The organism is Rothia sp. 32237D007AR (genome assembly GCF_053544675.1).
In genome coordinates this window covers 115,343-173,013 of sequence record NZ_JBPPUO010000003.1, presented here as the reverse complement: position 1 = coordinate 173,013, position 57,671 = coordinate 115,343, and the positions used below count along the sequence as shown (strand labels likewise).

General features: G+C 54.4%; 50 protein-coding genes and 1 other RNA gene (2 of these 51 running past the window's edge). 14 read left to right on the top strand and 37 right to left on the bottom strand.

Annotated elements, in window-relative coordinates; all coding sequences use genetic code 11:
* Positions 1-1,180 carry the 5' portion of a cytochrome ubiquinol oxidase subunit I gene (locus ACED87_RS03520; RefSeq protein ID WP_449082775.1) on the bottom strand. The gene continues 392 nt to the left of window position 1, outside the view, so only the first 1,180 of its 1,572 coding nucleotides appear in the window; the start codon lies at positions 1,178-1,180; its stop codon lies beyond the left edge, outside the window.
* Positions 1,181-1,647: 467 nt separating this feature from the next.
* Complete coding sequence (locus tag ACED87_RS03515) at positions 1,648-3,741, bottom strand: DNA gyrase/topoisomerase IV subunit B (RefSeq protein ID WP_449082773.1); 2,094 nt, start codon at positions 3,739-3,741, stop codon at positions 1,648-1,650.
* 200 nt (positions 3,742-3,941) lie between these two features.
* On the opposite strand from ACED87_RS03515, the gene ACED87_RS03510 reads away from it, so the two are divergent.
* A complete protein-coding gene (locus tag ACED87_RS03510; RefSeq protein ID WP_449082771.1) occupies positions 3,942-4,139 on the top strand; it encodes a DUF7455 domain-containing protein in 198 nt (65 codons plus the stop codon).
* A gap of 843 nt (positions 4,140-4,982) precedes the next feature.
* On the opposite strand, the gene ACED87_RS03505 is transcribed toward ACED87_RS03510, so the two are convergent.
* The 3 genes from ACED87_RS03505 to ACED87_RS03495 form a co-directional block, all read right to left on the bottom strand.
* Entirely contained in the window at positions 4,983-5,501 is a 519-nt protein-coding gene (locus ACED87_RS03505; protein ID WP_449082769.1) for a ClbS/DfsB family four-helix bundle protein, read from the bottom strand.
* 555 nt (positions 5,502-6,056) lie between these two features.
* Positions 6,057-7,571, bottom strand: coding sequence for a class I SAM-dependent RNA methyltransferase (locus ACED87_RS03500; RefSeq protein WP_449082767.1), 1,515 nt, complete (start codon positions 7,569-7,571; stop codon positions 6,057-6,059).
* Positions 7,572-7,611: 40 nt separating this feature from the next.
* Positions 7,612-9,555: an APC family permease gene (locus ACED87_RS03495; protein WP_449082765.1), complete on the bottom strand. Its 1,944-nt coding sequence runs from the start codon at positions 9,553-9,555 to the stop codon at positions 7,612-7,614.
* Positions 9,556-9,752: 197 nt separating this feature from the next.
* Here ACED87_RS03495 and ACED87_RS03490 point away from each other — a divergent pair, with 197 nt between their 5' ends.
* Both ACED87_RS03490 and ACED87_RS03485 read left to right on the top strand, forming a co-directional pair.
* Complete coding sequence (locus ACED87_RS03490) at positions 9,753-10,445, top strand: potassium channel family protein (protein WP_449082763.1); 693 nt, start codon at positions 9,753-9,755, stop codon at positions 10,443-10,445.
* Positions 10,436-11,098: a potassium channel family protein gene (locus ACED87_RS03485; protein ID WP_449082761.1), complete on the top strand. Its 663-nt coding sequence runs from the start codon at positions 10,436-10,438 to the stop codon at positions 11,096-11,098. Before ACED87_RS03490 ends, ACED87_RS03485 begins: the two co-directional genes overlap by 10 nt.
* Before the next feature lie 84 nt (positions 11,099-11,182).
* On the opposite strand, the gene ACED87_RS03480 is transcribed toward ACED87_RS03485, so the two are convergent.
* The 3 genes from ACED87_RS03480 to dut are packed head-to-tail and all read right to left on the bottom strand — an operon-like array spanning position 11,183 to position 13,040.
* Complete coding sequence (locus ACED87_RS03480; RefSeq protein WP_449082759.1) at positions 11,183-11,719, bottom strand: asparaginase; 537 nt, start codon at positions 11,717-11,719, stop codon at positions 11,183-11,185.
* Between the two features lie 5 nt (positions 11,720-11,724).
* Positions 11,725-12,561 carry a DUF3710 domain-containing protein gene (locus ACED87_RS03475; RefSeq protein WP_449082757.1) on the bottom strand — a complete coding sequence of 279 codons (837 nt, stop codon included), beginning with the start codon at positions 12,559-12,561 and terminating at the stop codon, positions 11,725-11,727.
* A 35-nt stretch (positions 12,562-12,596) separates the two neighbouring features.
* Entirely contained in the window at positions 12,597-13,040 is a 444-nt protein-coding gene (gene dut / locus ACED87_RS03470; protein ID WP_449082755.1) for a dUTP diphosphatase, read from the bottom strand.
* A gap of 134 nt (positions 13,041-13,174) precedes the next feature.
* Here dut and ACED87_RS03465 point away from each other — a divergent pair, with 134 nt between their 5' ends.
* A complete protein-coding gene (locus ACED87_RS03465; protein WP_449082753.1) occupies positions 13,175-13,642 on the top strand; it encodes a DUF3093 domain-containing protein in 468 nt (155 codons plus the stop codon).
* Between the two features lie 94 nt (positions 13,643-13,736).
* Here ACED87_RS03465 and ACED87_RS03460 read toward each other — a convergent pair whose 3' ends face one another.
* Positions 13,737-14,036 carry a DUF4193 domain-containing protein gene (locus ACED87_RS03460; RefSeq protein WP_449082751.1) on the bottom strand — a complete coding sequence of 100 codons (300 nt, stop codon included), beginning with the start codon at positions 14,034-14,036 and terminating at the stop codon, positions 13,737-13,739.
* A 424-nt stretch (positions 14,037-14,460) separates the two neighbouring features.
* Here ACED87_RS03460 and sepH point away from each other — a divergent pair, with 424 nt between their 5' ends.
* On the top strand, positions 14,461-15,750 hold the full coding sequence (sepH, locus tag ACED87_RS03455) for a septation protein SepH (RefSeq protein WP_449089613.1): 1,290 nt from the start codon (positions 14,461-14,463) through the stop codon (positions 15,748-15,750).
* 186 nt (positions 15,751-15,936) lie between these two features.
* Here sepH and ACED87_RS03450 read toward each other — a convergent pair whose 3' ends face one another.
* From ACED87_RS03450 to glf, 19 genes are all read right to left on the bottom strand, one after another.
* A complete protein-coding gene (locus ACED87_RS03450) occupies positions 15,937-17,169 on the bottom strand; it encodes an alkaline phosphatase family protein (RefSeq protein ID WP_449089612.1) in 1,233 nt (410 codons plus the stop codon).
* A gap of 1 nt (position 17,170) precedes the next feature.
* Positions 17,171-17,794, bottom strand: coding sequence for a DUF5998 family protein (locus tag ACED87_RS03445; protein WP_449089611.1), 624 nt, complete (start codon positions 17,792-17,794; stop codon positions 17,171-17,173).
* A 72-nt stretch (positions 17,795-17,866) separates the two neighbouring features.
* A complete protein-coding gene (locus ACED87_RS03440; protein WP_449089610.1) occupies positions 17,867-20,695 on the bottom strand; it encodes a bifunctional acetate--CoA ligase family protein/GNAT family N-acetyltransferase in 2,829 nt (942 codons plus the stop codon).
* A gap of 80 nt (positions 20,696-20,775) precedes the next feature.
* Positions 20,776-21,297, bottom strand: coding sequence for a hypothetical protein (locus ACED87_RS03435; protein WP_449089609.1), 522 nt, complete (start codon positions 21,295-21,297; stop codon positions 20,776-20,778).
* Positions 21,298-21,537: 240 nt separating this feature from the next.
* Positions 21,538-21,913, bottom strand: a transfer-messenger RNA (tmRNA) gene (gene ssrA, locus ACED87_RS03430).
* Between the two features lie 151 nt (positions 21,914-22,064).
* On the bottom strand, positions 22,065-22,811 hold the full coding sequence (locus ACED87_RS03425) for a DUF4190 domain-containing protein (protein ID WP_449089608.1): 747 nt from the start codon (positions 22,809-22,811) through the stop codon (positions 22,065-22,067).
* 21 nt (positions 22,812-22,832) lie between these two features.
* Complete coding sequence (smpB, locus tag ACED87_RS03420; RefSeq protein WP_449082850.1) at positions 22,833-23,327, bottom strand: SsrA-binding protein SmpB; 495 nt, start codon at positions 23,325-23,327, stop codon at positions 22,833-22,835.
* A complete protein-coding gene (prfB, locus tag ACED87_RS03415) occupies positions 23,324-24,448 on the bottom strand; it encodes a peptide chain release factor 2 (RefSeq protein ID WP_449089607.1) in 1,125 nt (374 codons plus the stop codon). Before prfB ends, smpB begins: the two co-directional genes overlap by 4 nt.
* An 82-nt stretch (positions 24,449-24,530) precedes the next feature.
* Positions 24,531-25,022: a Tad domain-containing protein gene (locus ACED87_RS03410; protein ID WP_449089606.1), complete on the bottom strand. Its 492-nt coding sequence runs from the start codon at positions 25,020-25,022 to the stop codon at positions 24,531-24,533.
* Entirely contained in the window at positions 25,022-25,480 is a 459-nt protein-coding gene (locus ACED87_RS03405) for a hypothetical protein (protein ID WP_449082735.1), read from the bottom strand. Before ACED87_RS03405 ends, ACED87_RS03410 begins: the two co-directional genes overlap by 1 nt.
* Positions 25,461-25,838, bottom strand: coding sequence for a TadE/TadG family type IV pilus assembly protein (locus tag ACED87_RS03400; RefSeq protein ID WP_449089605.1), 378 nt, complete (start codon positions 25,836-25,838; stop codon positions 25,461-25,463). The genes ACED87_RS03405 and ACED87_RS03400 overlap by 20 nt, the downstream gene beginning before the upstream one ends.
* Before the next feature lie 18 nt (positions 25,839-25,856).
* Entirely contained in the window at positions 25,857-26,054 is a 198-nt protein-coding gene (locus tag ACED87_RS03395; RefSeq protein ID WP_449089617.1) for a hypothetical protein, read from the bottom strand.
* 66 nt (positions 26,055-26,120) lie between these two features.
* A complete protein-coding gene (locus ACED87_RS03390; RefSeq protein WP_449082731.1) occupies positions 26,121-26,762 on the bottom strand; it encodes a type II secretion system F family protein in 642 nt (213 codons plus the stop codon).
* A gap of 290 nt (positions 26,763-27,052) precedes the next feature.
* A complete protein-coding gene (locus ACED87_RS03385) occupies positions 27,053-27,907 on the bottom strand; it encodes a type II secretion system F family protein (RefSeq protein WP_449089604.1) in 855 nt (284 codons plus the stop codon).
* Entirely contained in the window at positions 27,904-29,148 is a 1,245-nt protein-coding gene (locus ACED87_RS03380; protein ID WP_449089603.1) for a CpaF family protein, read from the bottom strand. Before ACED87_RS03380 ends, ACED87_RS03385 begins: the two co-directional genes overlap by 4 nt.
* A gap of 316 nt (positions 29,149-29,464) precedes the next feature.
* Entirely contained in the window at positions 29,465-30,241 is a 777-nt protein-coding gene (locus ACED87_RS03375) for an ABC transporter ATP-binding protein (protein ID WP_449082725.1), read from the bottom strand.
* 4 nt (positions 30,242-30,245) lie between these two features.
* The gene (locus tag ACED87_RS03370) at positions 30,246-31,127 is read right to left on the bottom strand and encodes an ABC transporter permease (protein ID WP_449082723.1); all 882 of its coding nucleotides are present in this window, start codon (positions 31,125-31,127) and stop codon (positions 30,246-30,248) included.
* Complete coding sequence (locus ACED87_RS03365; protein WP_449082721.1) at positions 31,124-33,118, bottom strand: glycosyltransferase; 1,995 nt, start codon at positions 33,116-33,118, stop codon at positions 31,124-31,126. Before ACED87_RS03365 ends, ACED87_RS03370 begins: the two co-directional genes overlap by 4 nt.
* 26 nt (positions 33,119-33,144) lie before the next feature.
* The gene (gene glf, locus ACED87_RS03360; RefSeq protein WP_449082719.1) at positions 33,145-34,332 is read right to left on the bottom strand and encodes a UDP-galactopyranose mutase; all 1,188 of its coding nucleotides are present in this window, start codon (positions 34,330-34,332) and stop codon (positions 33,145-33,147) included.
* Positions 34,333-34,658: 326 nt separating this feature from the next.
* Here glf and ACED87_RS03355 point away from each other — a divergent pair, with 326 nt between their 5' ends.
* Positions 34,659-38,417, top strand: a complete 3,759-nt coding sequence (locus tag ACED87_RS03355; protein WP_449089602.1) for an FtsK/SpoIIIE domain-containing protein — start codon at positions 34,659-34,661, stop codon at positions 38,415-38,417.
* Here ACED87_RS03355 and ACED87_RS03350 read toward each other — a convergent pair.
* Entirely contained in the window at positions 38,383-38,766 is a 384-nt protein-coding gene (locus ACED87_RS03350) for a hypothetical protein (protein WP_449082715.1), read from the bottom strand. The genes ACED87_RS03355 and ACED87_RS03350 overlap by 35 nt on opposite strands.
* 285 nt (positions 38,767-39,051) lie before the next feature.
* Here ACED87_RS03350 and ACED87_RS03345 point away from each other — a divergent pair, with 285 nt between their 5' ends.
* Entirely contained in the window at positions 39,052-39,300 is a 249-nt protein-coding gene (locus tag ACED87_RS03345; RefSeq protein ID WP_449082713.1) for a WhiB family transcriptional regulator, read from the top strand.
* 82 nt (positions 39,301-39,382) lie between these two features.
* On the opposite strand, the gene ACED87_RS03340 is transcribed toward ACED87_RS03345, so the two are convergent.
* The 3 genes from ACED87_RS03340 to ACED87_RS03330 are packed head-to-tail and all read right to left on the bottom strand — an operon-like array spanning position 39,383 to position 42,978.
* Positions 39,383-40,903, bottom strand: a complete 1,521-nt coding sequence (locus ACED87_RS03340; RefSeq protein WP_449082846.1) for a sensor histidine kinase — start codon at positions 40,901-40,903, stop codon at positions 39,383-39,385.
* Positions 40,904-40,954: 51 nt separating this feature from the next.
* Complete coding sequence (locus ACED87_RS03335) at positions 40,955-42,334, bottom strand: AAA family ATPase (RefSeq protein ID WP_449082711.1); 1,380 nt, start codon at positions 42,332-42,334, stop codon at positions 40,955-40,957.
* Positions 42,334-42,978, bottom strand: coding sequence for an SAF domain-containing protein (locus ACED87_RS03330; protein ID WP_449082710.1), 645 nt, complete (start codon positions 42,976-42,978; stop codon positions 42,334-42,336). Before ACED87_RS03330 ends, ACED87_RS03335 begins: the two co-directional genes overlap by 1 nt.
* Positions 42,979-43,190: 212 nt before the next feature.
* Here ACED87_RS03330 and ACED87_RS03325 point away from each other — a divergent pair, with 212 nt between their 5' ends.
* A complete protein-coding gene (locus ACED87_RS03325) occupies positions 43,191-43,421 on the top strand; it encodes a helix-turn-helix domain-containing protein (protein WP_449082708.1) in 231 nt (76 codons plus the stop codon).
* A gap of 10 nt (positions 43,422-43,431) precedes the next feature.
* On the opposite strand, the gene ACED87_RS03320 is transcribed toward ACED87_RS03325, so the two are convergent.
* Positions 43,432-43,989 carry a hypothetical protein gene (locus ACED87_RS03320; RefSeq protein ID WP_449082706.1) on the bottom strand — a complete coding sequence of 186 codons (558 nt, stop codon included), beginning with the start codon at positions 43,987-43,989 and terminating at the stop codon, positions 43,432-43,434.
* Between the two features lie 1,074 nt (positions 43,990-45,063).
* Between ACED87_RS03320 and ACED87_RS03315 the strand changes: the two genes are divergently transcribed.
* A complete protein-coding gene (locus ACED87_RS03315) occupies positions 45,064-45,567 on the top strand; it encodes an Rv3235 family protein (RefSeq protein WP_449082704.1) in 504 nt (167 codons plus the stop codon).
* A 124-nt stretch (positions 45,568-45,691) separates the two neighbouring features.
* Here ACED87_RS03315 and ACED87_RS03310 read toward each other — a convergent pair whose 3' ends face one another.
* The 3 genes from ACED87_RS03310 to ACED87_RS03300 all read right to left on the bottom strand — a co-directional run bounded on the left by ACED87_RS03310 (position 45,692) and on the right by ACED87_RS03300 (position 49,901).
* Complete coding sequence (locus ACED87_RS03310) at positions 45,692-47,035, bottom strand: RNA polymerase sigma factor (protein WP_449082702.1); 1,344 nt, start codon at positions 47,033-47,035, stop codon at positions 45,692-45,694.
* Between the two features lie 246 nt (positions 47,036-47,281).
* Positions 47,282-48,688: a DUF4192 family protein gene (locus ACED87_RS03305; RefSeq protein ID WP_449082700.1), complete on the bottom strand. Its 1,407-nt coding sequence runs from the start codon at positions 48,686-48,688 to the stop codon at positions 47,282-47,284.
* 268 nt (positions 48,689-48,956) lie between these two features.
* Positions 48,957-49,901 carry a proteasome assembly chaperone family protein gene (locus ACED87_RS03300; RefSeq protein ID WP_449082698.1) on the bottom strand — a complete coding sequence of 315 codons (945 nt, stop codon included), beginning with the start codon at positions 49,899-49,901 and terminating at the stop codon, positions 48,957-48,959.
* A 289-nt stretch (positions 49,902-50,190) separates the two neighbouring features.
* Here ACED87_RS03300 and ACED87_RS03295 point away from each other — a divergent pair, with 289 nt between their 5' ends.
* From ACED87_RS03295 to ACED87_RS03280, 4 genes are all read left to right on the top strand, one after another.
* Positions 50,191-51,705 (top strand): leucyl aminopeptidase, encoded by a 1,515-nt coding sequence (locus ACED87_RS03295; RefSeq protein WP_449082696.1) that lies wholly within the window; start codon positions 50,191-50,193, stop codon positions 51,703-51,705.
* A gap of 199 nt (positions 51,706-51,904) precedes the next feature.
* Entirely contained in the window at positions 51,905-53,281 is a 1,377-nt protein-coding gene (lpdA, locus tag ACED87_RS03290) for a dihydrolipoyl dehydrogenase (RefSeq protein WP_449082695.1), read from the top strand.
* A gap of 95 nt (positions 53,282-53,376) precedes the next feature.
* On the top strand, positions 53,377-55,017 hold the full coding sequence (sucB, locus tag ACED87_RS03285; RefSeq protein WP_449082693.1) for a 2-oxoglutarate dehydrogenase, E2 component, dihydrolipoamide succinyltransferase: 1,641 nt from the start codon (positions 53,377-53,379) through the stop codon (positions 55,015-55,017).
* Between the two features lie 184 nt (positions 55,018-55,201).
* Complete coding sequence (locus tag ACED87_RS03280; protein WP_449082691.1) at positions 55,202-55,585, top strand: hypothetical protein; 384 nt, start codon at positions 55,202-55,204, stop codon at positions 55,583-55,585.
* A 93-nt stretch (positions 55,586-55,678) separates the two neighbouring features.
* On the opposite strand, the gene ACED87_RS03275 is transcribed toward ACED87_RS03280, so the two are convergent.
* Positions 55,679-57,325: a protein kinase gene (locus tag ACED87_RS03275; protein WP_449082689.1), complete on the bottom strand. Its 1,647-nt coding sequence runs from the start codon at positions 57,323-57,325 to the stop codon at positions 55,679-55,681.
* A gap of 141 nt (positions 57,326-57,466) precedes the next feature.
* On the opposite strand from ACED87_RS03275, the gene lipB reads away from it, so the two are divergent.
* On the top strand, positions 57,467-57,671 hold the 5' end (the start) of the coding sequence (gene lipB, locus ACED87_RS03270; RefSeq protein ID WP_449082687.1) for a lipoyl(octanoyl) transferase LipB. It continues 521 nt past the right edge of the window; only the first 205 of its 726 coding nucleotides appear in the window; the start codon lies at positions 57,467-57,469; its stop codon lies off the right edge, out of view.

Here is a 57,671-nt window from a genome sequence, read left to right as displayed (position 1 = left end):
TTACCCACAAGACGTAGAGGAAGGAGAGGGCGCTGATGCCGCCGAGGGTGATCATGCCGCGGAAGCCGTAGTAGGTGACCTCCATCAGGGGCAGGAAATCAACCTCAGTGCCGGCGCGTTCACCGTAGATTTCGGGGTTATCGGGGATGGTGCCGCCGTAGGCTTCCTTGTACTGAGGGAGCAAGGTGGTGATGCCGGGGACGTCGGTGGTGAAGTTGTCGTAGGCCAGGAAGGAGAGCAGGCCGGGAATTTCGATAACAGCCTGGACCTGGTCGCAGTCCTGCGCACCGGGAGATGAGAGGGAGAAGAGGGAGAAGCCAGTACCGTCGTGGCAGGCGGCTTCGGCTGCTGCCATTTTCATGGGCTGCTGCTGAATCATGAGCTGAGCCTGCTGGTGGCCGGTGATACCGGTGCCAACAAAGGCCAGCAGACCGACGATAGCGCCGATGCGTAGGGACTTGAACCAGACGGTGAAGTCGGCGCGGTCGCGGGCGCCTTCGCTGATTTCACCGACGATAACCTTGCCGTTGTCACCGATGGTGTCGATGCCATCGCGGCGACGCTTCCAGAGCTTGTACCAGGCGATACCGACAAGGAAGCCACCGGCAACCTGAAGGGAGCCGAAGATGGCGTGCGGGTAGGCAACCATGGCGGTGTTGTTGGTTAGCACTGCTAAGACGTCGGTCATAACGGGGCGGCCATCAATCATTTCAACACCTACGGGGTGCTGCATCCAGGAGTTGGCCACGATGATGAAGTAGGCAGAGAGCCAGGAGGCGGCTACTGCGATGACCAGGCAGGCTGCGTGTACCTTGGGTGAGAGTTTGTCCCAGCCGAAGATGAAGAGGCCTAAGAAGGTGGACTCTACGAAGAAGGCTAGTAGGCCTTCCATGGCTAGGGGCGCGCCGAAAACGTCGCCCACGAAGCGGGAGTATTCGCTCCAGGCCATGCCAAACTGGAATTCTTGGACGAGGCCGGTTGCAACGCCCATGATGAAGTTGATGAGGTAGAGCTTGCCCCAGAACTTGGTCATGCGCTTGTATTCGTGCTTCTTGGTTCGCACGTAGGCGATGTAGAAGCCAGCTACAACGGCACCCAGGCCTAGGGTCAGCGGAACCATCATGAAGTGGTAGACGGTGGTGATACCGAATTGCCACCGCGCTATTTCGAGGGGATCCATTGATTTCCTTGAGTGTTAAAGTGGTGCACCGTTAGCAGGCTGGCAACTATGCCATAAACACAAGGCAACGGTGCGGGTGTGTTGTGCTCTAGGATAGCTGGCTTCTGTGAGTGTGTCGTTAGGGTGTTTGTGACTCCCCCCACCAGAGAATTTGACGCTTCACTAAAGGTCACTTTCACGCTAAGGCTATCTCTGACTAGGTAGAAGACGACAGCTCACATCTTCTCAAACCGGTGTTAGTGACACTTTGTCATAGTCACACCGGGGCAAGCACCTCTCCCCTAACCCATCAGGTAGAGCCGGGCGGGGCCGTCCTCTTTTTTCAAAAACCCAACCTGAGGGTAAAAGCTAGCCCCTAAAACCAAATCCACAGGCCCTAAAGAGTGATGAATATCATACACATTTGCGGTTATATGACATGCCCCAGGCCCTCAGCAATACCTCACCCCTGCTAACTATAAGAAGCCCTAGGCATCAATCGCAGTGTGGTCAAGCTGGGCGGCACCACGGATAATAAAGTCCTTACGCGGGGCCACCTCAGAACCCATCAAGAGGGTAAAGGCACGCTCGGCAGCCTCAGCGTCCTCAACCCGTACCCGGCGCAGCATACGGTGGCGGGGGTCCATGGTGGTCTCCGCCAACTGGTCAGCGTCCATCTCACCTAGACCCTTATAACGCTGGATAGGTTCCTTATAGCTCTTACCCTCGGCCTCAATACGGCCCAGCAGCTCGTGTAGTTCCTTCTCGGAGTAGGTGTAGACCATCTCGTTAGCCTTACCCCGGTTGATCACCTCAACCCGGTGCAGGGGCGGCACAGCAGCGTAGACATGGCCAGCTTCTACCAGCGGACGCATATAACGGTAGAAGAGAGTCAGCAGTAGGGTACGAATGTGGGCACCGTCTACGTCCGCATCTGTCATCATAATAATCTTGTTGTAGCGTTTGCTCTCCAGGTCAAAGGTGCGCCCTGAGCCTGCACCAATCACCTGGATAATGGCGGCACACTCAGCGTTAGCTAGCATGTCGGTCAGGGAGGCCTTCTGCACGTTCAAAATCTTGCCGCGAATAGGCAGCAGCGCCTGGTAGGTAGATGAGCGGGCCAGGCGGGCAGTGCCCAAGGCCGAGTCACCCTCAACGATGAAAAGTTCAGACTTCTCAACATCAGTAGAGCGGCAGTCTACGAGCTTGGTGGGCATGGACGAAGTTTCCAGGGCGTTCTTACGACGCTGGGTTTCCTTATGAACTCGCGCCGAAATACGCGACTTCATCTCAGCAACAACCTTCTCAGAGACAGCTGCCGCCTGGGTTTTCTCGCCCCGGGCTGTAGAGTTCAACTTGGCAGCTAGTTGCTTGGCTACCACCTTAGAAACAATCTGACGCACCGCCGGGGTGCCCAGAATCTCCTTAGTTTGCCCCTCAAACTGGGGCTCAGCCAGACGCACGGTCAGCACAGCGGTCAGACCTGCCAGCACGTCGTCCTTTTCAATTTTGTCGGTGCCGGCCTTGAATTTACGCGCATTATCGGCAATGTGCTTGCGGAAGGTTCTGAGCAGCCCCTGCTCAAACCCGGTCTGGTGGGTACCGCCCTTAGGGGTAGCGATGATATTGACGAAGGTGCGCAGCTTGGTTTCGTAACCAGTGCCCCAGCGCAGGGCAACATCAACCTCGCACTCGCGCTCTACTTCGGTGAGCTGGGAGTGGCCTTCAGCATCCAGCACGGGGACGGTCTCAGTGAAGGTGTCGGTACCGGTGAAACGCCAAATATCGGTCACAGCCTGGTCATGGGCCAAGTAGTCCACAAATTCTGCGATACCACCGTCATGCTGGAAGACTTCCTCAACGGTTTCAAACTCGCCGGGGGTGCCAGGCAGGCGGCGTTCATCGCGCACAGCAATACGCAGCCCAGGGATCAGGAAGGCGGTTTGGCGAGCACGGGCGGCCAGGTTTTCGTAGCTGAACCGGGCGTCCGGGGTGAAAATCATGGGGTCAGCCCAGTAGCGAACCCGGGTGCCGGTGACTCCGCGTTTGGCTTTACCTACTACCTGTAGGGCGTCGGCGGAGGCGGTGAAAGGGGCATCGGGTTTGGGGGTGCGGGTGCCTTCGAAAATACCGGGAATGCCGTGGCGGAAGCTCATCTGGTAGGTTTTGCCGCCGCGGTCTACCTGCACATCAAGGCGGGAGGAGAGGGCGTTCACGACCGAGGCGCCCACACCGTGCAGACCACCTGAGGCAGTGTAGGAGCCGCCACCGAATTTACCACCAGCGTGCAATTTGGTATAGACCACTTCCACACCGGAGAGGCCGGTGCGGGGTTCAATGTCGGTGGGCACGCCGCGGCCGTCATCTTGCACCTCAACGGAGCCGTCCTTATAGAGGATGACCTGGATGGACTGCCCGTACCCGGCTAAGGCTTCATCAACTGAGTTGTCGATAATTTCCCAGAGGCAGTGCATGAGGCCGCGTGAGTCGGTGGAGCCAATGTACATGCCGGGGCGTTTGCGTACGGCTTCGAGGCCTTCGAGCACCGATAGGTTGCGGGCGGTGTAGTTGTTTGCTGCCACGAAACTCTCCTGCAGGTGTGGACGGTGTGCCTATCTAGTGTAGTACAGGTGTTCGGGTGGCAGGGTCTTTGGCGGCACGGGCCACGGCCCCTACCCGGTTGGCGGGCAAGGGTTTCGTGCTCTGGGCGAAAGGACGTGCGGACGCGGCCGGGCCGGTGGTTGGATAGAGAGTAGAAGGAAAGCTTTTGAAAGGAGCTACCATGAGTGCAACTCTTGAGACCCGCCGCGAATTGACTGCTGCTGACCGTTGCGATGCCTGCGGCGCTCAGGCCTATGTGCGTGTGGTGATGAGCTCTGGCCTGGATTTGCTCTTCTGCGGCCACCATGCTCGCGCTAAGGAAGGTGCCCTGCGCCCTATGGCAGCCGAATGGGACGACCAGACCGACCGCCTGAGCTAACCCCTGGCTCCTACCCCACCCGCCTCGCCCCGTAGTGGGGGTAGGTACCATCTACATCAGAAAACCCACCAAACTTGAACTAGGTGGGTTTCTCTGATTTTGGTGGTCTTTTCCGGAAACCGCTAAGCCTCGTACCGGCTAAATACCGCCAAGGTTTCCACTTGTTCATCATTGTCCAAACCTATGAGGGTTCTTCATAAGGGGTGCCCAACAACAAAGAAACACACCCCCTCACCACCGAAAAACCCGCCCACACACCCCAAGCAGCCGCCGAAAACCCGAACACAAAACACCCCAAATCTTCACTTGCACGATAACGCGTTCCACCACCACTCACAGCTTATCGACAATACGGCTGCTATCTCCTTTACAGCCTCGAGTGAGCGTTTTCACCCCAGGCTTACACTGAGCAGGGGGGGCAACAACCTCAACCCGACGGTAGCCCCTATCAACAAGGGTCATCTCCTCCACATACTTATGTAAGACCGTGCTCCTTGGCGGCATAAACATCATGCCAAGCACCAGGTAGCCGGTCAGTAATGACAAGGAGCCTGCCATCAATGGTGCAGATGATCTGGTGGTTGTAGCCAGCACGTTTATCTTTGCCTGAAAAGTTTATTTCACCTCGCCAGTTCCAGACCGGTACCAGTGTGCTGTTGATGACCAGTGAACCTGGTGCTTTGAGTGCCTTGTTCTAGGGGTGGGTTAGGGTAAGTTTCCTGGGTTTTTGTTGATTTTTTCGCGGTGTCAGGTGGTTGTTGGGGGCTTCTTGTAGGGTGGTGAGTTGCTGGTAGTTATGGGTTTGTGGGGCAACGGTTTCTCTGGTGTGGTTTTGAATAACCCTCATAATACTATTTTCTTCCATTTTCTGATTTTAGTTCTGAAAGTTCCAAAAGGTGCAACAGTATTTACATGAATAAACTTATACACTTCCCAAGTCGCTGTTTTAGTCGCTTCATCAGCCCAGTTTCTCATATGCGGTTCAAATAATTCTTCCTCACTCAACGAATCAATCATAATATAAATAGAATTAATATTCTCATTTAATTTTGCTTTCAACTCTTCCAAAGATAAATGAGCGTAGGTATCCGTGAATGACTGATATAATTCACCGAGTTGATTCCATTTAAATTCATCCGATGGTGTTTTTACTTGAAGCCCCTTTCTTTCATCTTCTTCCCATTTAAGAACCAAACTTGTCCAGCCAACCTGATAGGCAAGGTTTTCTGCTGGAGTTCTATCGGCTCCATCAACTCTCTTATCTTTTAAATTTTCTGGAATAATATCAAATTCTGAAATATACTTCTCAAATGTTTTACCTATTTCAGCTTTTAGTTGTTCTTTATTTTCGTATGTTCGCAAAAATTAACCTTCTTTCTAATTCATTAATGTTTTGATTTAAATTGACCTTATTTTCCTATTTACACCTTCTAAGAACACTACAACAGCTGCTCCCACTCCACCATCGGTATTCCGTAAGGACTAACTAAAAATCAAATAATTAATGCTTCTACACCAATGCTAACTTCTTTTTGTAAAAAATGCTATGGCTCCAAATATACAAAATATCATCAGTAAATATAGTATTCCCGTTTCTATGCCGAGCATGAATGTAAGAAGGCAGTTAGGATACTTGAATAAAAGACTCATTGGAAACAAGATTATTTTTATCATCAATCTTATAAACACCCTCTCTCTTTATTGCATCATTTTAAAGTTCCTTCATGGTATCCATAACAGTATCTTCTTTTTCCAGTGTGAATTGCGGGATAACTTGTTTTTCTTTTTTGACTTATTATAACCCCCTCTCAGCTCTATACCGTATTTCTTTTTAATTTGTGCGATATGCAGTGTAGAAACCTTAAAGCTAAATTTCTTCAGTACATACTCTTTTATTTACTCATAAGCAGACTTGCTTTAATCACTTGTTGCATCAAGCTCATCCAGCTCAATTTCAACATTTATGTGCTTATCGACATCAAGTTTGGACAAAAGAGCTACCGTCTCCACATGGTGGGTGTTGGGGTACATGTCAAAGGCCTCAACAGCATCAAGCCGCCAGCCTGCTGCGCGCAGGTAGCCGGTGTCACGGCCCAAGGCTGCCGGGTCACAGGCCACGTAGATAATCCGCTGGGGTGCAAGGGCAGAAATCTGCTCCATGACGGTGCGGCCCGCACCCTCACGGGAGGGGTCACAAATTACCACATCCGGGGCAGCGTAGCGGCCCTCGGCCACTTCACCGCTGATTTTCTCCAGCACCTGGGCCACGTCCCCGTTTTCCACGCGCACGCGCGTCCGCTCAGACCTGTGAGTTCGGGAGGGCCCCTCGTCACCAAAGTTCTCGGAGGCGTTGCGGCTGGTCACCGGAGATCCCTCAATCGACAAAACCGTGCCCTTGTCGCCCACTGCGTCAGCGGCTAGGGCGGTGAAGAAACCGGCACCGGCGTAAAGGTCATAGACCGTCATGCCCTTTCTCAGGCCGGCTGCCTCAAGCACCGCATTACCCAGCACCTCAGGGGCAGCCCGGTGAATCTGCCAGAAGCCTGTAGCGGCCACGTTCCAATAGAAGTCCTGGGCGTAAACAGTGGCAGCCTCAAGGAGGTTAGGGCTGGTAGCCCCAGCGATGACGTCAGCGGGTTTAGTGCCGCGGCGGCGTCCGCCCTTTTTCTCAGCGGTAAAGACCAGGGTTATCATGCGCTCTTCCAGCGGCCCCCACAGGGCCCGGGCCTGGGCCTCAATATCCGCGGCGACCGCCGCAGGCGTGGTGCGGGCAGATACGGTAAAGACCACGGCCACCATATCGGTGGCAGAGATCGCCACATCAACCCGGGTAATACCGGCTAGTTTGAGCCGGTGCAGCTCTAGGGCCTCGATGCGCTCATCGGCCAGGGGGAAGCCCGTAACGGGGACGGGCACCGAGCTAGAGTGCGGGAACATAGCGATTTGCTGGCTCTCGCGCTCCACCGCAAAATGTACTCGGGTGCGCCAGTGCAGCCCCTGCTCATCACCGGGTAGGGCATGGACCGGCAGCTTAGCCAGCAGCGGGTGGTTCTCAGGCACCCCGCCCAGGCGCACTAGCTGCTCCTTCACAATCTGCTGCTTATAGGCCCGCTGGGTTGCGAGAGTCAGGTGCCCGTATTCCATACCGCCCAGGGGCTGAGCAGACGCCAGCGCGTCCGCCGGTGCCCAGGGGTGGGGGCGGCGCTCCGGTGAGGGGGTATCGACGGAGACCACATCTGCGAAGAAGAAGCGGCCTTTGGGGCCACGGCCGGTAATGCGGGCGGTGGCCTGCTCCCCTACGATGCCGTGGCGGACAAAGATGACGCGGTCGCCTGCTCTAGCGACCAGGGCCCCGCCGTGGGCTGGGCGTTCGGGGGTGAGTTCTAGCAGGTCACCGATAGCAGGTTCAGGTGAGGTGGTGGTGTCAGTCATGTGTTTCTCGCTTCGAGGGTGGCTCGGTGGGTTTTCTAATTTATCGGTCTATTTGCCAGGGCACGGAGGCCACCACGACACCTGGTTCGTGGCGCAGGCGGGCTTTGAGCTTGTGGACGGTGCGGCGTTGGAAGATACCATGCCACCAGTGGGAGGCCACATATTCGGGCAAGTAAACCACCAGCACGTCGCGGGGAGATTTTTGGCGCATCTGGTGCACATATTCGAGCAGGCTGGCAGCGGGGTTGCGGTAGGGCGAGTCCAAGACGGTCAGGTCTACGGGCAGTTCTAGGGCCTGCCAGGTGTCAATGTTTTCGCGGGTGCGGGCTTGATCCACGTTCACTAGCAGAGCCTCAATGGATGAGGGGCGGGAGGCCCGCGCATAGGCCAGGGCCCGCAGTACAGGCTTGCGCACCCGCTCAACATAGATAAGGGCATGGACGCGGGAGGGGAGGGCCCGGTCAGCGGCTAGTTGGTCGGGATCCGTGGAGAGGGCTAGTTGCCGGTCGATGCTGCTGTAGTGTTTGTTGGTTTTAATCATGAGCCAGGTCAGAAGAAGAATGAGCAGTACGGTAACCCAAGCACCGTGAACGAATTTGGTCAGAACAATCACCACGAGCACGGTCATTGAGGCGCCAGTGCCGACTGCGCTGATGCCGATATCACGCCAGAGGGCGCGCCGTTTTTGGGTATTGAGGGTGATGCGTTGGGTGCGCCAGCGGTTGCGAAGCACCGCATATTGGGTGAGGGTGAGAGCGGTAAAGACTCCCACAATATACATTTGCACCAGGGTGTGCACGTTGGGCCCGACGATGGCCACCAGCAGCATAGAACTGGCCCCCAGGGTCAGCACACCATTAGCGTAGAGGGCCGTGGAGCTGCGGGCTGAGAGGTGCACCGGCAGGTACTGTTTGGAGGCTATGGCAGTAGCCAGCATGGGGAAGCCGGTGAAAGCTGTCATGGCCGCGACCAGGAGCACCCCAATGGTCGCTGCACCGAGTAGGACGCTGGCTAGGGGCTGGTGGAAGATAGCGTCGGTCAGTTGGAGAAGAACGGGTATTTGGTGGAAGTCCTCCCCCACCATTTGGCCAGCAACCAGTAGCCCCTGGGCCGGGTCAAGGACGGTTACCACCCCGGTTTGCCGGGCCAGGTAGAGCACACCCAGAAGGGAGAGGGCAGAGATCCCGCCGATTACCATGAGGCTAGTGGCGGCGTTGCGCTGGCGCGGCGGGGCGAAGGCCTTGACCGCATTACTCACAGTGTTCACCCCGGTCAAAGCCACAGCACCAGAGGCAAACGCCCTCACCAGCAGCAGAGTTACACCCAGCTGGGTTGTGAGCACCTGGCTGGTATTCTCTGGCACCAGCACCGTGTAGTCAGCCGAGACTGCGCGCCCAAGCTGGCCGGTGGCGTCCGCAATAAGACCGCACCCGATGGTAGTAACCAGCAGCACCAGAAAAATATAGGAGGGCAGGTGAGAGATTCGCAGCATCACTTTCAGGCCGTGCAAGCAGATAAAAGTCACCAGGGCAATCAGTGAACAAGCTATCAGCCTTTGATGCCCCAAAAGTAGGGGGGTAATCGATTCAAGATACTGGGCAGCAGAAGAGAGCGAGACCGCAACCGTGAGCATGAATTCGACCATGAGAGCCGCACCCAGTACCACCGCGGCTGTTACCCCCAGGTTCTGGTAGACCAGGGCGAAGTCGCCACGCTCCCCCACATGCTGAATGTTGTACCGGTAGGTGCCCACCACAATCAGCAGAATCAGGGCGATACCCAACCCCACCAGGGGCGAGTAAGCTAAGGCCCCGTGACCAGCAAGGAGCAAAGTCAGCAGGATTTCATCAGGAGCGTAGGCCACAGAAGAGAAACCGTCAGCCCCAAACAGGGGTAGGGCACGGCGTTTGGGCAGGTTGCCTTTTTTAGCCTGCCTGCTGGTGACAGGGGCACCAAAGATTAGGCGGGTGGCCGCGCTCCTCATATTCCTCACAGGCTCTAACCGTAGTCGCTGAAAGGGGGAAAAAACAGCTATACACACCACATTTTAGTGAGCGGCGAAGGTACCCCACCCGGCTAGGGCGTCTCAGTTGGGTCGTGGGGCCACCAAGCGTAGACTAGAGGTACCCCTGTGCTGCGGGGTATGTGTTTATTTTTCGTTGTCTTGTCGTGAGGTGCTAAGTGCCCCATTTTGTGATTATGGGTGCCGGTCGTGTGGGCGTCATGTTGGCTCACACCCTAGAAGATGCGGGCCATTCGGTTGCTGTCATTGACCAGGATGAGAGGTCATTTCGCCGCTTACGCAAGGATTTTGCGGGCAAGAAGGTCACGGGTGTGGGCTTTGACCGTGAGACCCTCAAACGGGCCGGCGTTGAACACGCCTATGCCTTTGCGGCTGTCTCCTCTGGCGATAACTCCAATATTATTGCCTCCCGTGTGGCCCGAGAAACTTTTGGGGTGCAGCATGTGGTCGCTCGTATCTATGACCCCAACCGTGCCGAGTTCTACCAGCGTCTGGGTATCCCTACGGTAGCGGCAGTGCGGTGGTCTACCGATCAGGTACTGCGCCGTATTTTGCCTGAGCAGGCCATGGCCGGTGACTTCCGTGAAGCCTCAGGTCGTCTCATGCTCGGTGAACTTCAGTTACACGAGAGTTGGGCTGGTCACGCCCTGACCGAGATTGAAGAGGCCGCAGGGGTGCGGGTAGCCTACCTGACCCGCTTTGGGGAGGGCATGCTACCAACGAAGGAAACCTCTTACCAGCAAGGTGATACGGTGCACGCCATGATGCGCACCGAAGACATCAACGACATTGCCAGGGTGCTAGGTGCACCCCCGGCAGGCCAGGATGAGGGGGATCTTGAGTGGAAGTAATCATTATTGGTGCAGGCTCAGTAGGCTCTTCAAGCGCCCGGGAGCTACTCTCCCACGGCCATACGGTCACCATTATTGACATTAAGCCCGAGGCTATTTCTCGCAGCGGTATTCAGCGGGCCCATTGGGTCATTGGGGACGCCTGTGAGCTGTCCGTCCTACGGCAGGCTAAACCTGAGAACGCGGACGTCATTGTAGCCGCCTCAGGTGACGATAAAACCAACCTGGTTGTATCTCTCTTAGCCCGCAGTGAGTTTGGGGTGCCCCGCACCGTAGCCCGCGTGAACAACCCCAAAAATGAGTGGCTCTTTGATGAGGCCTGGGGTGTTGATGTTGCAGTTTCTACCCCGCGGCTGATGACAGCCCTAGTGGAAGAAGCCGTAGAGGTCGGTGACGTGGTGCGCCTGATCACCCTCAAGACCGGTAGCGCCACTTTGGTGGAATACACAGTTCCGGCTGACCACCCCATCATTGGTCACACGGTAGATAACGTGCAGTGGCCCTACGAGACCACCTTGACCGCCATCTTGCGCGATGGGGTACCGATTACCCCCAGCGGAGACGACGTCATTGAAGGCGGCGATGAACTCTTCTTTATCACCACCCCCACCGGTGAGGACGACATCCGCGCCCTCTTTAGCTCACCGGTTTAACTAGTCTGGCACCCAGTATTACACCAGAGGACGCTGGCCCCACCTTGTGTTGTAAAGGTGGGGCCAGCGTCCTTTGAGTAGATGCTAAGAAATTGGAACTATCTCATAGCGGGGGTTATACATGAGGGGCTTCTCCCGGGTGCTGAGCATACCTGAGACCCTCAGGTAGCCACCGGCTGCTATACCCGGCACCTGGCGCTGACCCAACCATACCAAGGTCAGCACCGTACCCGGTGCTAGAGGCGGGAACTCCGGGTAGAGCACACGGGGCCCTGCCCGGTTGACGCTAAAGCGAGTAGTAAACCCGGTTTCCTCATCGAGCACAGAGATTTGACCGGTTGAGGTGTCCTCAGTGGTGCTCACATCGGTAGTGTCATCCAGGTCTTCACCGGTTTCTGCAATGGGCATACCCGTCATGGGGTGGGTCTTTGCCGGCGGCAGGGGCTTAGACTTATCGACCAGCAGGGTCACCTCAAACTTGGGGGTGGCCCCTACATGCGAAATGTGCACCCTGGCTACTCGCCCAGCGACTCGTGCACGGAACCGCTGCGGGTACTCTTCCAGGCGGGTCACCGGCCCGGCCACCTGCTGCCGGGTGAAGGGCGACTCAGTCTCAGGCATAGGCCCTAACCGATTTCAGTGATCTCAGGGCCGCGGCGGGGCACCTCGACAGTAGGTTTCTTCTGAGCTTCTGCAGCTGCAGCGGCCTGGGCGTCAGCAGCCTCCTGAATCTGCTGGGGCACGCGCATAGGCAGCAAATCACGCGGAGGCATAGGCTCAGAGCCACGGTTGACCACAATAGTGCGGAAAACCTCTTCAAGAGCGGTTGCACTCTCCCCAGGCAAAGCAGCCTTACCGGAGAACACCCCACGCACAAACCAGCGCGGCCCATCAACACCCACGAAACGGGCGACACGGAAGCCCTTACGGCCGTCAGGAAGCTCAGCGGGCACACGAGAAATAAGCTGACGCCCAAAGGGGCCATCATTAATATCGACCTGGCCTCCCTTACGGCGCACACTTTCAGATAGTTCCTTACGGATATCATCCCAAATCCCTCGGCTCTTAGGAGCCGCAAAAGCCTGCACTTGAAGGGCGCCTTCACCGATTTGCAGGGTAACAGCAATAACTTGCTGAGTTTTCTGGTCAGCCTCAAGACGCAGGCTCAGCCCCGGATTACTCTTAATCAGCAAGCCACCCAGGTCAATATAGCTAGAACCGGTACGTTGCTCGGTGACGTCAAAGGGGCCGTTCTCACGGGTAAATTCTACAAAGGAGACAGGCAGAGCTGCATCTACGGCAGGCTTCTGAGCTTTGCTACGACCAGCTACTAGGGCTGTTTTTTCGGTGGCGCTTTTGCCCTGCCCCTTCTTCTCACCCGCTGCAGGGGCATCTGCAGTGCCCTGTTCACGCTGCGTAGCGGCGGTATCCGCATTCTTCTTTTTCTTACCAAAACCAAACATAGTGCCTCCTTAGTGGCCTAGCCTCTCTACTGCTCTTACTGTACGCCTGTGGAACCAAACCCGGCAGACCCACGTTCAGTTTCGCTCAAGCTCTCCACCACATTAAAAATAGCGGACTCAAACCGCTGAATCACTAGCTGGGCGATACGGTCACCGCGCTCGATAGTAAAGGGCTGGCTACGGTCGGTGTTGAGCAGGCTAACCATAAGCTCACCGCGATACCCCGAATCAACGGTGCCCGGGGCGTTGACAATAGTAATACCGTGCTTAGCGGCCAGACCCGAACGCGGGTGCACCAGACCCACATACCCCTCAGGCAGAGCAATTGCCACACCAGTGGGCACCAGGGCACGCTCACCCGGGGCAAGGGTCAAGGTCAGGCGCGAGCGCAAGTCGGCTCCGGCATCCCCGGGCTGGGCGTAAGCGGGGGGTTCAAGCCCCTCATCGAGCATCTTGATATCAATCTTAAGCTGGTTCATCACTCTCTTTACTGTACCGGGTTATGCACCGGTCTGCCGCTCACGTCGGGGGCTAAAACCCCTTAGACTAGAAGCAGTGCTGCTGGGTGCCCCCCCGGCACTGTGCCCAGAATTTTGTTGTATCGAAGGAAGCTATGCCTGTTACTGCCCCCACTGTGCTCTACCGTGAACGACTAGCCCCGGGTCTTGGCTTATGGGTCGGTTGTGTAGGTGCTGGTCTCGCTTCTTATCTGGTGGGTGCACCTATCAGCATTACCGCAGGGGTCATTGCCGGTGTTGTGGTCTTTCTTCTGCTGGGTGTGATTCTCTATGGGAGCTCTCCCACTCTAGAGATTACTGATAGCACGGTGCGCTTTGGTCGGGCCCGTATCGAACGGGACTATGTGGGCCGTGCCTACGCTTTTCGTGGGGAGAATGCCCGCCTGGCTACTGGCCCGGCACTGGATGGGCGGGCGTATATGTGTTTCCGGGGGTGGATTACCTCAGTAATTCGGGTAGACATTACCGACCCGGCAGACCCAACCCCCTATTGGATTGCTTCCTCCCGTCACCCTGAGAAGATTGCAGCGATCCTTAATGAGGGTTTATCTGAAGAAGGCTAGGGCTTGTAGGTTCTCTTCAAAGTTTCAGTAGAACCAAGGGCGGGCCCGCGTTATGACAACGCGGGCCCGCCCTTGTCTGTTGAGTTTCTATCTTTTAGCTCTCGCACTCAATGCAGTACTTGAGGTCGCCCTCTTCACGGGCGATCTGGGAGCGGTGGCGCACCAGGAAGCATGAGGCACAGGTGAATTCGTCGTCCTGTGCGGGGAGAACCACAACGTTTAGTTCTTCGTTGGAGAGGTCAGCACCGGGTAGTTCAAAACTTTCGGCTGCTGCGTTTTCGTCCTCGTCCACTGCACCTGATTGCATTTCTGAGGGGCGTGAACGCAGCTCCTCAAAGGATTGGTCTTTGCTCTCTTCATCTTGCTTGCGAGGTGCATCGTAATCGGTTGCCATGGTTTTCTCCGTATTAGGTGTGCGAAGGGTAGATACCCCCTCTGTCTGGTCTGGGGCACCTGCACCCCGGCTTGATATCGGTTGCCCCTGTATTGGCCGGGGCCTCCGATTGTGTTGAGGTGACGGGTAGAATTGTTCACTATTGCTTGCGAGAATGCAAGCGGAGAGTTCATGTTCTCTCTGAGCGAGTCATATAGGTTGAGTGAGGGTTGGTGCAGGGTAAGACATTTATTTCAAGTTCTTCCTGAGCTTGAGATAATTTTCCTTGAAAAATCGGGTATTTTCAAAACTTCACCCCCTCCCCCAGCTCCTTTAGCTTTCAGGCAGAGCTTGAGCCGGTAGTCTTTCAAGTAAGTGTAAAGATTGAAGTGAGCACCGCCTTGTCTTGGAGGTGGTGCCCGGCCCCATCTAAGGAGACCGAGCAGTGCGTGAACTGCGACTAGCTGGCATTCATGACGATGGTGAGAACCTCGTCCTCGAATCATCTGACGGCGCAACCTACCTCTTGCCCATCGACCAGAACCTGCGGCAGAGCATTGCTCGTGCCCGCCGTATCAGCCCCTTACGCGGCGGTAGCGCTGGTGGCGCCTTTGGCCCCCGTGATATTCAGACCCGATTCCGTCAGGGTGCCACGGTTGAAGAAATTGCTGCAGAATCAGGCTGGGAGCCAGAGCGGGTGCGCCGCTATGAGTGGCCTATTGTCGCTGAGCGTGCCAACATCATTCAAACGGCCCGTACCGCCGTTATCTCTGCTGCCCCCGGTCAGGGCGAGGCAGCTCAGAGTCTTGACCAGCATATTGAGTCAGTATCTGAGCGTTATGGCTTTACCCAGGCCCCGATGGATTGGAGCACTTGGCAGCAGGAGTCTGGCCAGTGGACCGTATCGGTTGATATAGATTTGGGTGCGGACGCCCAGGCCAACTTACCGCGCAGCGTCATGTTCCCTGCCCGGTGGAACTTCAACCCTGCCAACCAGAGCATTTATGCCTCCAATGAGGCTGCCTACTTCTTGATGGGGCGCGACCATTCCCACGATGCACCGATTCCGGGGCTTTCCAAGCAGTCTGTGACCTCACAGGGCGAGCAGGTGAGCGATGCCTCTGCGCAGTCGGTATCGTCCTCCGCCGGTGTTCAGGTTGCTGAGCCTCGCATTACTCGGGTGAGTGTGCCTGAGCAGAAAGAGCAGAATGAGCTGCTTGATGAGCTGACAGCCCGCCGCGGTGTGCGCTCCTTTGACCCTGCTAGCGAGCGCAAGCTAGCTGATCTGTTGGAGCGTGCCCGCCGCAGCTCCCGCCCTGCTGCTGGGGTGCAGGCTGAGTCTGTTTCTGAGGCTGGTGAAGATTTTAGCCCGGTAGTTGAAACGACTGTTGAGCAGGAGGAAACCTCTGCCGAAGGTGCTGTAGCGCCACAGCCTGCCCTGGACTCGGGCCCTGTTGATGCGAATGCTGTTGATGCGAACGCTGTTGAAGTAGGCGGTGAGGAAGTCAGCGAGGCTACATCAAACGACCGTGAATCAAACCGTGAGAGCATCAAGGAACCCGACGCACTTGAAACTGATCTTGGTGAAGAGGTTGCTGGCGCTAAAGAACCAGTAGCTTCTGATGAGGAGCCTCTAGGCCATGACGATGAGGCCCCTGCCCCTAAGTCCAGCCGAACTAAGCGCACCAGTGTGCCCAGTTGGGATGACATTATCTTCGGTAACCAGCGCCGTTAGACTTCGGGTGTTTATCATCTATTAAAGCCCTGTACCTACCCTGAGGTTAGGTACAGGGCCTTTGCTCTTGGCCAGACGGCGCCCCACCTGGAGCCGACCTTTGAAGCAGAGACACCTCAGGCAGAAGAAACTCTCCTTCTTGACCTACCCCAGCAAGTGGCCACTCCGGCCGTCCTTAGGGTGGGCCTAGCCAGTCGGTAGCATCAGCAGCGGAACCTGTGTTTCCTCAAGCGTTAGCGACCCGTGCTGCCCTACCATTTGCAAGGCATGGGGTTTGTAATGGCGCATATCGTACAGGGCGATAGGTTCGCGGGCAGCTACGATAATATCTCCAATGCGGCGGCGGGCCTCGTCCGTAACCTGCGGGCCAAAATAGCCGGCCTCACAGAGGTTTTCAGTATCAAAAATCCAGGCCTGCTCCCCCCAGGCTTCTGCCCAGCGCCCCAAAGTATCTTGGCGGGCCGCGGGGCTGGAGTCCTTCAGGTAAAGCTGCACCATGCGGGGTTCACCGGCTGTTAGCTCAACATTCTCAAGCAGGGCAGCATCACCTGAGTAGTCGATACGGTTCTGGGGGTCAACATCTACCATGCCGTGATCGGCAGTCACCAGCAGCAGCACATGCGACGGCAGTCTACGCGCTAGCGATTTAAGGGCAAGATTGAGCTCTTCTAGCTGCTCAAGCCATTGGTCTGAGCTGGTGCCGAACTTATGGCCGGTCTGATCAATTTCTCCCCAATAAAGGTAAACCAAGGACGGCTTGCGGGAGTTCAGCAGGCTAGCAGCCAAGGTGGTGCGGGCACCATACCCGCCTGCGTGCACAAAACGCCCACCTCGTAGCCCGGCCTCACTCAAGCCAGTACCCGCGTACTTGCTAAGCGAGACTGTTGCAACGTCTAGGTGGTTTTGGTATCGCTCAAAAACGGTGGGGTGGGGCTGCCAGATGTGGGGGTCTACCGTCTTATCCCAGCCTGAAAGCTGGTTCATGACGGTTCCAGTTGCCGGGTTTTTGACCTCATAACCAGCCATGCCGTGGTACCCCGGGGCGGTTGCGGTGCCGAAGCTACTGAGTGAAGCGACCGTGGTTGACGGCACCGCTGAGTGGATAGGCCCAAGCTGGGTGGCCTTCTTCAAGAGGGGGGAGTAGGAGCCGTAGGTTGATAGTAGGCTCTGGCCCAAGCCGTCAACCATGACCAGGCAGACGCTGCGATAACGGGTGGGGTCGACCCCGGCAGAGCGCAGCCGCTCAGCTAAGCCGATGAGGTCGTGGCGTCCGGCCCCGTGCAGGGGGTGGGGGTCAGGGGTGATGGAGCCTTGGGCGACCAAGGTGCCGCACGATTCAAAGAGGTCGGCCAGGTTGTTGCCGCCATAGCCAGGTTCGGTGGGTAGGGGGTTGCCGCAGTAGTCGGTGAGGACGCCCATTTTAGGCTCCTGCCTGTACGGTTGCGGTGGTGGGCAGGGTCTGGTGGTTCATGGCTGCCATGTGGGCAGAGCGTAGGGCCCTAGCAAAGCTGCGGGCCTGGGCGGTGGCGTCCGCACCATCTGCGGGGGTGCTCACTCGTAGGAGCATATCTTCGCGGGGGCTCATACCGGTGTAGCCGTGGTCGGCTTCGCACACGGGGTCGGGGCATTCTGCCGGTTGTACATCTAGCCGTTGGGAGCCGGTCCAGGCGATGAGTAAAGAGACCTCTGAGACAGGGCTACCTGTTCGATAGTGTTGGGGCTGGGGGTAGGTGTAGCTGACAGTTAGGGTGCGGAGCCGACTTACGTGCAGGGTTTCTACCGATACGTGAGCGAGAACCTGCTGGCCGTTTTCGTCGAGGTTTTGGTCATCGAGGTGGGCTACAAGAAGGATGTGACCGGCTAAGACTAACACCGTGATATGACGGTGCAGTTCGTTCTGGTCGAAGTGGGTTTCTACTTGGACCAGGTGGCTGGTTGGTGCTAGTCCGGATAAGGCTTCGGCTACCGTATCGAGGACGAGTTCGGGGTAAAACCCCGCTTGCTGGATATCTCTGGTGAGAGCTTCGGCTACGCTGGGGGTCATCGTCTCGTCTCTTTCTGAGGTTTCTTCTAGCTGCTAGGTTTACCTTCCATTTTAGGTCATACCAGCTTGCCCCTAGCTACTCATGGTTCGCCGGGCGGAGTCAGTGTGCTGTTGGGGGTTGCCTAGGCGTATCTTGGCGCCTATCACGGTGAGTGTTTCGTGGGCCAGTAGGATCGGGTTCAGTTCTAGGTAGGCAATCTCAGGGTGGTTATCTTTCATGAGGGCTACCCGGGCGCATAAATCTTCTAGTAGGTCGATTCGCACCTGGGGTATGCCCTTGTCGGCAAAGAGTTTAGCTGTTGCTTTGGGTGAGCGCACCATCTTGTACACATCACGCTCAGTCAGGGGTGGGATGCGGTGGGCCCAGTCGCCAAGGAGGTTGGTTGCGTCACCGGCCATGCCGAAGGAAATAACGGGGCCGATGAGGGGGTCTTCGATGCCGATGAGTACCGCGGTGTGCCCGGCTGGGGCTTGTTTCTGTACGGTGAGGTTGAATTTGCCGTAGGGTTCAAGCACCCGGTGCATGTGGGCTATTTCCCTGAGCAGTTCGGCATCACTTTCGATGCCTAGACGGACGCCGCCCACCTCAAGGCGGTGGCGTAGGGTCTGGTCGGTGGTTTTAAGGACGACGGGGTAACCGCCTGCTGTAGCTGCGGCCGCAATTGCTTCTTGGGCTGTTTCAAAACCGTATTCGGGAAGTAGGCTAATGCCGTACTTGGCGAGGAGTTCTGCGGTGGCGGGGGCAGGAAGATCTAGTAGGTTTTCTCCGCTCACCTGGGTTAGGTGGTGGGCGATGCCTGCGGCTGCAGCTTTTGGGCTCACGTTCTCGGGGGTAGCGAGCGCCCCGGTTTCCTTTTCTCGCCAATCGACGTAGTCCATGACTTTGGCTAGGGCCAGTATGGAAGCACCTGGGGATTCAAAGCAGGGCAGTCCTTCTTGTAGGGTGGGTGCGCACTGCCCCGCTGCGTCAGGATTCTCTGGGGTAGGTAGCTGCTGCTGTGAGTCTTCCCAGATTCCGTGGAGGGTTTGGGCGGTGTTGAGTGTTCCGGGGAAGGCAGCAACTACTGGCTTGCCAGTGCGTTTGCCAGCCTGTTGTAACACTCCTGCAATGTCTTTGGGTTCGATGGAGTCGCCGGTGAGGAAGATGCCAATAGCGGCGTCAATATCTGATGCTTCTAGGGTGCTAGTTGCGACGTCTTCAAGAACTTCTAAGCCGTCAATGCCGTCGTTGGTGAGTCGGAGCGCCGATTCGGTGACTCGCACATCGATTTTGAGGGCTTGGGCTTTATCGGCAACAATTTGCCCCAGGGCTGAGGCGTTGGAGAGGATAGCGATACGTCGGCCAGCTGGTAGGGGCTGGGAGACCAGCACCTGGGCCACATCGAGCACTTTCTCAAAGGTTTCGGTGCTGATCACACCGGATTGCTTGAACATGGCATCGAGTGCTTCGGGGGGTGCGATAGAGGTCCGCCCGGAATGGCCCGGGGGGAGTTTTTGGCCGGTGACCGCGTTCTTAGCGACCAGTACCGGTTTGGCGCGGGAGAGCCTGCGGGTGATGCGGGAGAATTTGCGGGGGTTACCGATTGATTCTAGGTAGAGGGCGCAGACGCCGGTAGCCTCGTCGTCTTCCCAGTACTGCATGATGTCGTTGCCTGAGACGTCCGCGCGGTTGCCTGCTGAGACCAAGGACGAGACACCGATGTTGCGTTTCACCGCGGTGTTAGAGAACATGGCTCCGATAGCTGAGGACTGGCTAAAGAGACCTAGCGCACCGGGCTTGGGGTCTTGGGCGCTCATAGTGGCATCGAGGCGGATGCCCGGGTTATTGTTGAGCAGCCCGAAGGAGGCTGGCCCGATGACGCGCATTCCGTGGCTACGCGCTAATCTCACCAGGGCTTTTTGGCGGGCGTGGCCCCGGGCCCCGTCGCCTGCGTAGCCGGTGGTGTAGATCAGTACCCCGCGGACGCCGGCCTCACCGCAGGCGGCAACGGCTGGGGCTACCTCTGCTAGCGGGAGGGCGATGATTGCTAAGTCTACGCGGGTTGGTAGGTCCTTGATGGTGGAGTAGATAGGGATCTTGCCGGCAGGTAGTTGGCCTTCGTTGATTCCGTAGAGGGTGCCTGTGAATCCGCCGTCTACCAGGGTTTTGAGGATCTTATGCCCGTCGTTGTCCCAGCGGTTTGTGGTGCCGATGACTGCTACGGTTCGGGGGGCTAGTAGCTCGGCAATTGATGTGGATTCCGCGCGGTGTTCGCGTGCTTCCATCACTCCGCGGGAGCGGTCGGTGGGGTCGATGTTGAAGTAGACCATCACCATGCCGTCTTCAAATTCGCGGGAAATCTCGTAGCCTGCGTCGGTAAAGACGTTGAGCATTTTTCGGTTCTGCGGTAGCACTTCGGCGCTGAACCTGTCGATGCCGCGCTCGTTTGCTGCTGCTGCAAGGTGTTCGAGCAGAATTGAGCCGATTCCTCGGCCCTGGTGGGCATCGGAGATCATGAAGGCAACTTCAGCTTCTTTGGGGTTATGTGTGCGGTCGTATCGGCCGATGCCGATGATTTCTTCGCCTAGTAGCAGTACGAAGGCGACTCGATGATTGTGATCTACTGTGGTGAATCGGGTCAGTTCTTTATCGCTGAGGGTGGGTTTGTGGGTGAAGAAGCGCAGGTAGATGGTGCGTTCGGATTGGCCTGCGTACATTTTTTCCAGGGCTGCCCGGTCGGTGGGGATTACTGGGCGTAGGTTTGCTGTGGCTCCGTCCCGTAATACGACGTCGGCCTCCCAGTGGGCCGGATAGATGAAGGGAATTTCGTCGGTGGTGGGGTGGGCTGGGTCAGCCGGGGTGAAGCGGGGGGTGGGGCTGCCCTGCTTGTAGGGGTCTGTGGGCGCGTCTGACTCGGTCATGGGTGTGCTCCTGGGCGGTGCTGGGTGGGCTAGTTCCCATCATAACTCGATTGAGGCACACCTCACAGCAGGGGTGTGGCCTAGTAGCGAGTGTTCTTTTCAATGCAACGAGCGATAGCTTCTTCATCCCCCGCGTAGGTCATCTCGCAGTTAGCTACCTCTGCACCATTCAATAACCAGCTAGCCATGAAGTAGAAGAGTACTGCTACAGGTATGCAGATTGCACCTAACACAATACCGCCCCAGGCCAGGCCAGCTGTCTTTCCGTGCAAGTGGGTGCGCAGATTACGCCCACGCGTGTACAAGGCTCTAATGCCTAGCACAATAGCAGCTAAAGCCGGTATGAGAGCTAAGAGGGCAAAGACGCCCGCCATAAGCACCACAATCCAGCTGACCACACCAGCGGTCAGGGCCATCACCGCCGGGTAGTAGCCGCGACCCCGCTTATCACGCACCAGCTCCCCATAGGGGCGACGGTAGGCATCTGGCACCCGGTACTGGGCAGGCTCACCAGGGGTAGTAAGATCAAGCGCTGGGGGCAGCAGGACGCCCGCCTGTGCTGGAGGGTATGGTTGGGGGTAAGCAGAGGGCTGGGTGCTCACGGCGTCCTCATTTCTTCATGAAACTACTAGCCCGGGGTGGGCCTTTATTGATGTATGGCCAGCTTATCAGCACTTCCCCAGCAACCTAGACAAGGCCGACCCCTACCCCTCTACTAGTCAGCGAATAGTAAGTCTAAAAAGGGAGCACCTTACCCCTGTATGACCGCACAGAAAAAGCCCTCTGTGTGACTACACAGAAAAGGCCCTCCGCCTGGGTTACCCGGGCGGAGGGCCTTACTACTGTGGAGATGCGGGGAATCGAACCCCGGTCCGATGTGGCGTCAACGGGTCTTCTCCGTGCGCAGTTTGTGAAAACGGTGTTTTCGGCTACCTTGCTTGCACAAACACTTACAAGGCCTAACCTAGTCGTATTAAAGTCCCACCCGGCCCTACGACAAGGACGGGCAGCAGTGGCCTTTTAAACTGATGGTAGTGGCTGAGCCAAAGGCAAGCTCAGGCTACCAGACTGCATCGCTGGGATTATTAGGCAGCGAGTGCGAAGTCAGTGCGCTTAGATTCTGCACTTATTTTTTTGCAGAGGGCGTTTACGAGATAACCCTGCGTCCTCGGCACGCTTCATCCATTTCAACTCACATCGTCGAAACCGATCATCCCCATATTCTTTTATCAAAGAACGCCAAGCTAAGCGTTTTCCTGTGCTCCTTCGAGTCGCAACTCATCCATGAAAGGCACCGGCCCAATTAGCTCGGATGCACCAGTCTACCAGTTAGGCCTCACCACTGTAAAGAGCCAACGGACAGGTACAACTAGGCCTTGCGAGTCGGCTCTGCGGTACTCATCGGTACTGTGATGTCAGGAGTCGGCGCTATAGTTTCGCTGGGCCACTCTGTAGTTTCACTGGTCGGCGCTGTGGTTTCAACCCCCATCTTCTCATTGATGCATTGCTCCATTCGAACCTCGTCCTCCGCATAAACCATGCAATCTCCAAAAGCTGTGAAAAACCAGCCAAAGAAAATGAGGGCTATCAAAGAGCCCAGGATGCCCAGGCCGCTCAAAACAATACCGGTGATAGATAGGCCCTTGCCCCCTCCCCCGGTTTTCGTCTGACGCAGGGCAATAATACCCAGTACCAGACCGACGATGCCCACAACACCGCCAATAACCGCCCAACCACTGAGAAAGGCCAGGACACCCAGCACCAGAGAAGCAATGGCTAGGCCTCTAGGGCCCTGGGCAAGCTGCTGGTTATAGGGGTCATACCCGTAGGTAGAGTAGCTGGCAGGCTGCTGACCGCCATAAGACTGCCCATAGCCCTGCTGGCCATATCCCGGCTGAGAGTATTGAGGCTGGCCATACTCCTGTTGGCCGTAGCCTTGCTGGGAGTACTGAGACTGACCATAGTCCTGCTGAGATGTAGCTGCCTGCTCGTGAGAAAAAGAGCTAGGGGCAGCGTCCTGCTGTTCCTGCTGTTCCTGCCCAGAGGCGCTATCTGAGCTGTACTGCCCAGGAACGTAGTTACCGTAGGGGTTTTCCTTGTTATTTCCGGTTGTCATCTCTCTCCTTCGAGTAGGTTATTAGCCCAGGTTCTTATAGCGCATAGCACGCTGAGCTTCTAGATTGTCCTGGCGCTCGCGTAGGGCCTGACGCTTATCGTAGTCGCGTTTACCGGTAGCCAGGGCAATTTCAACCTTGGCGCGGCCCTTACTGAAATAAAGTTTCAAAGGCACCACCGTGTAGCCGCTTTCGTTGAGCTTCTGGGCGATTTTATTGATTTCGCTGCGATGCATGAGCAGTTTGCGGCGGCGGCGGGCAGCGTGATTAGTCCAAGACCCTCGCCCGTATTCAGCGATATGAATACCCTCTAACCACAGCTCATTGCCATACATCTGGCAAAAACCATCGGTGATAGAAGCACCACCATCACGCAAAGATTTCACCTCGGTGCCCATGAGCACTAGGCCAGCCTCCCAGGTTTCTAGGATGTTGTAGTTATGGCGAGCGCGGCGGTTGGAGGCGATGGTGTGGTTGTTGGGGTCTTCTTTCGTTACTTTTTTCTTAGCCACGATTATTCTTCGTTCTTTCTTTTCTGTCGTTCGGCGGCGCGCCATCGCACACCGGCGTCGATGAAGCCGTCCAGTGCCCCGTCGAATACGGCGCTGGGGTTTCCCTCTTCATAGTTGGTGCGTAGGTCTTTGACCATCTGGTAGGGGTTGAGCACATAGGAGCGCATCTGGTCGCCCCAGGAGGCCTTGACGTCACCGGCGAGTTCCTTCTTTTTGGCGTCCTCTTGTTCTTTACGCAGTAGGAGCAGGCGAGATTGTAGGACGCGTAGCGCAGCGGCTCGGTTTTGTAGCTGGGATTTTTCGTTTTGCATCGATACTACGATGCCGGTGGGTATGTGGGTCATGCGCACAGCTGAGTCTGTGGTGTTGACGGATTGACCGCCGGGGCCAGATGAGCGGAAGACATCAACTTTGAGTTCGGCTTCGGGGATCTCGATGTGGTCGGTTTGCTCAATGAGGGGGATGACTTCTACTGCGGCGAAGGAGGTCATGCGTTTGCCCTGGCTATTGAAGGGTGAGATGCGCACCAGGCGGTGGGTTCCTGCTTCGATGGATAGGCGCCCAAAGGCGTAGGGGGCTTTGACCTCAAAGGTTGCTGATTTGAGGCCGGCTTCTTCGGCGTAGGAGGTGTCCATGACAGTGGTGTCAAAGCCGTTTTTTTCTGCCCAGCGCAGGTACATGCGCATGAGCATTTCGGCGAAGTCGGCGGCATCTACGCCACCGGCTCCTGCTCGGATGGTGACGACGGCATCGCGCTGGTCGTACTCGCCGGAGAGGAGGGTGATGACTTCAAGCTCTGCTAGGCGTTTTTCGATAGCGCGCAGTTCGGTTTCCGCTTCGGCCAGGGTTTGGGTGTCGCTTTCTTCTTCGGCTAGTTCGACCATGATGTCAAGGTCGTCAATGGCCTGGTTTAGTTTGAGGAGCTTATCGAGTTCAGCTTGTTTGTGGGAGAGCTGGGAGGTTACTTTTTGGGCGGCGTCGGGGTTGTCCCAGAGGTCCGGGGCGCCGGCTGCTTCAGAGAGTTCTGCGATGGTAGCGCGAAGCTGCTCAACGTCGCTGACCTCTTCGATGGAGGCGTAGGTTGAGCGTAAGGTTTTGATGTGGGCAGAAAAATCTAAAGTAGCCATGACTATTAACTCTAACTGAAAAGGAGGGTAAGCGCCCGGTTTTGCCCAGCTTTTGCGCTGATGGGGCAGAGCTGTGGGTGTTCTACTGTTGGGTGGTGATGACGCGTGCCTTGCCGGTAACGGTGATATCGATACCATCAGGTAGCACGATGGAGAGTAAGGGCGGGTGGGCTCTTGCTGAGAGGACGACGGTTGCCGTATGGTGTTCGGGCGCTCCAGTTGCGCGGTTCAAGGCTAGATGGGAGAAATCAGCCCCAGCGCCACTTTCATGCAGGAAAGTCTGAGCGGACGCCTGCACCCCGGCGTTGGTGAGTCTCACCTGTGCCTGGGACGCCCCTACTGCGGTGATACCTTCGATGCGTTGCGCAGCTGAGGTTGCAGCCTGATCAGCTAAAGCTTGCAGACGTGCTCTTTCTAGGTAGACTGAGCTCACTCCAGTAACGGTAGAGGCAATCAGTAGCAGCACCAGACAGAGCCCCACGATCAGAGGAAGCACACTCCCCTGCTCAGCTTCATGCTCTTTTTCTGTCTCTCCTTGAGACGATTCAGAATAGTGGGCGTGTTTCTTGAGCATCAGGAGTAATCACCTCCCCAGCTCACAGCCTGGGAGGTCATCGTAGCCAGGGTAGGTGCTCCTGGCCAGGGCACCAGGGGCAACTCCACCTCAACTCTTACCTCTACAGTTACCCGCTCCCCCGGTGCGCAGGTATCCTCACAGCCTAAGGTGGCTGTAACAGCCCCAGCATCTATACCAAAGTCGCTTGCTGTCAGCACCGCAACAGCTTGGACAGCAGATTGGCTACGCTGCTCCGGGGGTAGAAACTGAATGACCTGTAGAGCGTGGGCACTAGCGTTAGAGGCCGCGAAGGCCGCTGACTGCATGGCAAAAACCGAGAGCAGAAAATAAACTGTGGGCACCATCAGCAGGGCACCTAAGCCAATAAATTCGACCAGGGCACTGCCCCTGTCAGAATGATCTGACCTTTCTGCTACTTTAGGTTCTTCACCGGGTTTATCGCTGAACCACAGCATGCCCGCTCACCTCCCACTGGGCGTCCACACCAAAGGGGCCAAGCAGTGGGACCGGGGCAACAACGGTCACTTGCACAGCATCTACTCCCTGCCACTGGGTGACAGAGCTACTAATCTTCGCCGAATACTGGTCAGGGAGCACAGAGTAGAGCAAGTCGTGTGTGCGCTCTTCACCATCAGCGGGCGTCCTATCGAGCATGGCCCCATAGCGGGCACCTTGAGAGGCAGCATCTTGCAGTACGTTTCGGGTAAACATGGCAAAAGCGATTTGCACAACGCTCAGGAAAAGTAAAACAACCAGGGCAGAAACCATCACGAACTCTGCCGTTGCGTTTCCTCTTTCCTTCTCAAGGGCCACAGCTCTCACAGGACTCCCCTAGCGGCTAATCATCGACATCGCATTATTGAACATATTCACCAGAGCATCCTGAGCAATCACCAAAATAGCGGCCACGAGGATAGCGGACATCATCGTGATCATCACCCAGCCGGGTACGTCACCACGCTCAGCATCATCTGCGCTAGGCAGAGGGGCAAAAATGCTGATAAGGGCCTTAAGATAGGTGTCGGTCATAAACTTTTTCATGGGTTCTCCTTATACATAAGAGGGTGAATAGAAAGCGCCTAGAGGAAGGCAAGATTAGAAATTAAGATTAAGAAGGGAAAGGCCTGGAAACATCGCAAAAAGCACAGTGAGCGGAAGAATCAGAAAGACAACGGGCGCCATCATGCCGATTTCTTTCTTCCCTGCTGTTTCCATCAGCTCACGCTTGGCGTTATCCCGCACATCTTGTGCCTGGGCTCGCAAGACATCAGCCAGAGGTGTGCCACGTTCAATAGCCACCACTAGGCCGTCCACAAAACGGGAGAGGGCCGCCACCGAAGTTCGCTGAGAAAAACTTTGCAAAGCAACAACCAGTGATTCACCAGAGCGAGTCATAGCGAGAATAGTTCGAAACTCACCAGAGAGCTCTCCCTGAGAACTGCGCACCACCCGCTCAAGCGAACCGATAGCTGACTCCCCTGCGGTAACAGATAAGGCCATCAACTCAGCTAAGGCGGGAAACTCAGCTAGCATCGTTTTTTCCCGTTTAGCAATCTGCTGAGATAGCCAGTAATCACGAGCAAGAAAACCGGCCGCAGCACCTAACACGATGAGAAGAAAGCCCGGCACAAGATTTAGTGTGCCGTGGGCAAGTCCCACAGCTACCAGACAAATACAGAGCCCAGCAGCCAGCAAACTCCACAGCACCTGTTGCACCCGGTATTCAGCAACCGTCAAACCCCTACCTAACTGGGCAAGACGTTTTTCAAGAGCCACTGTATCGAAGCTAGATTTGCCCAAACTCCGGTAAATCTTTTCGACCCAGGGGGCCAGAAGGGCAGCACTTGCACCGTAGATACCTTCTGGCAAGGTACTATACGGGGCATCTGAGCGGCTCTTTTTAAGTTCTGCTGCGCGCAATTGGGGTGCTATACGGTCTGCGAAGCTTTCCCGCCGCTGGTGCCACATACCTGAAAGAACCAACCAGAGCCCTGCGGCAAGACTCAGGCCAAGGAGAAGAGAAAGATTCATGTAAGGACCCTCTTCTCTTCAGGTAGAGCACCGATACGCATCATGAGCCGGTAGGCAATAATAGTTAGTACGAGCCCACTTGCTAAGACCACAAAGCCAGCAAAGCTGTTATAGATTCTGATGGTACTAGGCTGGGTTGCCATTAAACCCAAGACAACCCAGGGGGCCACACAGGCCAGACGCGCAGCATTAACCGTCCATGATTGTCTAGCTTCAAGCTCAGAACGGGTTCTACTGTTCTCACGTAAAAAGGAGCTTAAGGTTCCTAGAAGTCGACCTAAGTCGGTGCCACCAACTTCGCGGGTCACTTTAAGGGCCTCAATGATGTTATCGGCTGTAGGGTCGCTCAAACGGTCTTTAAGACGGTTCAGAGCAGGCAAGAACTCGCCGCTAGCCAGGTAGTCTGCAGCAAAACTGGCAAAAGCTGGGCGTAGAGGTTCTGGGCCCCGGTATTGAAGTTGCATGAGGGCATCTGGAAGCGATAAGCCAGCACGGATAGCTGACCGCAAGTGATCTACCGCGTCAGGCCATAGATCTCGCAGCTGAGCCTGCCGTTGAGTTGCCCGGTGTTTGACCAGAAAATAGGGGCCAAAGAAGCCAACGCCTGCAGCAAGTAGAGCAAGAGGGACCAAGGACGTCAGGGCAAAAGTTAGGACCATGGCCACTAGAGCAGCTACAGCCGAGACTGCATAAAACATACCCACAGTGAACTTCTCAAGATCTGCCTGACGAAGGAGCTGCTGCATGACGGGAGCTTTGCGTTTTTTCTTTCCGCGGCTGGGACGCTCCCAGAAGGACATATAGATAAAAAGCGCACCAATACCGAACATAAGGCCAAAGAAAGCACTCATACCAGCTCTGCCTCGCAGTTAAGCAGAGATTCAGGAGCATAACCAGCCCTCAGAAACTTCTCCGGTGAGGGTACCTCTGAGGCAACACACACCAGCTGCTCACCTTCACGCCTAAAAAGTGTGCTGGTCTCAATCACGCCGTGTTCAACACGATTACCCACCGCAAGAATCTCTCGAACGTAGCGCCTCCCTCTCAAATCGCGGTCGCAATGCACTACCAGGTCAAAACAAGAAGCTACCGTCGGCACAACAAAAGAACTTGAGATATTATCACCGGCTAAAAGCGGGAGTGTGCACATCTTGGTGATAGCGTCACGGGCAGAGTTAGCGTGGATAGTGCATAAGCCCGGCAGCCCAGAATTCAAAGCTATCAACATATCAAGGGACTCAGCTTCACGTACCTCACCAATAATTAAACGGTCAGGTCTCATACGCAAGGCTTCTTTCACCAGACGCCGTAGAGGAATCTCCCCATGCCCTTCAAGGTTGGGCTGACGGCACTGCATATTCACAACATCGCGCAACGGAATCTTAAGCTCAAAAATCTCTTCACAGGTGATAACACGTTCTCGCATACCAATTGAGGCCGATAAACAGTTCAACATAGTTGTTTTACCAGCTTGAGTTGCCCCTGACACCAGGCAATTGAGACCGCTAGCAACAGCTGCATCCAAAAACTTTGCAGCCTCTAGGCTCAGAGAGTCCAGTTTCACTAAATCATTTAAACGGGTTGCCCGAGCAATGAACTTACGAATGTTGATGGCCCAATGTTGGCGGGTAACATCGGGTATAGCTACATGGAGCCTAGAGCCGTCCGGCAGTGAGCTGTCAACAAAAGGCGTGCTCAGATCCAGGCGACGGCCCGAGGTTTTGAGCATACGCTCTACCAGTGCACGAATCTGTTCTTCGCTCAGGCTCAAGCCAGTTAGCTCCGATTCCCCGGCCCTAGCCACAAAAATCTCATCCGGGGCGTTAATCCATACCTCTTCGACAGAGCTATCATCAAGAAACTGTTGAATCTCGCCAAAGCCGCACACCTTGTCAAACAAGGTGCTCATGAGGGTATCAGCGTTCTCAAGCCGCGGCACTGCCCCGCGCAGCATCTGGTGCTCATACTCTGCGATTGCCTGCTGAATGAGCTCTTTAGCTTCACTCTGCTGTACAAGCGGATCAAGGCTACTACGGCGAATTAAATCGCGTACATCTGCTTCGATAAGCTCTTCTGCGTGCGCTATAGGCATTTGTCCCCCTTACGTCCTGTTCTTACCCATCGGTGAATTCTCCAACAAGATACAGTTGATTAGGTCAAACAATCAAACGGCAGAAGAAAATTCTGTGGATAAATCAGCCGGGTGCGCCTCTGCCCCACAGGTTAGATCCCATACAAGTTTTGCTTGATAAGGCACGACAACTCAAGGGCAGAACTTTTCCACAGCCCCTCATTTTCATTGCAGAAATTCGTAACGTTTAGACACGCAACTAGTTACTGACTAGTAACAACGCACAAAAATACCCACAAGCTAGGGAGCTTGTGGGTACTTTAGGGGAAGACTTCTCTTACCGAGATTTAGCCCTCATGAACTCAATCGCCTGGTCAATAGGACCATCAAACTGTTTAGAACCGTGATCCAAAACGACACCACGCTCACAAATCCTAGCCACCAAATCAAGGTCATGACTGACTACAACCAGGGTTTTCCCCTCAGCACTCAAGTCACGAATCTTAGCGATACACTTCTTCTGGAAAGGCTCATCGCCCACCGCCAGGATCTCATCCACCAAGAAAATCTCCGGGTCAGTATGAACAGCCACAGCAAACGCCAGACGCAAATACATGCCCGATGAGTAGAACTTCACCTCGGTATCAATAAAGTTGCCGATTTCAGAGAACTCAACAATTTCATCGAACTTTGCTTCGATCTGTTCCTTGCTCATACCAAGGATTGCGGCGTTGAGGTACACGTTATCCCGCCCGGTAAGGTCGGGGTGAAAGCCTGCACCGACCTCAATAAGCCCGGCAATGCGTCCGCCCGTCAGCACCATACCTTCATCAGGGTGCATCACACCCGAAATCAGCTTGAGCAAGGTTGACTTGCCAGAACCGTTATAACCCAGCAAGGCAACGCGCTCACCTTCACGAATATCTAAAGAGACCCCGTTGAGCGCATTGAATTTCTCATTCAAATCTCCCTTGCGGCCCTTCATCAACCAGACGAAAGCTTCCTTCATCGAACGGGTATGGCGCAGCACAAAGCGTTTGACCAGCGACTCAACCCTAATAACCACCGGGGCGCTATCAGTCACAGGCGGTAAATCGAACTTCTTGATATCCATACGATCAGAGCTCCTGGGCGAAGTTGCCCTCGAGCTTACGGAAAAGTAAGTCACCAAGGAACAAGGTTACTAGCGAAACGCCCAAGGCAACCGGCACCCACAGAGTAAGTAGATGCGGAGGGATCTGCGAGGTTGGTAGAGCCAAAGCCTCCTCAGACAAAGTGGGGATCCAGAAAGCATAGTGAAACAGTTCAACAGCAACGGTCAGAGGGTTCAGAAGATAAACATTAATAACCCACGAATAGAGAGTATCTCGCACCATAGTCCATGAATACAGCACCGGAGAAAACCAGGTAGCAACCATCAGGAGCATATCCACAATATTCTCTGAATCACGGAAAAAGACATTAGCCACACCAAAAATCAGGCCAAGCCCCGCAGAGAACACCATAATAATCACCATGGCAACAAGAGCCGCAGCAACCTGCTTCACATCTGGGCTCCACCCGGCAAAAATACAAGCCAGCAAAAGCACCACAATCTGAGGCACAAAGTGGATCAAAGCCACCCAAATCGTTGAGACCGAGAACAGCTCACGAGGAAGGTAAATCTTCTTAATCAAGGCACCATTAACAACCATGGCCTTAGCCCCATTACTGAAGCCTTCAGAGAAGAAGTTAATGACAACCATGCCAGAGAACAGGTAAATAGCATAATTCTGCATGCCCCGTTCCAAGCCCAGAAAAAGGCCCATGGCAATGTAGAAGACACCGAACTGCACACCCGGTTTAATATACGACCAAAGAATACCCAAGACAGACCCACGGTAGCGAACCTGGATTTCCTTGTCGACCAGCAGCTTCAAAAGATAACGATTTTGAAGGACATCTCGTAGACCTCTACCACGCCCTGGGGGCAAAAGAGGGTGAACTATTTGCTTACTCATCGGGTCAGCTCAGACTCCGTATGCTTCTTGAAAGTATCAGCCCACGCATCGTACGACGCTACTTCAGCTGCTGCTGAACGATACTGTTGACGCAATTCAGCCCAATTCTTATAGAGCTTGGCATGTAGCTTCGAAGCACGAGCCAAATTCTCCCGAAGCTTCTTGGGGTCACGCTGATACCAGAAGACACCGGTCCCCTCAGCGTTAGTCACCAAGAGCGAATCAAACTTAGAAACAGTCCACCAACGATTCTCAGAGTAATTCAGCTGAATCTGGGGGTTTGTCTTCGCCAAATCATCAACCGGCTTAAAGAGCTGACGCCCCACAGTCGAAACAGCCCAGGGAATAAGCTTCCGGTAGCCAGGGGAACTAAAGTTACGACGTCCCTTGAAAGGAGGTTTAGTCGTCTTGGGCTGAGGGTACTCATCGACATCTGACTTGAGCTGAGCGTCCTGGAACTCCTTCACCTTACCGCGAATAACAGGCAGGCGCTCGCTGAGAGAAGGGTGCAGATGTTCTGGGCCAGAGAGCAAATCTTCGATAGCCATCAGGCGGCCTTCTTCTGTATAGTACTGCATCGATAGAGCATGCTTTACATCCAAGAAGAGAGATTCGCGTAGGACCGCTCCACCCTTTTCAAAGGGGGAATGGATAAGGGCAGTAATAAGGCGGTTACGCTCGTGGAAGTAAGCCTGCCAGCCGACGGAGTCGTCCTTATCTTGCCACGATACGTGCCACAAGGCCGCACCGGGGAATGAGACGGTGGCGATTCCAGCTTCTTTAGCGCGAAGACCGTACTCTGCATCGTCCCATTTCAAGAAAAGGGGAAGTGACAGGCCAATCTTCTGAATGACCTCTGTAGGAATCAGGCACATCCACCAACCGTTATAGTCAACGTCTACACGGCGGTGCATCCAGTGCGTGTTACGGAGGTTGTTTCTACCTAAATCGTGCCCAAGAGACATATCAGCATGGGGCTTATCGTAAAAAGTGCGCCAGGGGTTCACTACTTCACCGAAGGCGTGCAGAACTGACCGGTCATACATATCGAACATGTGACCGCCCACAATAGTGGGGTTCTTGCAGTAATCAGCAAAGGTAATCAGACGCAAAATAGATTCAGGTTCAACAACGACGTCATCATCGAGCAACATAACGTAGTCTGACCCGTTATTAACAGACTCGAACATGCCGCGGGCAAAGCCGCCCGAACCACCCAGGTTTGCCTGGTTGATAATACGGAATTTGCCCGCAAGAGGAGCAACTACCTCTTCAAAGTCAGGGTGGTCTTGAACTTTATCGGTACCCTGATCAACAATCAGAATCTCTTTAACGGTTTCCAGAGCATCAAGGTTATTACCAAGGGAACGGATATTGTCGATGCAATACTGCACCTTGTTCATGGTGGTAATCTGCACGGTAGCTTTACCGCCAGCTTCTCCCAGGCGAGGCTTAATATTACCAAGCCACTCTGCCTTGATTAGGGTAAGGTCGCTGTGGGTGGCAGTAAGATCAAACCAATACCAGCCACCATCACCGAAGGGAGCTAGTGTCAGGTCAAAGGTGGAAGTTTCTGGCCCTTCAAGCACTTTAGCGTCCACGCGTTGGATAACACCGCGAGCATTTGACTTGTAGACCACGACCATACCTGAACCTTCAGTGGTGATACTGAGGGTTACTGATCTAAGGTCGGTCCATCGTCTCCAGTACGATGCGGGGAAGGCATTGAAATAGGTGCCAAAGGAAACAGTTTTACCTGCATCTAGGTGAGTTGAATGGCGACCTAGTAGGTCAGAGCTCATGGTTGCAGGGCCCGTTGAACTTTCGTTCTTCAACTCCTGTTGAGCAGTTGCCTTCTCAATGGTTTGAGCTGCGTCTCCGTCTAAGCGGGTAGGTAGTTGCACGCCGGTGGCGCTACCACTGTCAATATACAAGGGTATGACGTCAGTTTGTACAGCTTCAGGCAGAATAACCCGCTGTAGAGTTTTCATTGCAGTTACGCTTTTTTCGCTCATTGTTAGGCCTCGATTCCGCCAGATATCAGCTTTTCGCCCTTTTCGAAGTGGGGGCGGAGCTTATTGTCGAACATTGAGAGTGCTGCACCGATTGCCATGTGCATATCGAGGTACTTGTAGGTGCCCAGGCGTCCGCCGAAAAGGACGTTCTGCTCTCCCCCAGCTAGCTCACGGTACTTCAGGAGCATCTCGCGGTCGGCACCGGTGTTAATCGGGTAGTAAGGCTCATCGCCCTTTTCAGCAAAGCGGGAGTATTCGCGGTGGATGACGGTGGCATCCTTGGTGTAGTCACGCTCGGGGTGGAAGTGACGGAACTCGTGGATGCGGGTGAAGGGGTGGATTGCATCGGGGTAGTTCATGACGGGGCAGCCCTGGAAGTCTTCAATATCGAGGACTTCTTCTTCAAGGTCGATGGTTCGCCAGGAGAGGTCGCCTTCTGCGTAGTCAAAGTAGCGGTCGACCGGGCCGGTGTAGACAACGGGGACTTGGCTCAGCACCTTGGAACGGGAGTATTCGTGGCCTTCTTCAAAAAAGTCGGTATTGAGGTGAACTTCGATGTTGGGGTGGGCGGCCATGCGCTCAAGCCAGGCGGTGTAGCCGTCAACGGGCAGGCCTTCGTACTTGTCGTTGAAGTAGCGGTTGTCGTAGTTGTAGCGTACGGGCAGGCGGGAGATGATGGACGCGGGCAGGTCGGCGGGGTCGGTCTGCCACTGCTTGGCAGTGTAGTGCTTAATGAAGGCTTCGTAGAGCGGACGCCCGATGAGGGAAATGCCCTTATCGTTGAGGTTCTTGGGGTCAGTTCCAGCTAGTTCACCGGCTTGTTCCTGAATCAGGGCCTTAGCCTCTGCCGGTGAGTAGGCGGCGTTGAAGAACTGGTTGATGGTGCCCAGGTTGATGGGCATGGGGTACACGATACCGTTGTGGTTGGTGTAGACGCGGTGGGTGTAGTTGGTGAATCCGGTGAAACGGTTGACGTATTCCCAGACGCGTTCGTTAGAGGTGTGGAAGAGGTGAGCGCCGTAGCGGTGAACTTCGATCCCGGTCTTTTCTTCGTTTTCGCTGTATGCGTTACCGCCGATGTGGTGGCGGCGGTCGAGAAGGGCTACCTTGAGGCCAAGCTGGGTAGCAGCTTGCTCTGCGATGGTGAGGCCAAAGAGGCCAGAGCCTACAACTACAAGATCAGCGTTCACTTAACTTACTCCTTATTAGGGGTTGCGCACCTAGCGTGGGGATTGAGGCAACCGCGCTCTGCTACTACAGCGTAGAAGCTTAAACTTCAGTGTGTTCCTTCTATGTACGGTAAACACAGTTAATAACAAAAGTACCGGATATGGGCGGCCACTACCCGCTAACAGGCTGGAAAATTCGTGTGATTATTCCCCAGTCTCACTATCGGAGGTGACAGGGAGGTGAAAATCTTAAATTTTTCCCCGCCACCACCTAAAAACAACGCATATAGTTTGTTTTTCTGTTTTGCGCCCTTGCGATGGCAGGTTTCCAGGTCTTAGGTAGCCCTATGAAGCTTTTACTCCGCATCCAGCAACCTCCCGCTGGGCCTTACAGGTCGGTAGAACTTGAGTATTCACGAGGAACAACAGGGGCTATCTGCCATCAAGAACTGTGCTCCTTGTGGGGTAGCGATCATTTCAGCTGGAGCATTCAGGGGAACGATATCAGGGGGCTCACCCCTGGTCTTTCTCCCTGGGTTGATGGCGCCCAGCTCAAAGTATCAGGTTCTTTATCTCATCCGATTTGGTCTTCCCCTTCAGAGAGCCAACCTCTCTTTATCTTGCGCGTGATTCACGGGCCAGACTCACATTCTTACTTTCCCTTGGCACGAGGTAGCTGGGAAATCGGCAGACAAGCTTCTCTGCTCAGAGTTGAGGACCCCTCTCTCGCACCTATTGAGGGCTGCCTCGAAGTAACTGGCAGCGGAGTGTATTTCTCAGGGAAAGATGCGCACCACAGAATCACCATTGGGGAAAAATTTGTCTTAGGTAGTAGCGTCCTCGTTCTTGACCAGCATGAGAAGAGCCCTCCCCTTTTCTGTGACCCTGAGATTCAAGAGATTGATGTTCCTGCGCCTAAATCTAAGCTACTTACCGTGGCTATGATGATTTTCCCTCTCATCATCGGGCTCGTCATTGCCTGGTTTACAAAACTGTGGTTTATTCTTCTGATGGCTTGTGGGTCCTCACTTTTGATGGGTCTTCATGCCTTTACACAAGGCCATGAACGGTCTTCGGTACGCCGGGAAATAGCGCACCTTGCCCATGCGGAAGAAGAAGCAGTAGTCAGCTACCGGGGAGCTGATGCGGTACACGCTACTACAGGTTTTATCGTAGGACGCGGCACCCGACCATTACGAGTCATGGGACGGCAACGTGAGTTAGAGCAATTACCTGAAGTCCAGGCAGCACCTTATACGGTCAACGCAGAAGAACTTGCACAGATACTCCCTACCCTGCCTTTATCAGCCCAGAGGTTAGCTCTTTATCAGCTTGTAGCCAAGGAAGAGCCTGTCTATGTTCTGGTAGGGAAGAAAGATCCCGCCTGGTTTCTACGTCTTATTGATCCGCTGCTTGCTACAGCAAACGTACTTGCAGTATCCACAGCAGAACTTGATAGCGTCGATGCTGGTGTGGTGGTGTGCTGTTCTATACCGGCGTCCTTACCAGCGCAGCTAAGGGCCTTTCCTGTCAGTTCTTATTCCTCCCCCCAGTCGCCCACAGACCTCTTTTCTCCACCCCACCCTTGGCATAGCTTCGTTGTAGATGGAATCAGCGAAGAGCGTTACTGTGCGCTACTAGCTGACCTCACGCCCGGTCAGCTATCCCCTATTTCCCAAGGTTTAGCTGGCGCTAAAGTACTGACATCTCACATACCAGCCTATGGTCTGACTGAGTTACCGCAGGAGGGTGCACATAAGAACCTGTGGGCGGCAGAGATTTTTCTCTTCGCAGGCCAGGCCTGCGGGAGTAATGCCAATCTACAACTGGGGCTGACCCTTCACGGCCCTCATTTCCTCTGCGCGGGAACAACAGGTTCAGGTAAATCTCAGCTTCTTCGTTCGCTCTTGTGGTCAGCAGCACTACGCTACCCGCCCCAACGTCTTTCATTGATCCTCATTGATTTCAAAGGTGGCGCTGGTTTAGGCCCCTTAGCGTCCTTGCCCCACTGCGCTTCACTAATATCTGACCTTGAAACTTCTCAGCTGATGCGCACGATGAAATTTTTACGAGCAGATCTCACGCGGCGCAAACAGATGTGGAAACGCATGGGAATTAGCTCCTACGATGATTACATCGCCTGCTGCAAAGCTACCCGTACAGCCCCGGAGTTTTCAGAGCTTGTTATCTGTATCGATGAGTTTCGTATGCTCGTCGATGATTACCCAGAGATAATGAACGAAATAATGAAAATCGCTACTATCGGTAGATCACTGGGCTATCACCTTATCCTTGCTACCCAGCGCCCTCAGGGAGCAATTTCTCCCGATATTCGGGCCAACATTTCAACGCTGATGTGTCTGAGAGTAAGTTCTGCGCAGGAATCTTTTAGCGTCCTAGGCTCTGATGATGCTGCTCATCTTTCTGCGCAGTCCCCCGGCCGGGGGCTCCTCAAAAGCACTGAAAATGAGGTGGTTGAGTTTCAAGCACCTTTAATTACAGGGCTCTATGAGCAAGAACCAGAAGACCTCTGCCGTGCACGTTTTATTCTCGATATCGATGATTCTCACATGGCCAAGATGCTCCCGCCGCTGAGCGATACCGACCTTGAGGCTACCAATACGTCCGTTCATCAGGCTTATCAGGCACTTCACCAGTTACCTGCTTATCGGCCTATCGCCGCTGCCCTTCAGCCTCCCAAGCATACCGATATGCCAGATTCAGCTCACCCGTTTTCTTTGCTGCTGGGTCGCTACGAGATAGCAGAGTTAGGGCTTCAAGCTCCTTTTATCTGGACGCCTAGCAATGGCCCGGTCCTACTACAGGGATCTAGCAATGATTGTCTGCCGGCACTTCAGGTAACCCTTCTTCAAGCGCTGGAGAAAGGCTATGCCGTTTTATGTCTTACCCCCTCAGAGCAGCGGGCTCGAGAGATACGGGGCTGGGGTGAGGAGTATGCAGAGCAGGTTGAGGTCTTTACCTACCAGGATTTTGACTATGTACAGCATCTTCTAGCCTCTTGCGCAGAAGACCCCAAGCCTGGTCAGCTCCTACTGATAGATGCTCTCGAGGTGCTGCTTGATTCCCTTCAGCGGCACCCGGTAGCAGAATTCCACCTGCAGCAGATACTTACCATGGGCGAGCACCCCAAGGTCCAGGTTTTATGCACTTCAGTTACAGGAGTGCGGGGCAAGTACCAGCAAATTTTTGAGCACACCTTCATGACTCGTTCTGCTCTTGAAAGTGACCCTCTCCGCCCCCACACCAAGGATTACACGATACCGGGCAGTGGGCAGTTTGCGGTAGAAGGAAAATCTATCTACGACTCCTCGCAAGGACGGGTGCAGGCAGGTACGCTTGTCTGGGCAGCACTCGATACATCACCGAGTTCTTCAGACAAGGCCTCCTTACAGCCCACCACCCAGTTAGAGGGCTCTTACCCTGGCGAGCATTCCTGGCGCCCCTTACCCTTGTTCTGCCCTGTGCATGCTATCTCTCGTGCGCCTAAACCTCATTCAGGTGCACTTGCGTGTGGAGTGCTCAGAGACGGGTCTACAGCTTTCACCCCGCCTTTGCGGGCAGGGTTCATGAGTGTTAGCGGCCCTCGTGGGTCAGGGAAAACCAGCCTGCTCCAAACCTTCATCCAAGCTAATCCTGAGTATTATTTCATCCTTATCTCCTCAGGTGCTACTACTCAGATGGCAGATATCGAGCAGGCCCTCCTCGCGGGTGAAAGTCTAGGGGTTCGCCCTATATTGCTCATTGATAATCTTGATCAGCTCAGTCATGATGTGCAGCATACGATACTCAACCAGAAAGATAAATTTGAATCGGTTGTTCTTACCTATACTCCGTGGCCGCGCTGGAATACCTCCCCGATTCTTGCAGCCCTTAACGGCACGTCCACAGGTATCGTCCTTAGCCCACGAACCTCAGCAGATATGTCTTTCTACCCTGGCCTTACCTTACCGCTTGACCTTAGAACCTATGGTCAGTTACCGGCAGGGCGTGGAGTCATTATTGACCATGCAAGGGTTAGCGCTTTTCAAGCGGCCCTGCCAGAGGTAGAGGCTAGCGGGAAGAAGGAGTCAGATACTCGAGAGTAGAGCGAGTAAAAAGTAGCAAAATAACGGCCCCTCCAATCGTGGCTGCTGTGATTCCTACCAGGTGGTCCCCACCTAGGGCTGTTTGAATGCCAATAATAACGGCAAAGAGCTGCCAGACGAGCACAAGCGTCTGCCCAAAGCGCTGGGCCCGCCATATGGCAAGAGCGCCTACGCCAAGGGCTAGCGAGATAATAAAGTAGAAGGAGGCTGTCACTACAGCTCCCCCACTTTCAGTAGAGGTGATAATGCCGATGAGTGCGCGGAAGGCAAGGTATAGGGCCTGGCTTAAGCTTAAGCCAACCAAGATTTTCACTGGCCTGGGGACGGCTAAGGCACTAGAAGAAGCCATGTCTATCTCATTTCTCTTTCTTCCTAAAGGGTCTCCTATCTAGAATAGGCATCTGGGAGTGTTACCTCTCACCCCGGCACCCCCACAGGTCTTCTCCTGTGATATTTACCTCAGCTTTGCGGGCAGATTTTCGCTCACAACCCCCTTGTATGACGCCCCATATCGTGGGAAAGTTATTGAGGTTCAAGTTTGGCTCCTTTGAGGAAAGGGGCCAGATTTTTTTGTAAGTTGCTGAGTCCTTTTGCCTCAGCTTTAATCCGGTAAACCCTATAGGAGAGCATGCTAATGGATTGGCGTAGCCGTGCTGCTTGTCTTGAGAAAGACCCTGAACTCTTTTTCCCCGTAGGAAATACCGGGCCCGCCCTTCTTCAGATTGAAGAGGCTAAAAATGTTTGCCGCGGCTGCACTGTGATGGATATCTGCTTGCAGTGGGCTATCGAAACAGGCCAGGATTCTGGCGTGTGGGGCGGTACAAGTGAGGATGAGCGTCGTGCTATAAAGCGACGTGCTGCTCGAGCCCGTAGGGCCTCATAGTAGAAGACTTCACTTAAGTGTTCTTAAGCAGGGGTGAACTGGTCAAACAGTTCACCCCTGCTTTTTATAGTGTTCTTACTATCTATAAGATAGTTGCTTCAATCGTTACGAGAGTCCCACCTTCAGGGGCTGGAGACCAATGAATAGTACCGTTGAGTTCGCTAGCAACCAGGGTTTTCACGATTTGTGTGCCGAGACCGTTTCCGGGGCCGTCTTCCTCTAGCTCCCTGATTTTCTCTGCACTGATCCCCTGGCCGCTATCGTGCACTGTAACGATGATGCTGTGCTCTTGCCCTTCTGAGTAGCGGTGTTGGCAGCCTAACGTCACGGTACCGGTTTCTCCAGCTAGCCCGTGTTCTACCGCGTTAGCTACGACCTCGTTGATAACAAGGGCTAGAGGTGTTGCGATCTGGCTAGGTAGTTTCCCAAATGATCCCTCAATTCGGGTTGCAACCTGCTGGCCGGGGGACGCTAGCTCAGCAGCAAGTCTGAATTGGCGGCTGATGAGGTCATCGAAATCTACGTCCTGGGTCAGCCCTTGCGAGAGAGCATCATGTACCAGGGCGATAGTTGATACACGACGCATGGCCTGTTCAAGGCCTTCCTTCGCTTCGGGGGTGGTCATGCGTCTAGATTGTAGCCGCAGTAAAGCTGACACTGTTTGGAGGTTGTTTTTAACCCTGTGGTGGATTTCGCGGATGGTAGCGTCTTTAGACATCATCTCTTGTTCTCGCCGGCGTAGCTCTGTGACGTCGCGGCACAAGAGAAGAGCACCGTAGCGTTCTTCGCCAAATCTGGAGACGTGTCGCAGGGGAATGGCGCGGAAGGTGACGTTTTTGAGATTGGCTTTAATTTCTGCACGCCAGGGCATGCGGCCGGTAAGAACTAGGGGCAGAGTTTCGTCCGCTTTTTCGCCGGTGGGGAGTAAGGCCCGGGTGATATCGAGCAGGCTTGCCCCGATCATATCGCCTGCGTAGTTGAGGCGTTTGTAAATTGAGAGGGCGTTAGGAGAGGCGTAGGTGACTCGCCCGTCGGTATCAAGCATGACAAGACCGTCGCTGACGCGTGGGTTGCCGTGGGCTGTTCCAACAGGGGCAGCGAATTCGGGCCAGGCCCCGCGTGAGACCATCTGTAGAAGGTGGTGGGAGACATCGCGGTAGACCCGTTCTGCTTTCTGGCGCTTTCGGGTACCTAGGCTTTCACGGTGGACAGATAGTAGGGCTACAGGCCTGTCGTTACGTATGAGTGGAATAAATTCCGTATCAAGGACGATGTCGGTGAGGTTATGTTCATCGTTGAATGTCTTGGGGGTTTGACTATTCCAACTCGCTACAGCGCGTTCGCAGAGGGCAGGGTTGAGTTCTTTTCCTACCCAGTCGGTGTGGAAGACTGTGTGGGTGGTGGAGGGGCGAATTTGGGCCAGGTTGATGAACCTAGCGGAGGCAGGTAGCGATTGGGAGAGGGAGAAATAGCCTTCGATGGTCTCGGGGTGGGGGGCCCAGAGCATCAGGTCGCAGTAGCCGGTATCTGCAATGATTTGCCATTCGTTGGTGAGTAGGTGGAGCCATTCGATGTCGCCGGGCCTGTAAGCGTCTGTGGGCATGAGGGGTTCGGTCAGTGACAAGGTGCCTCCTGTTAGCGTGAACCGGGCGGTTTAGGTACTGTGGCGGCGGGTAAAGCGCGCCCAGGGTTTCTTCTTTTTTATCATGCTTATGCCCTGTACTTGCTCTAGCGATGGGGCAGGTTTTCCAAGTCCTAGGGCGCGTTGAGTGGTCTGAGCTAGTTCGTGCAGTTGGCGAGCCAGTTCTGTGTGTGGGGCTAGGTCAAGAATGGTTCGTCCTTCTAGCCGGGCTTTATCTGCGTTTGCGGTGTCTTCTGGTAGTTGAGATGTGATAGGGAGGGCTGGCCCAAAGCGTTCCCAGGAGTGTTCTAGTGCCGCTTGTGCGGAGCCGCCTAAGGCTTCGGTGCGGATTCGGTTAAAGACAATGCTGATTTTCTCGGCGGGGTTCGCTCCAAGAGCTGTGGTGAGACTGTCGTATGCTTTGATGAGCCGGGGTACGCCAACGACGTCTGCTAGGCCGACAGCTACTATGTGATCGGCTCGTGTCAGGCTGGTGAGGGTTGCTTCATTTCGTTGGGGAGTTAGGCCGTCAAAGCTCAGGGCGGGGTCTTCTTCTAAGCAAAAGGATGTATCAATTACTACTAGGTCGTATTTTGAGACCAGTTGATTGAGCACAAGCTCTAGTGCGCTGGAGCGTACTTCTACCCAGCGTTCTGCTTTGTTTATCCCGGTGATGACGTCGAAATAGTGGGAACGGTCTGAAATGGTATGGGTTAGTTCTTTGAGCTGCTGTTGGGTGAGGTTCCCGCGGTCTGCATAGTGGCAGAGCTGGGCCAGGCTCGAGTAGTCATCGGTGAGCCCCAAGGCGGCCCCGATTGAGGCCCCGTAGGTATCTGCATCCACCAGGCATACTGTGTAACCTGCTTCTGCGTAGGCTGCTGTTAGGTTGATGGCTAAGGTTGTGCGCCCTGGTGAGCCGTAGGGCCCCCATACTGCCATTACTTTTCCGTTTGTGTGAGGTGAAGGGGGTGCGTCCTGTTTTTCTTCTGTCTGTAGCTGCCCGGTGTGTGCAGGTGCGCAGAGCTCAGGTGCATCTAGGTGCGGTTCGGAGCGAGGTTCGGGGTCTTCTGAAGCCAGCAGGTTTTCGACTGCTTGTTCTATTTCACCGATGAGTTCGGCAGTATCGGCTAGGGAGTCGATGGGGTGAACCCCTGTGATAGCTGGTGGGGTTCCTTGGTCGAGGACAAGACAAACTGCTACCTCTAGAAGGTGCAGGGATTTCACCATGGAGTGAGTTAGTTGTTCTGCCCCGGTCACGATGAGTACAGCGCGGGCGATACCGCTTTGGGCGATTCCTAGCATCTCGCCGATGTCGTGAACATGTCTGACCACGCTCACATGGCCGCGCTGGGATTCGATAGCTGCGATGAAGCGTCCGCCTTCATCGCCAACGACAACAAGAGGGACCTGCATTAGTTATCTCCTGTTTCGTAAGCCGATGGAACCAGGTTGATGACCGCGCCTTTACTTGTTGCACCCAGTACATCAGGTAGGACTTCCTGCTTGACCCATAGTTCTACAGCTGAACGTCCTGTGCCTCCGATGACTGACTCTTGGGCGGTTACAGAATGTACCTGTGCTGATTCTGCTATCGCTACGGGGTCACCATAGGAGTTGGTGCCCTCTGTTTTGTAGGCGACCCAAATATCTACGTGGTCACCGGGTAGGTATTCAGCTACCGCGTACTGGTCTAGAAGTAATGTGACGAGTCTGCGCCCATCATTTACTTCGCTTGATAGTGAACGTGCAGAGAGAAGTTCGCCTGAGGCTAGGGGGCGTGTGGCAACTGTGCCCTCAGCGATTACTTGATCGGCTGAAAGATAGAATTGGGCTGAGTCTCCGAGTTTGACCTGGGTGGTTGTAGTGTTGTCGGTGGTGATTTTCTCACCTATACCAATATCTTTGCTAGCTACGTAATAGGGCTGAGTTTGGTTGGTAGCTCGCACGATACCGACCACCCCTAGAACTGAGAGAAGAATGATGAGGACGCCCGCCAGCAGCTTGGGGTCGCGAAAGCCCGGTTTTCTGAAGCGGGCAGCTAGGTTTTCTTGAGCCATGTGGGCACCTCTTTGAGTCAGGGATTTTTCTCTTTAACAGCAGTTTCCCTAATCAGAGGCTAGATTTCAAAATTCTTGCATATTTTGGGCGAAGGTTACGCAAAATCAATCAAGTTATCCACAGACTTTGATTCTTCTATCAAAATAGGTCAAAATACACTAAAATGTAGCAAAGAATCCCCCATTCACCCCCTCATAAAAGGACTCTAGACATGGTTGAACAGCGTTTCCTCACTCTGACAGACGTCGGTGAAATTCTTAATATCTCCCCCAGTCAAACTCGTGCATTGGTGCGTTCTGGGGAGCTAAAAGCTATCCAGATTGGTGGCAGAAACCAGTGGAGAGTTGAGAAGAGTATGCTCGAAGCCTATATCAGCGAGCGCTATGCCATGACCGAAGAAGCTATCCGGGCTGATCAGTCAGAGCGGGCAGATATTTCTTAAATGAGCTTGGTTATCTCGCTACTCTGATAGCGGCAATCGAGGTGAAGAGGACGCAACGTGGAACTTGTGGTATTCCATATGCGCCCTCTTTTTGTGTCCTCATACCGAGGATTTCGCAGTAGTCTGCCCCTACCGAGTAGATTTTTCCTGCGCTGGTTAGTCCTTTTCCTCCGGTGTGATGTATTTGTATCTCTTGTTGGGCTCTGCTCAGAGCTCGCAGGGCAGACCCTAGGGTGAGCTTTCGGGAGACTTCGTGTGCTTCTCCTATTGCGTGGTGGTTTCCTCCTTCCCAGCAGAGAGTTTCGGCAAGGGGAAGGATGATGCCCCCTGCCTCGGTGGAAAGTTGGAGCCACCCTAGCCCAAGGGTTTGTAGTTTTCCTCGCCAGATGTCTCCTGTTGTCCCGTGAATGGTTAGTTCTTGTTGCATCTGAGCGGCCAGTCGATCGGCTGCGGTGATGCGAGAAAGTTCTGCTTGGCGAAGCTCGCGGGCGTCCATCTCGTAGTCTCGCTGTTTGTGGGCTTCCATCTGAATTTCGTAGTCACGGAAGAGTAAATCGAGGTGTGTCATGCACTGAGCATACCGTGACGAGCGAAAATATCTCGAGTAATGGCATGCCGTCCTTTGAATCCCCCTCAAAGAGAAGTAGTATGATACTTAAATCATCAAACTGCATCAAATGACATGATTCGAGGTGAAAGAAGTGAAAACAAGGGTTTCTGCCTTCATAGTTGCCAATTTGGTTCCTCTGCTAGCTCTGGCGGGCGCTGGAGTAGCTAGCATGATGGTTCACTCACTTCTCACAGATAAGGAACACGGCCTAGACATAGCTCCAGGTACCCCAGGCCTGTGGGTTAGTCTTTTAGTTTGTGCTCTTATTGGCCTGTTCTGCTTCTGTATTGCCCTCTGGTGGCTTATGAGCTTAGGTTTTTATTACAGTGCTCTGCTTCGTTCGCAGCGTACCTTCCATCAGATACAGCTTCCTGCCTGGGCCCCTGGTCTTCTTAAGACACTTGCTGGAGCCTCTATAGGCATTGGAGCTTTAAACCCCGCAGCACAGGCTTATGCTTTACCGTCTGAACAGGCCGCTGTACTTACAGCACCGATGTACGGAGACGAGATTTCTTCCCCTCTGTTTCCTCACGAATCTAACGTCGCTTCTCCTATCGATGGTCCCCTCATCGATCTAAGGAGCCCCGCAACTCCACTTTCACCGCTCTTCGAAAGCCCTCAGACGCAGACGGCCGTAACTATTCTTCCTGTCAAAGGTACAAGCTACCGCCCCATCTCTCCCCTATTTGGAGGCAGCACTCCTCTATCGCAAATCTCTGGGGAAGGCGGTAGCAACCAAGAGGAACTTTCCCTTCTTGCTACCCCAGAGTCAGTGCAGTTCTCTGGAGCCTCCGAGGGCAAAGATGCACACCCAACTGAAAATCTCACAGATACCTACACCGTAGCCTCTGGTGATTCCTTATGGAGCATTGCAGAAAGCAGGTTAGCCCCAGATGCTTCTGGAGCTGAGGTGTTGGCGCTTGTGCAGAGCATCTACCACCTTAATCAAGATACTATCCCCACCCTAGATACCCTTATTTTTCCAGGTCAAACTATTCATTTACCCCGTTAGGTTTTACAAAGGAGCATCCAATGAAAACCGCTTTCCCAGAACGAGACGACCGTAAATACATCATCGTAGAGGCTACCGAATACGCTGAGAAATATGCGCCTTTCTTTGAAAAGGGTCACCCCGCTGAGCCTGAAGTAAGTCTTTCATTTATCGATCAAGAGGAGCAGGCTGTTGAGCAGCTTGGGGTTCGCATCGGAACCGCTGCCATTGAAGTTTTTATGGGGCGCAGGCCTCAGCATCATCTGGCGCCGTGGATGACTATTGGCTGCTACCGCACTCTGGAGAAGCAGCTTGAACAAGCTAAAGCTGCCATTCGTTACCGGCAGCTTCATTACCCTCAAGCCATGTACCCTCAGAAGCCTTCAGCACAGATTCGCCCGCGTCGTATCATCGTTCAGAAAGCTGCCCCTACAGCCTATGAGATGAGTTTACTGGTGACCGATGAGATTCGGACGAGAGCTATAGCTCTTCGGGCAGAGCGCAAACGAGGCAACTGGAAAATTGTGGCCCTAGCTATTGCTTAAGGCAGGTTTCTCAAGCGCTGCGCACTTATGATGGTGTGATTCAGATGTATCGCGAAAAGGGTGGGGCCCTTGAGCTAGCTTGCTCAAGGGCCCCACCCTTTTACTGTGTCTCCACTAAGCCGGTTTAGTCTAGGTAGTCGCGAAGAACCTGGGAGCGGCTAGGGTGACGGAGCTTAGACATGGTCTTTGATTCAATCTGGCGAATGCGCTCACGGGTAACCCCGTAGACTTTGCCGATTTCATCGAGAGTCTTAGGCTGACCATCAGTCATACCAAAACGCATGGCAACAACACCAGCTTCACGTTCAGAGAGAGTATCTAGAACTGAGTGGAGTTGTTCTTGGAGTAGGGTGAATGAGACGGCGTCTGCTGGTACCACAGCTTCAGAGTCCTCAATCAGGTCACCGAACTCAGAGTCGCCGTCCTCACCCAGAGGGGTGTGGAGTGAAATCGGTTCGCGGCCGTATTTCTGAACTTCAATGACCTTTTCGGGGGTCATATCAAGTTCTTTAGCAAGCTCCTCAGGGGTAGGTTCGCGGCCTAGATCCTGTAGCATCTGACGCTGCACACGTGCCAGCTTGTTGATGACTTCAACCATGTGCACAGGAATACGAATAGTACGAGCCTGGTCTGCCATAGCGCGGGTAATGGCCTGACGAATCCACCAGGTTGCGTAAGTTGAGAACTTAAAGCCCTTTGAGTAGTCGAACTTCTCAACAGCGCGAATCAAGCCCAGATTGCCTTCCTGAATCAGGTCGAGGAAGAGCATGCCGCGGCCAGTGTAACGCTTAGCAAGAGAGACGACCAGTCGTAGGTTGGCCTCCAGCAGGTGGTTCTTGGCACGGCGGCCGTCGTGAATAACCCAACGTAGCTCTTTCTTGAGCTGCGGGTCCATATCAGGGTTTTCTTTGAGCTTGTGTTCGGCGTAGAGACCTGCCTCGATGCGCATAGCAAGATCAACTTCCTGCTCAGCGTTGAGGAGGGCGACCTTACCAATCTGCTTGAGGTAGTCCTTAACGGGGTCCGCTGTGGCGCCGGGAGTAACAACGCGGATGGCAGGGGCGTCATCTTCATCGTTGGTAGTGAGAACAAAGCCTGAGCCCTTAGCTGCTACAGCTTCAGCTTCTTTCTTTTCTTCTTTGGTGACGGAGTTAGTCTCGTCATCTTCATCGTCTTCATCGGCATCTTCGATGTCGGTGGTATCGAGGTCATCACCGCTCAAGTCGATGTCGCTATCGGCGAATTCGTCGTCCTCGTCCTTGGCTTTACGGCCCTTTTTAGGGGCAGCTTTCTTAGCTGCGGTCTTTTTGGGGGCTCGCTGAGGTGCGGCGCTTTCTTCGTCGTCTGCTTCTACGGCGTCTGCTGCCTCATCAGCCTTTTTTGCTTTGGCGCGAGTTGAGGTTTTTTTAGCGGTGGCTTTGGTTGCAGCGGTTTCGCTGGCTGCTTTCTTGCGTGCGGCTGGTGACACAGAAAACCTTTCTGAGCTAGTTGACCGTAGCGAGTATGAGGCGGTGTTCGCGGTCAAAACACCTAAGACCCTGTCAAGTGCCTGGGTCACAAAATGCAGTTTCTAGGTAACTATCGGTTATCTCAACACCCTAGAAGGGGTTGCTATTCCCGAATACGGAACTGTATTTTCTGAGAGATACTTTGAGCGGGGTCAATAGTCAAGTATGACATGTTTTAGGTTATCTAGCGAAGAAGGCACGGCCTCTTATTCGCTATTCTTACTCATCTTCCCTCCAGGAGTCCCTCCAGGGAGGGTAAGCCAGGCTGGGAAGGCACTTATGGTTAAGAGGTAGTGCAGGGGTAGAGAATCATTTTCAATATAGGTGTTATCAATGGTTTCGAGCAGATGGGAGGCTTCTGTAGAGTTTCCCCGCATCCAGCTCATCCAGGCTTGAGCAGCAACAAGAGCCCCTTCTGCTTTCCCGGTGGCAGAGCCTTCAAGTACGGCTGCCAGGCAGGCTAAAGCGTCAAGACGTTTCCAGCATGGTGGGAGAGTTTCTAGCCCAAAAAGGGTCTGTGCGAGTGCGCTGAGATTATCCCCTGTGTCTTTTGATGGGTTCGGTGTATAAGATTCAGGTTGGCTGAGGTGATTGAGCTGATACCGGTGAAGCGTGGAGGGCAGGGGCAGCACCCTATTAGATTCCGGCTGATGATTTATTCCAAGTTCTTCGCTGCTCTTGGCCAAGGTTTCAAGGGCGGCTACGGAGTCTTTGAGACTGCGGCAGGCCTGAAAAATTACCAGTTGCAGCGTGGCGAGGCTACTGAGTGAAGTGATGAGAAAACCGGCTAAGTCAGGTAGCACCGTGGCGCGTATGGAATCAGCTAGCACTCCCCTGTTATCTAGGTCTATACCCGGGGCATTATCTAGCAAGGAAGTCACTGTATCTATCGCCTGTTCCCACAGCTCTAGTTCGCCAGCAATTTGGAACGCTTCATCAGGGTTCTCTTCTTCTTTATTGTGCTGGTATAGGGTGCTAGCAGCTTCAGCATAGACCTGCCAGCTCTCTTGTGCCTGGGGGTTCTGGGTTTGTAGCGCATCCCATCTTTTGAGTTTTTGTGCTTCTAAGAAATCGTTCGCAACGCATGATCCGCGAGTTACCAGTTCGGCGTAGAGCGGGCTTGTGAGCACATCGTCGAGAAAGCCTGCGGGAGCAAGTTGTCCTTCAGCGGGATTTACTGCCCAGTAGGCCTGTTGCCCAATTGCAAGTACGTCCAGTACGTTTAGCCCATGGCGTTGAGCATGAGCTGGGGCGAGCGTGGCGTACTGTTGCGCTGTGTCTATGAAAGGACTTTCTACTGCCGCATTTGCAGTACCCGAAGTTGAACCTGGGGCAAAGAGGAGCAGAAAGACGCTGTTGATAGGGTCACCGCTAGGGCTGTGGGTGGGGAAGGCGCCAAAGAGGTATGTAAGGAAGTCGTCCGGGGCTACGTCAGAAATATCCGGCATATCTACTCGCATGAGGGGGCCAGCGCCTCCGTCGCTGAGAGCTAGAAGCAGGATGGATTGTTCAGGCCAATACCCTAAAAGGTGAAGTGCTAGGGCAAGGACGTCGCGCTCGGAGCTGATGTAGGTAACGGTGGGTTCTTCTGGGGCGGAGTAATTCTCTGTCATACCTATTAGCCTGGTGAAAGTCAGAGCCTTAGGGGAATTTCGCTACCCCTTGTGGATATCTTCATAGTCAGCGAATAGGGAATTTACCCAAGTCACAAGGTTTTTTGTGGTAGACCATGGGCTAGGAACCTATATGTCGGTGAATCTATGACTTATCTGTGACAGATATATGAGGATTTCCACAGCCAGGCGCACTACTGAAAACGCTCTGAACTGAAAACGCTCTGAGACTTCCGAGGAAGATGAGGGGCCTAGGAGGATGAGGGGCCTAGCCCGGGGTGCCTTCACCCGCATCTGGGTCGTGGTAGTCTAACTGGGCCAAAAAAGCCTCGACTTCATCACCGATTTCGTCCCGGCTAGGAACCTGCCCTGCTGCTCGTTGTGAGAGGGGCAGGCTGCTAAATCCTTGGGCGGCGTTTGCGTCATATGATTCTTCTAGGCGCCGAATCATCCTTTGAATATCAGGGTTGGCGTTAGCTTGCTCATCAATTTGTAGCTGGACGTTTTCAGATAGTTCCCGCAAGCGATCTGAGGGAAGGCTCAACTTAGCAGCTAGCGATAGGTGCTCCATGGCGATGAGAGCAGTCTGGGGAAGTTCTGACTCTGAAAGGTATTGTGGAACATTCACCGCGAAGCCAGCTGTGCCAATCCCAGCCTCGGTGAGGCGAACTTCGAGCAGGCTTGAAACGGACCCTGGCACCATGACCTCAGGTTGAAAAGGGGAGATGCCAACGGTTAGGTCTTTTCGTGAGCCGTGTGCGGTTACGGGGATAGGGCGGGTATGCGGAACAGGCATAGGGAAGCCTGTAACCGTTAGGGCTACAGAAACTTCAAGTTTCTGGGCGATATCAACCACATCAGCTGTAAATCGTTGCCACAGCAAATCAGGTTCTGCTCCAGTAAGGAGCAAGAAAGGCTTACCCAGGCGGTCTTCTACCGCATAGAGTTTGAGTTCGGGGAGCACCGGGTTGGTGTAGTGGTCTTTCTTGAAAGTGATGCGGGGCTTTCGTGAGCGGTAGTCGTGTAGGCGGTCAGCATCAAATTCAATGACGGGCACGTTATCAAGTTCGTGCAGAAGTACTTCACCTAGGTGCCCGGCGGTACCACCTGCATCCTGGGGGTGAGAGAGAGCAATGACAAGGGGTAGACCTCGTAACCGGTCATTTTCGAACGCTCCGGCCTGGGCTATATACAGCCGGTCTTCGTGTATCATCTTTCTAGCCCCCTTTTTGAGTTCCCGTCTTCTGTGAGTCTCTATAGTACTCCAGGGTATGGCCGGTGTGTAGTCTGATGACTGAGGTATAAGGCTGGGAACATGCAGAATTATTGCTGACAGCCACGCAGAGTTCTCGCCTTATCTGTTCGCTCTACGGTGATTTACCAGTAAGGGGCGTTGCGCAGGTTACATTCTCACAGTATTTAGGCCTAATCTTATAGACGGTACTGCAGTCGCCTTATAGCGTAGCTGCCCCTATTTATTCCTGATGTGAAGGGAGATTTCTGTGAGCGATTCTCACGACCTATCATTCTCTGTAACCGCCCCCGACCTTGACGCTCTTGAGGCTGATGTACTGGTGCTGGGCGTGTATTCCGGTAAGGAAGGCCCCTCACTTGCCCCTAACCCCCTCGATAGCGAAACGGCTGAGGGGCTAGAGGCTATTTTGGAAGATTTGGGGGTTAGCGGCAAGCAGGACGAACTTCTTCGACTTCCCGGTTTTGATGAAGCTGGTGTGGATGTGGTTGCTCTTATCGGGCTGGGCACACAGAATGATGATGCCACCGCTCACCGCACCGCCCTGCGCTATGCAGCAGGTTCAGCTATCCGTCAGCTTGCCGGTGTAGATATCGTAGCCCTCGCCTTGGGCACTGAGACCGCTGAAGAGGTAGCTGCCGTAGCAGAAGGTGCCACCTACGGCGCCTTCACCGATGCTCAGTTACGAGCAAAGACCTCTGATTCGGTCAAAGCTCCGGTTGCTGAGGTTCTCATTGTTACTGATGTGACAGTTGAAGAGGCTGAAAATGTACTCACCCGGGCCTTGATTCTGGGTGAAGCAGTTGATCATACCCGCCGTCTGGTCAATACTCCCCCCTCCCACCTCTACCCTGAGACTTTTGCTGAGCGCGCCCTTTCTCGGGTCGATGGCCTGAAGCATGTTGAGACTAAGGTCTGGGACTACGATGAGCTAGTTGCAGAAGGCTTTGGCGGTATCGCTGGCGTTGGCCAGGGCTCAGAGCGTAAGCCCCGTCTTGTTGAAGTCAAATACACTCCCGATCATGCTGAGAAGACCGTTGCCATTGTGGGCAAGGGTATTACTTTTGATACTGGTGGTATCTCCTTGAAGCCTGCGGGCTCTATGACCACCATGAAATCTGATATGGCAGGGGCTGCAACCGTGCTCAACGTTGTTGCTGCAGCGTCTGAGCTTAACCTGCCGGTTGCCGTCCACGGCTATCTTTGCCTGGCTGAAAATATGCCCGGCGGCAATTCTATCCGCCCCGAAGATGTGCTTACTATGCGCAGCGGCCACACCGTAGAGGTCATGAATACCGATGCTGAAGGCCGTTTGGTCATGGCCGACGGTCTAGCCCTGGCCTCTGAAGCTGAGCCCGATGTTCTGCTGGATATCGCGACCCTCACCGGTGCCCAGCTCGTTGCTTTAGGCGTCCGCACCGCAGCGGTGATGGGCCGTGATGATGTTCGCAAGCAGGTTGTTGATGCAGCAGCCGAGGCCGGTGAGGACTACTGGCCTATGCCTATGCCCCAGCATCTGCGCAAGAGCCTCAAGTCTTCCGTTGCCGATATGCAAAATATTGGTGCTCGGTATGGAGGCATGCTGGTAGCTGGCATGTTTCTTGAAGAATTTGTGGGCGAGAAGGACGGCGCCAAGATTCCCTGGGCACACTTAGATTTTGCGGGTCCTTCCTTCAACGAGGAGAGTCCTTACGGTTATACCCCTAAGGAAGGTACCGGCCACTCCATCGCTACTTTGATTAAGTTCATTGAAGCGTACGCCTAATTCTCCTCTTTCGTAGGCAACTTTTTACGTTTACACCCTTTTTAGTTAGGTTCTAGCGGGGTAGAGGGTGTAATCATTCCCACCAGAACAATAAAACACCTGTCAATAGTGGCAGGTGGAGGTGTTCAAGGGATAAGCTAGAACGTGACAGTACACATGGGGGCTTCGGCCTCCGCAACCCATGTAAGGGAGCGTCAACGTGGCCGATTCGGCAACAACAGAATTCGATATCCTCATCCTCGGTGGCGGTAGCGCAGGCTACTCAGCAGCTCTGCGAGCTATTCAGCTGGGCTTCACCGTAGGCCTCATCGAAAAGAGCAAACTGGGTGGTACTTGCCTTCACACCGGTTGTATCCCCACCAAGGCTTACCTGCACGCAGCAGAGCTAGCCTCAGAAGCACAGCACTCAGCTCAGTACGGTGTCAACACCACCCTTGAGTCCATTGACATGGCTAAGGTCCGTGACTACAAGGACGGCATCGTTGCCGGCAAGTTCAAGGGTCTGTCCGGTCTTCTCAAGATGAAGAAGGTCACCGTCATTGAAGGTGAAGGTAAGCTCACCGGCAAGGACACCATCACCGTCAACGGCACCGAGTATAAGGGTAAGCACATTATCCTGGCTTCAGGTTCAATCTCTAAGACCTTCGGTATCGAGATTCGCGACCGCGTTCTTACCTCCACCGAAGCACTTCAGATGGACTACCTGCCCAAGAGCGCAATCGTCCTTGGCGGTGGCGTAATCGGTTCTGAGTTCGCTTCCATGTGGAACTCCATGGGCGTTGAGGTCACCATCATTGAAGGCCTGCCCCACCTGGTCCCCAACGAAGACCCCTCAATCATCAAGGTTGTTGAGCGCGAGTTCAAGAAGCGCGGCATTAAGTCTTCACTGGGCAAGTTCTTCAAGACCGTTGAGCAGGATGCTAACGGCGCCAAGGTCACCCTTGAAGATGGCACCGAGTTCGAGGCCGAGATTGTTCTTGTCGCTGTAGGCCGTGGCCCCAACACTGAGGGCTTTGGTTACGAAGAGCAGGGCATCACCATGGACCGCGGTTTCGTTATCCCCAACGAGCGTCTGCACACCGGCGTAGGCAACATCTACGCAATCGGCGATATCGTCCCTGGCGTTCAGCTTGCTCACCGTGGCTACCAGCAGGGTCGCTTCGTTGCTGAAGAAATCGCTGGCCTGAACCCCCAGATTGTCGAAGACATCAACATCCCCAAGGTTACCTTCTGCGAGCCTGAGATTGCTTCTATCGGCTACTCACAGCCCAAGGCCGAAGAGAAGTTCGGTAAGGAAAACGTTCAGGTTGCTGAATACAACCTGGCTGGTAACGGTAAGTCCTCCATCTTGGGCACCGGCGGTCTGGTCAAGGTTGTTCGCGAGAAGAACGGCCCCATCATCGGTGTTCACGCCGTTGGTAAGCGCATGGGCGAGCAGATTGGTGAGGCTCAGATGTGGGTTGTCTGGGAAGCATTCCCCGAGGACGTTGCACAGTTCATCCACGCTCACCCCACTCAGAACGAATCACTGGGTGAAGCAGCAATGGCTCTGGCTGGCACCCCGCTGCACGGCTAAATGAGACTCAGGTAGGTGGTGGGTTCGCCCACCGGCAGCCCACCCACCTACCTTTCATAATTTTTAAACCACTCACAAGGAGAGCACGAAGGACCATGTCCACCACCGTAGAACTGCCCGCACTGGGCGAATCCGTAACCGAGGGTACCGTTACCCGCTGGCTCGTTGAGGTTGGCGAAACCGTTGAGGTTGACCAGCCCATCGTTGAAGTTTCCACCGACAAGGTTGACACCGAGGTTCCCTCACCCGTAGCCGGTGTTGTTGAGAAGATTTTCGTTGAAGAAGACGAGGACGTCGAGGTTGGCGCTCCCCTTCTGGTCATTGGTGATGGCTCCGGCGCAGGCTCATCTGACGATGCACCTGCTGAAGAAGCACCCAAGGCTGAAGAGAAGAAGGAAGAAGCACCTGCTGCATCCTCCGGTTCAGCTTCTGGCACCGAGGTTACCCTGCCCGCTCTGGGCGAGTCTGTCACCGAAGGTACCATTACCCGCTGGCTCAAGGAAGTTGGCGAAGAGGTCGCCGTTGACGAGCCCCTCGTTGAGGTTTCCACCGACAAGGTTGACACCGAGGTTCCCTCACCCGTAGCAGGTACCCTGCTCGAGATCCGCATCCAGGAAGATGAGGACGCTGAGGTTGGCCAGGTTCTGGCTATCATTGGTGACGCTTCAGCAGCTTCTTCAAAGGAAGAAGCACCTAAGACTGAAGAGAAGAAGGAGGAAGCACCTGCTGTCTCTTCAACCAACGAAGCTTCCGAGGCACCCGCTGTTGAACAGCCTTCTGGCGATAACGGCGAAGCATACGTCACTCCCCTGGTCCGCAAGCTGGCCAAGCAGGAAGGCGTTGACCTCTCCACTGTTAAGGGCACCGGTGTTGGTGGCCGCATCCGCAAGCAGGATGTCATGGCTGCTGCTGAGGCAAAGAAGGGTGGCGACGTCAAGTCAGAATCCGCTGCTGAAGCTCCCGCAACCACCGCTCCTGCCAAGAAGGCAGCCCCCAAGTCTGCAGCGTCCTCAAAGCGCGGCACCACAGAGAAGGCTCCTCGCATCCGCCAGACCGTTGCTAAGCGCATGGTTGAGTCACTGGCTGTTTCAGCCCAGCTGACCACCGTTCAGGAAATTGACCTGACCCGTCTGGTTGCTCTGCGCAACAAGGCTAAGGCTGGTTTCGAGTCCCGTGAGGGCTCTAAGCTGACCTTCCTACCCTTCTTCACCAAGGCAGTTACCGAAGCTCTGCAGGAGTTCCCCCAGTTCAACTCATCCATGAGCGATGACCTGAAGGAAATCACCTACCACGGCACCGAGAACATCGGCCTGGCTGTTGACACCCCCAAGGGTCTGCTCGTTCCTGTTGTTCAGAATGCTGGCGACCTCGACATCGCAGGTCTGGCTAAGAACATCAACGATGTTGCAAAGCGCGCCCGCGATGGCCAGGTTGGCCCCGAGGAGCTGTCAGGTTCAACCTTCACCATCTCCTCCACCGGTCAGAACGGCGGTATCTTCTTTACCCCGATCATCAACCAGCCCAACGTTGCAATCCTGGGTATCGGTTCAACCAACAAGCGTCCTGCTATCGTTCAGGATGCCGAGGGTAACGACGTCATTGCTGTTCGTTCCATGGCTTACTTCTCACTGACCTACGACCACCGCGTTGTAGACGGTGCGGACGCCGGCCGCTTCCTGGCCTTCCTCAAGCAGCGTCTTGAAGAAGCAGCCTTCGAAGCTGAGGTTGGTCTCTAAGCCATAGTTCTTAGCTCTGATAGCTAGGTGCTTGGGTGCCCCGCTGGTAATTTTGCCAGCGGGGCACCTTTCTGTTCTTTGCGGGATAGTATTCTTTTTCTATGGTTTCTTGCGTGGTCACGCCCACACATCTTTTAGTGGCAAACTGTCGCTAAACAACTAAGTATTACGTAGACTTGTGGTCATGTCTATCGCATTTTCAATTCTTCTTTTCCTGCATATCGTGGGTGCCGCAATGGTTCTTGGCCTATGGCTGGGCACCTTCAAGCAGGGCATCGTCTTACCCGGCCAGTTCCATGCAGCCCTCTTACAGGTGATTACAGGCTTTGCTCTCTATTTCCTTCAGATGTCACAGAACATGACCTTGAATCACATGATGATTGGTATCAAGATGGTGCTTGCTCTCATCATTGCTGTAGCTGCTTTTATGGGACAGAAGAAGTACAAGGCCGCCTGTGCACTGGGCACCCCTGAAAATGGCAGAAATGTGGCTTTGGCCCATACTGTTGGCGGTTTGGCACTAATTAATATTGCTATCGCGGTGTTCATGCAGTACCCCCAGATTTAAGCTCATTTTCGAGAATCTGTAGATTCTTATACTCAGGGGCGGTGCACCGGTTTGGTGCACCGCCCCTGGCATATAGACAGGTAGATAGGTTCTCTAGAGGGTGGACGGTGTCAGTGGCAGTGGGCGGGCCTGAGTTAGTAGATAGCTTCCGTCTTGGTCTTGGATGCTCAGCTCAACGTGTTGGAGCACTTTACCGTCTTGCCAGCTAATCCCTTGTGCAGCAAGTTCTTGGTCGCTACCAGTGGGGCTATACCCGTTAGCTTGCACGATGGCCCGGAGTGTATAACCGTTTTCAGTTGTTACAACCTCATTCACCGCAATCAGTTCTGTGCTTGTGCCAGCTAATCTAGCTGCACCTTCATGGCTTAGCAGTTGTTGATCGGATTTAGCCAGTGGTGAGGTTGGAGGTGCGTATTCGCCAATGCGACTGTGTTCCCCTGAAGCCAGGACTGTGCTGCGGGTAGCCACTAGTCCTGTAGTGATTAGAGCTATTTCATCATCACTTAGTCCTGCGGTCTTTACCTGTTGTTCCTCGGTTTCTTGTGGCTGGCCGGCCAGTTGAGGCTCCACAGCTAGTTCACTAGGAGGTGAAGGTGATGAAGTAGTCTCGGCTTCTGACTTCATTTCTTCAGAGGAAGATGTTGGGGAGAAGAGATGATACCCAGCCCCACCCAGGGCTAGGGCAGCAACGACGGCTACCCCGGCAAGGGCTCCCCTGCCTTGGAGATTCTTCCCTAGGGGTAGTTGCCAGCTGCTTTTGCTTTCTGTTTTCTTGAGAATCTGTTTGCGGGTGTGTCTTGTGTTCCCTTGGGATAGATCTGGAAGTTGCCCGTAGGTTTTCCACCGCTGTTTGATAGCCCGGTGAGGTTCTCTTGTTTCAGGTTGCCTGTAGGCAGGGAGCCTGGAATGCACGCTTGGGTGGGCGCTGAGGTGAAGTTCTAGAGGCTCGGGGTCTGCTACTAGTTCGATGGGAGCTAGTAGGTCTGCAAGCTGAGGTTGTTGGGCTCTAGAGTCGATGGCATCTTCGAGAGTCTGGGCTAGCGCTTCACTTGCTTGGGGGACGGCTAGGTTCAGTGGAGCTCTCAGTCGCATAGTCTTAGGTTCTTGGCCGGTCAGGCAAAACCATAGCAGGACAGCGCAAGCAGCAATATTCTCTGCCTGCCGGCTTTTTTGTACTGCTGGTGTCAGGGTGCGGGTATCAAGATCAGGGGCAAGAAGTTTGAGTTCGCCTCGCACGGTGAGTAGGCAATGGTTGGCTGTGAGGGTGGAGTAGGCAAAGCCTTGCTCGTGGAGGTAGCTCAGGGCCTGCGTGAGACCTTGTGCGATGGCTGTTACTTGCCCTAGTGGCAGTTTGCCTTTGGCCTGGCAGTAGTCTGCAAGAGTACCGGCTTCAGCGGGTTCATACCAGATGTGGTGGGAGTTGGCTGATGAGGTTACCGCATCAACGCGTAGCACTGCGGGGTGGGGGTTGATGGAGCAGAGCCGTTCGGCTGCTTTGATGTGTTCCTCAGCAGGTTCGGTGATGTGGGTGAGAGTGTAGGGGCCAGCTTGCACCTCGAGTTGGGCAGCGCCTTGGTAGCCGCAGTCTACGATCCAGGTGCTGTGGTGGGCTCCGCTTTCGATGCGGTAGCGCGGGGTAACATCGGCTAGGTTTGCTGGGAGAAGAGAAGAGTGCGCTATTTCTTGTTCCGTCGGGGCAGGCTGTTGAGGTGTCTGGGGTGCTTGTGTGGGGGTGCTCATGCTTAAGCTATATACCAGTGTGTTCTTGCCTTCTCACCGCTCTCCACAGGCAGAATGTTTCACCTAGTCAAATACATACAGAACCCTTGTGGATAAAAGCGTCATAGAGTGTCATAAGGTAAGAGAAGAGGCACGGTGCTCTTGAGCCTTCTCAAATATTTTTGTCGCACCGCTAAAAGGACTACTCTAGAAGGTATGGCACTTTTGTTTGAACGTGTTGGGCTTGCCCCCGACTATGTGGAATATACCTCCGCGCTTGACTACCAGCGCACTATCCACGAAGAAGTCGCCACCAGCGTCCGTCAAAACACCGTTTTACTTCTAGAACATCAAGAAGTTATCACCG

Bases quoted from the DNA above. Each gene is read 5' to 3' on its own strand.
- ACED87_RS03510 (WP_449082771.1), top strand. From the start codon at position 3,942: ATGAGTGCAACTCTTGAGACCCGCCGCGAATTGACTGCTGCTGACCGT.
- ACED87_RS03500 (WP_449082767.1), bottom strand. From the start codon at position 7,571: ATGACTGACACCACCACCTCACCTGAACCTGCTATCGGTGACCTGCTA.
- ACED87_RS03495 (WP_449082765.1), bottom strand. From the start codon at position 9,555: ATGAGGAGCGCGGCCACCCGCCTAATCTTTGGTGCCCCTGTCACCAGC.
- ACED87_RS03480 (WP_449082759.1), bottom strand. From the start codon at position 11,719: ATGCCTGAGACTGAGTCGCCCTTCACCCGGCAGCAGGTGGCCGGGCCG.
- ACED87_RS03475 (WP_449082757.1), bottom strand. From the start codon at position 12,561: ATGTTTGGTTTTGGTAAGAAAAAGAAGAATGCGGATACCGCCGCTACG.
- dut (WP_449082755.1), bottom strand. From the start codon at position 13,040: ATGAACCAGCTTAAGATTGATATCAAGATGCTCGATGAGGGGCTTGAA.
- ACED87_RS03465 (WP_449082753.1), top strand. From the start codon at position 13,175: ATGCCTGTTACTGCCCCCACTGTGCTCTACCGTGAACGACTAGCCCCG.
- ACED87_RS03460 (WP_449082751.1), bottom strand. From the start codon at position 14,036: ATGGCAACCGATTACGATGCACCTCGCAAGCAAGATGAAGAGAGCAAA.
- ACED87_RS03450 (WP_449089612.1), bottom strand. From the start codon at position 17,169: ATGGGCGTCCTCACCGACTACTGCGGCAACCCCCTACCCACCGAACCT.
- ACED87_RS03445 (WP_449089611.1), bottom strand. From the start codon at position 17,794: ATGACCCCCAGCGTAGCCGAAGCTCTCACCAGAGATATCCAGCAAGCG.
- ACED87_RS03440 (WP_449089610.1), bottom strand. From the start codon at position 20,695: ATGACCGAGTCAGACGCGCCCACAGACCCCTACAAGCAGGGCAGCCCC.
- ACED87_RS03425 (WP_449089608.1), bottom strand. From the start codon at position 22,811: ATGACAACCGGAAATAACAAGGAAAACCCCTACGGTAACTACGTTCCT.
- prfB (WP_449089607.1), bottom strand. From the start codon at position 24,448: ATGGCTACTTTAGATTTTTCTGCCCACATCAAAACCTTACGCTCAACC.
- ACED87_RS03410 (WP_449089606.1), bottom strand. From the start codon at position 25,022: ATGCTCAAGAAACACGCCCACTATTCTGAATCGTCTCAAGGAGAGACA.
- ACED87_RS03405 (WP_449082735.1), bottom strand. From the start codon at position 25,480: ATGCTGTGGTTCAGCGATAAACCCGGTGAAGAACCTAAAGTAGCAGAA.
- ACED87_RS03395 (WP_449089617.1), bottom strand. From the start codon at position 26,054: ATGACCGACACCTATCTTAAGGCCCTTATCAGCATTTTTGCCCCTCTG.
- ACED87_RS03385 (WP_449089604.1), bottom strand. From the start codon at position 27,907: ATGAGTGCTTTCTTTGGCCTTATGTTCGGTATTGGTGCGCTTTTTATC.
- ACED87_RS03380 (WP_449089603.1), bottom strand. From the start codon at position 29,148: ATGCCTATAGCGCACGCAGAAGAGCTTATCGAAGCAGATGTACGCGAT.
- ACED87_RS03375 (WP_449082725.1), bottom strand. From the start codon at position 30,241: ATGGATATCAAGAAGTTCGATTTACCGCCTGTGACTGATAGCGCCCCG.
- ACED87_RS03370 (WP_449082723.1), bottom strand. From the start codon at position 31,127: ATGAGTAAGCAAATAGTTCACCCTCTTTTGCCCCCAGGGCGTGGTAGA.
- ACED87_RS03365 (WP_449082721.1), bottom strand. From the start codon at position 33,118: ATGAAAACTCTACAGCGGGTTATTCTGCCTGAAGCTGTACAAACTGAC.
- ACED87_RS03355 (WP_449089602.1), top strand. From the start codon at position 34,659: ATGAAGCTTTTACTCCGCATCCAGCAACCTCCCGCTGGGCCTTACAGG.
- ACED87_RS03350 (WP_449082715.1), bottom strand. From the start codon at position 38,766: ATGGCTTCTTCTAGTGCCTTAGCCGTCCCCAGGCCAGTGAAAATCTTG.
- ACED87_RS03345 (WP_449082713.1), top strand. From the start codon at position 39,052: ATGGATTGGCGTAGCCGTGCTGCTTGTCTTGAGAAAGACCCTGAACTC.
- ACED87_RS03340 (WP_449082846.1), bottom strand. From the start codon at position 40,903: ATGCCCACAGACGCTTACAGGCCCGGCGACATCGAATGGCTCCACCTA.
- ACED87_RS03335 (WP_449082711.1), bottom strand. From the start codon at position 42,334: ATGCAGGTCCCTCTTGTTGTCGTTGGCGATGAAGGCGGACGCTTCATC.
- ACED87_RS03330 (WP_449082710.1), bottom strand. From the start codon at position 42,978: ATGGCTCAAGAAAACCTAGCTGCCCGCTTCAGAAAACCGGGCTTTCGC.
- ACED87_RS03325 (WP_449082708.1), top strand. From the start codon at position 43,191: ATGGTTGAACAGCGTTTCCTCACTCTGACAGACGTCGGTGAAATTCTT.
- ACED87_RS03320 (WP_449082706.1), bottom strand. From the start codon at position 43,989: ATGACACACCTCGATTTACTCTTCCGTGACTACGAAATTCAGATGGAA.
- ACED87_RS03315 (WP_449082704.1), top strand. From the start codon at position 45,064: ATGAAAACCGCTTTCCCAGAACGAGACGACCGTAAATACATCATCGTA.
- ACED87_RS03305 (WP_449082700.1), bottom strand. From the start codon at position 48,688: ATGACAGAGAATTACTCCGCCCCAGAAGAACCCACCGTTACCTACATC.
- ACED87_RS03300 (WP_449082698.1), bottom strand. From the start codon at position 49,901: ATGATACACGAAGACCGGCTGTATATAGCCCAGGCCGGAGCGTTCGAA.
- sucB (WP_449082693.1), top strand. From the start codon at position 53,377: ATGTCCACCACCGTAGAACTGCCCGCACTGGGCGAATCCGTAACCGAG.
- ACED87_RS03280 (WP_449082691.1), top strand. From the start codon at position 55,202: ATGTCTATCGCATTTTCAATTCTTCTTTTCCTGCATATCGTGGGTGCC.
- ACED87_RS03275 (WP_449082689.1), bottom strand. From the start codon at position 57,325: ATGAGCACCCCCACACAAGCACCCCAGACACCTCAACAGCCTGCCCCG.